Origin of the sequence: Streptomyces sp. NPDC048419 (assembly GCF_043200415.1) — a bacterium.
Lineage (GTDB): Bacteria > Actinomycetota > Actinomycetes > Streptomycetales > Streptomycetaceae > Streptomyces.
Map to the genome: position 1 here is coordinate 1 of NZ_JBICXT010000014.1, position 54,906 is coordinate 54,906.

A 54,906-nucleotide genomic window follows, 5' to 3' on the forward strand; every position below is an offset into this window, starting at 1 on the left:
GTCCGCCATGGCAGCCAGTAAGCCACGATGTCTAGGTCAGACGTCAAGCATCACCCGACGCCATCCTGTCAAGCATCAACTGAGACTCGACACGGTCTTGTGGGGCTTGAAGTCATCTACGCAGGCGGGGAGTTCGGTGCCCTGCCGGTGTGCGAGCGGTAGGAAGGCCACTGGCCGGATGGTCCACGTGATGGTGGTGCTGCCGTGGGTCACTGAGACTTCGCAGGGCTGCCCTCGTAAGAGTGCCTGTCGGGTTTCGATGCGGCCCTGGTACAGCCAGACCCACGCTTCGTCGGAGGCCGCGGGGTCCAGTGCCGGTGAGATCGTGCGGAGTGCGACTGCGACCCATCGGTCTGCCTGAGGAGCCGAGTAGGCGTCGAAGGAAGCCCGGAGCGCGGGCCTCCCCTGTTCTGGGAGCTCCTGGGTCCAGCACTCGCACCAGTAGCCACGGCGAGTCTCGGTGTTCAGCACGGGTGACCTCCGGTGCGCGTGTCGGTGAAGAGCTCCGCCGTGACCGTGTGGCCGCCGTCGCTTTTGTGGACCACCACCCGATGGGCGATGGCGCTGACCATGCCCAGACCCCGGCCGTGCTCGGCGTTCTGGTCCTGGTGCTCGGCCTTGGGCGCTGTGCAGGCGCCTCCGCCGTCCGTCACTGACAGGGCGATGACCTGTGCGGAGACTGCCAGGGCCAGGTGGAAGCTGCCCGAGTCCCGTCCGCTGGCGGTGTGAAGGATCGCGTTCGCGCTGAGCTCGCTCACGATCAGTTCGGCGTCCTCGGCCAGGGGCGAGCCGCGCAGGATGTCGCGGGTCCAGCGGCGGGCCCGGCTGACCTCTTCCGGAAATCCTGGGCAAGACAGGCCCCAGACCCGGGCTGTACTCGTATACTCGTGCATACAAGTTCCTTCGTGCTGGTAGGCCGCCATGTGCAGCGGGTTCGGGCTAGACGAGTTTCACGCCGTCGTGGGCGCGGATGGCCGGCGGGGTCGTCGCGTCGAGTGCGTCCAGGACGCGGATCGCGTATGCCTCGTCGGAGAGTTCGGAGACTTCTTCGCGGGTGGCCCAGCGCAGGGCGCGGGTCTCGTCGCCAGTGGTGGGCACGCCGTCTGCGGCTTCACAGCGGAAGACCAGCGAGACGATCAGGCCCGACATGTTCTTGTAGACGCCGGTCAGGGTCGCGGGAAGTGCGATCTTGATGCCGGTCTCTTCGAGGACTTCGCGCTGGAGGGCCTCGGGGATGGTCTCCTCACGTTCGAGGACTCCGCCCGGGGGTTCCCACTTGCCGTTGTCGCGGCGCTGGATCAGAAGGGCCCGGCCCTGGGCGTCAACGATCACTCCGGCAACGCTCACGGAGTGCGGACGGTCGGTGCTCACGTTCCTCGGCCCTCTCGGCTGGCTAGGCTCTCCACCGTAGCAACAAGACTCGCCCACACGTCTAGATACCTAAAGGAGTACACGTGAGCCCTCTTCCTTCCGGCCTCCTCGGCGACCTGGACCCCACGAGTGATCGTGCGGTCTTCCGGCAGATCGCCGACCAGCTGCGCGAGGCCATCGACCGTGGGCGATTTCGTGAGGGCGACAAGCTGCCCTCGGAAGCTGACCTTGTCGATCATTACGGGGTATCCCGTATGACGGTGCGAAACTCCTTCTCCATCCTTCAGGGGGAAGGACTCGTGCACGCCGAGCACGGCAAGGGCGTCTACGTCCGGCCCCGGCCACCCGTACGGCGGCTCGCCTCCGACCGGTTCGCGCGACGGCACCGGGAACAGGGCAAGTCCGCCTTCATCGTGGAGGCCGACGCCGCCGGTAGTCACCCGCAGGTCGATTCGCTGGAGGTCAAGGAGGAGAAGGCCAGTCCGGACGTCTCCGCCCGGCTCGGGTCCGTGCGGCGTGTGCTGGCTCGTCGGCGGCGGTATCTGCTGGATGGTCGGCCGGTCGAGTTCGCCACGTCCTTCCTGCCGCTCGACATCGCGCGCGGTACGCAGATCGCCGAACCCAACCCCGGGCCCGGCGGCATCTACGCCCGCCTCGAAGAACTCGGCCACCGCCTCGACCACTTCGAGGAGGAGATCCGCGCCCGGATGCCCTCGCCCGCCGAGGTGAAGACCCTGCGGCTGGCCGCCGGCGTGCCGGTCATCCACCTCATCCGCACCGCCTTCGACGGCGAGGGGCGAGCCGTCGAGGTCTGCGACACGGTGATGGCCGCTGACGCATACGTGCTGTCGTATCAGCTCCCGGCGACCTGACTCGTCATGGTTTGCGGTGGTGCGCGGGGGCGATTCCTGGACTCGTACACTCCAACACGCTTACTCGTATAGACGAGTGGGCAAGTTGAGTGGCACAGTGGTTCTCGCGTCCCCGGATCGGGTTCGCAGGGCGCTACATGTATAGACGAGTAGATAGGGGAACTCCCTTGCGTACCATCCGCGTTGAGACCTCGGCCGCGACGATCCTGCTGACCGAGGCTCCCGAGAAGAAGGTCCGCGACCGGCAGACGGGCGAGATCGCCAAGGACGCCGTCACCGGGGAAGCGCTGATGACGATCGGCGTCGTCCACATCGAGGACGGCGAGTCGTCGCTGTTCAAGGTCACCATCCCTGAGACCGGCGTCTCCGAGGGGCTGGCGCTGGGGTCGCCGGTCTCGCTGCCGGGGCTGGTCGCCCGACCGTGGGAGAGCGTCTTCAACGGGCAGAAGCGGCACGGGATCGCCTTCCGCGCCGCCGCCGTCACCCCGGCCGCCTTCCCGGTGGTCACCGAGGCGTCCGCCGAGGACGCTGCCTGATGTCCGACCTGGCAACGCTCCTGGAGGTGGGTGGTCCTGTCGCCGCACTCGGCGGTGGGGCCACCTACGCCCGGGCCAAGCACCCGGGGGTGTACTGGTCCACGGTCGGCCTGCCGATATCCACGGCCCGGCTGCTCGGCTCGTACGGCTCGGTCATGGAGGCGTGCGGGCTGACCGTGGCGCCTTCCCGGCTGCGGGTCCTCGCGGTCAAGGCCACAACTCAACGAGAGGTCCGGCCCGTACCGCCGCGTCGGGGGCTCATCCGGCCCACCTCGACCGGTCTGCGGATTCGTCTCCGGCTAGCCCCCGGGCAGGAACCCGCCGACGTCGCCGCGTCGGCTGAACGGCTCCGGCACGCCTGGGGCGTCCACGCCGTCTACGTCTCCACCGTCAAGCCCGGTGTCGTCGAACTGCGGCTCATCGGCTTCGACGTCCTGCGGCGCGTTCGGATGCCCCGCAAGGTCGGCGGCGGGTACCTGCGCATCCCGGTCGCGCTGCGCGAGGACGCCACGCCCTTCGTACGCGACTACCGCACCATCCCGCACCAACTCACCCTTGGCGCCACGCTGTCCGGCAAGTCCATGTACCTACGCCACCTGATCACGGGGCTGGCCAGGCAGCCGGTCGCCCTGGTCGGCATCGACTGCAAGCGAGGCGTGGAACTGGCGCCGTTCGCGGCCCGACTCTCCGCGCTCGCCACCGACCCGGAGCAGGCGGCCGAGCTGCTGCCCGCGCTCGTCCAGGAAATGGAGGACCGATACGACCTGATCAAGGCCCGGCAGGGCATCGCCCCGAGCACTCCCGACGAGGAGATCACCTCCGACATCTGGGGCCTGCCCGAGCGCGAACGCCCCACGCCGATCGTGCTGTTCGTGGACGAGGTCGCTGAACTCTTCCTCGTCGCCACGAAGAAGGACGAGGAACGGCGGGACGAGATGGTCACCCAGCTCATCCGTCTCGCCCAGCTCGGCCGCGCCGCCGGCATCTACCTGGAAGTCTGCGGACAGCGCTTCGGCGCCGAACTGGGAAAGGGCGCGACCATGCTCCGGGCCCAGCTCACCGGCCGTGTCTGCCACCGCGTCAACGACGAAGCCTCCGCAAAAATGGCGCTCGGCGACATCGCCCCGGAAGCCGTCATGGCTGCCTGCGGCATCGCTCCCGAACGTCCCGGCCTCGCCGTCGCCGGTGACACCTCCGGCGGCTGGTCCCGCATCCGCACCCCGTACCTCTCCCTCGGCGACGCCGCCGAGATCTGCCGCGACTCCGCGCACCTGGTCCCCGAACTGGCCGCGCTCAAGCCCTTCCGGCCCGAGGTGCCCGTACGGCCTGTCGAGGCCCCGGTCCCTCTCGTGAAGCCGCGCCCGGTGACCGACTGATCCACCGCTCCACCCGGTTGGCGTGACCGCGTCGCGCCAACTCCTTACCCCTCCCATGCCTGAAATCCGGAAAGGAGGTCCGTCCATGCGCGAGGAAGCACGCAAGGTCGTCGATCGCATCGCATCGGCGGTGCAGGCCGGTGACTACCTCACCGCTGTGGCCGACGCTCGGCGCCTCTATCAGGACGCCACCAGTGAGGCCGAACGCGCCGAGTTGCTGGCCATCCTCGGCCCCCGCACGATCCCACCCGCCCACCACAACCGATAGGGACGGTCGTGCGCGCCTACCTCGCCCGCGTCGATGCCGTGCTCGTCCAAGCTGTGATCGCCGCGGCACTGTCCTTCGCCCACCTGCACGACGTCGCCTCGGCGGCCGGACAGGACGGTTGGAAAGCATGGGCCTACCCCGTCTCGGTCGACCTGCTGCTCGTCGCCGCCTGGCGTCGACTGCGCTCCGGGGGCGGCAAAGCGTCTTCCTGGTGCTGGTTCGTCATCGCCCTCACGGCATCACTTGGCGCCAACGTCGCCACCGCCGGACTGCTCGACATGCACCAGGTGCCGGCCTGGCTGCGCATCCTCGTCGCGGGCTGGCCCGCGGTCGCCTTCCTCGGCGGCACGCTGCTCGCCCACTCCGCCCCAGCGGTGGAGCCAGACGACGAGGACATCGAATTCGCCGTAGACGAGGGCCAGGAGGACGAGCCCGAACTCGCCCCTGAGTCACCCACCCAACCGGCCATCGAGGCATCACCCGAGCGACCCACCGTCTCGGTCCCGGCCGCCCTGGTCGAACACGCCCGCAAGGTCGCCGCCGAACACCACACCCGCACCGGCACGCCGATCGATACCCCAACCCTCCGCGCCCGCCTCGGCGTTCCGGCCCCCATGGCCGACGCCATCGCCGCCCAGATCGCCTGATCAGGAGGAACCATGCCGCTGTTCTGCTTCAACACCGCCGCCGACTACATCGAAGCGGCTCGACAGATGGCCGCTACGGGCCGCCCGGCGCTGGCTCGGCTCCTTGCCGAAGAGGCCGCCGACCGAGTCTCGGACCCGGCCGAAGCTCGTCGCATCCTGCACGAGTTCCCCGGCCCGAGCCTGCGGCAGGAGGACTGACCATGAGCGCCAACCGCCGCTTCCGCAGCGTCACCCGTATCGGCCCCGTCCAGGTCGGCACCTCGTACGACGGCCGGGGCCAGGAGAAGCACACCGCCGCCTGCACCGCTCCACGTTGCGGCTTCTCCGCCGACTACGACAGCCGCGCCGCCGCCGAACTGGCCGCCCGCACCCACCGCTGCCCCGTCCGCTGAGAGGACCTGAACCCCGTGACCGTCAGCCTCCCGCTCGTGTTCGTCCTCGGCTTCTTCGCCTGGGGAGCGGTCAAGTTCCTCGGCGTCCGTACCTGGGTCGTCGTCCTGATCGCCCTCTTCGGCTTTTGGCTCTCCCACACCTTCATGGCGCCCGCCATCGAGTCCGGCACGCGCTCCGGCGTGGACGTCATAAACGGCTCACATAACTAGACGAGTAGATGAGGAAGGGTTCGCCGTGTTCCTGCCCAAGTACCCCGACAGCCCTACGCCGCCGCCCGCGCACACCCACACGCCGACCGACCCGGCGCCCGTACAGCGCCCGCTCCCGTCGGTCTCCATCGACCGCAACGCCGTAGTTGCCCTGGTCGTCGGCGGAGTCGTCCTCACCGCGCTCCTGGCCGCCGTCGCCGTCACGGCCATCTCGGTAGCAGTCGCCGCCGTCGTCCTGCGCTCCCTGCTTCGCGAACACCACCGGCGCTGACCGGACTTCTGGCCACCGGGGCGACGCCACATGACCAAGCATCGCCGCCCCGGGGCCTGTTCCTACCGACCGAGCCAGTCAGAAGGAGAACGCCATCTTCACCCGCACAACTCCGGCCCCTCTCCCGGAAGTCGCGAACCTGGCCGCACAGGGCACGCTCCCGGGTATCCTCCGCCAGCTCTCCTGCCTCGGCGGCTGCACGCATCCGATCCGCCTCGACGGCCACCGCACCGAGTACGGAGTCGATACCACGACCGGCGAGATCGGCGCCGTCCTCCACCACCTCGACTCGACCAGCCTCCCGGCCGGCCAACTCCTCGTCCGCTGCAACAACCGCCGCACCACCCGCTGCGCGGCCTGCGCCGAGGTGTACCGCCGCGACACCTTCCACCTGATCACCTCGGGTCTACGTGGCGGCAAAGGCACCCCGGAACACGTCGCAGCCCACCCGCGCGTCTTCGCCACCTTCACCGCCCCGAGCTTCGGCCCGGTCCACAACCGCCCCACCGGTCCGGCCGGGACCATCCGCCCGTGCCGCTGCGGCACCCTGCACGACCAGGACGACGAAGCACTCGGCGCCCCGCTCAACCCGGACACCTACGACTACGAAGCAGCCGTGCTCTGGAACGCGCACGCCGGTGCGCTGTGGCGACGCTTCTCCATCTCGCTGCGCCGCGAGGTCGCCAAGCGGGCGGGACTGTCGCAGCGCCGGTTACGCGAGTACGCCCGGGTGTCCTTCGCCAAGGTCGCCGAGTACCAGAAGCGCGGCGCCGTCCACTTCCACGCGGTCATCCGCATCGACGGCCCGACCGGCGGAGACACCCCGCCTCCGCCCTGGGCAACCGCCGAGCTGCTGACCGACGCCATCCGCACCGCCACCGCCAAGGTCCGCGTGGACGGTCCGGTCATCGACGACCGCACCCACACCTTCACCTTCGGCCGCCAACTCGACGTCCGCACCATCCGATCCGCCGACTTCAACGACGGCCAGGAGCTGACCGAGCGCGCGGTAGCCGCGTACATCGCGAAGTACGCCACCAAGGGCGCTGAAACGGCGACGGGAGCTCTCGACCGCCCCCTGAAGTTCGTCGCCGAACTCGCCCAGCTCGACATCAGCGACCACGCCCGCCGCCTTGTCCGAACCGCGTGGACCCTCGGCGCCCGCAAGTCCCTTGAACACCTCCGCCTACGCGCCTGGGCCCACATGCTCGGCTTCCGCGGCCACTTCTCCACCAAGTCCCGCCGCTACTCCACCACCCTCGGCGCCCTCCGCAACGCCCGCGCTGAATGGCGGCGCGCTCAAGCCGCTGCCGCAACCGAAACGACCCCTGAAACAACGCTCATCCTCGCGCACTGGGTCTTCGCCGGAACCGGCCTGTCCTCCGCCGAAGCCTGGCTTGCCGCGTCCCTCGAACCTGCCCTCGGAACGGAAGGAGAGCCAACCCATGCATGACGAAGAGCTGCTGACCGTGGCAGACGTCATGACTCGTCTGAAGCTCGGCCGATCGACGGTCTATGACCTGATCCGCTCCCGTCGGCTTCCTTCCATCACGATCGGCCGCTGCCGACGCATTCCTGCGCGGGCCCTGCGCGACTACATCACCAACGAACTGGAGGCGGCTGCCTGATGGCCAAGCAGCGCAAGAAGAATCCCAATGGCGCCGGCACCATTACCAAGCGCAAGGACGGCCGCTTTCAGTGCGCGGTCTACGTGCTCCAGCCGGACGGCACTCGCGCCCGCAAGTTCGCCTACGGCAAGACTTGGGCGGAGTGCGACGCCAAGCGTCGTGAGCTGCTCGACAAGGTCGACCAGGGCGTGCCCGTACCGACTCGATCCGCCAAGCTCGCCGAATGGCTGCCGTACTGGCTGGACAACGTCATCAAGCCCCGCCGGAAGCTGAGCACGTACGACAAGTACGAGGCGCACGTACGCCTCTACCTGGTGCCCCACCTCGGCGCTAAGCGGCTCGAATCCCTGGCCGTCGCCGACGTCCGCCGCTTTCTCGTTCGTATGGAGAAGGAGACCACCGCGGCAACCGCCAAGGAATCGCACCGAATCCTGCGCTCGGCGCTGTCCTCCGCCTGCCGTGAAGAGATGATCGCCCGCAACGTCGCCAAACTCGTCGAGCCGCCCCGCACCGACACCAAGGAGCTGAATCCCTGGACCCTCGACGAGACGCTCGACTTCCTGACCGCCTCTCGCAAGGACCCGCTCTACGCGGCCTTCGTCCTCGCCATCGCCATGGGCCTCCGCCGGGGAGAGATCATCGGCCTTCGCTGGGCTGACCTCGACCTCGACAACCGTGTCCTATACGTCCGACACCAGATTCAGCGCCGCCGTGGCGTCTTGTACGACGACGATCCGAAGAGCCGCCGTCGACGTGTCGTCCCGCTGCCTGCTCTCTGCATCGCGCCCCTGCGCTGGCACCGCTTGAAGCAGGCGGATGCCCGTGCCAAGGCGGGGGAGGGGTGGCGTGAGTCCGACTACGTCTTCACGACCCGTACCGGCCGCCCGGTCGAGCCGCGCAACGTCTACCGCTCCTTCACCCGCGTCGCCGAGTCCGCCGGCCTCCGCGTCATCCGGCTGCACGACGCTCGCCACGGAACGGCCACCCTCCTCACGGCGGCCGGAGTCGCGCCCCGCGTCGTGATGGAGATCCTCGGCCACTCTCAGATCAGCATCACCATGGACGTCTACACGCACGTCGTCCAGGACACTCAGCGCGAGGCCATGAGCCACATGGACCGGCTGCTCAGGAGGCGCCCCGGTCGTGAGTGACCGTGCCCGTTGATGTCAGCCGTAGATGTCAGAGGGGCCCCACCTACGAAAATTCGTAGGTGGGGCCCCTCTGACCTGGTGCCCCCGGCAGGATTCGAACCTGCGACACCCGCTTTAGGAGAGCGGTGCTCTATCCCCTGAGCTACGAAGGCGGAGAAGGCGGTGCTCTGTCGGAAGGTGTGTCTGAAAGTGGTGCCCCGGTGGGGCGGGCCTTCAGGCGCGTTTCCGGCAGTGTTGCGGTGGCAGGGCTGACCTGCGGCTGTGCCACCGACCACAGTGTAGCGGCTGGCGCTGTGGTGGCTGGGGGGTTGGTCGGGTTGGGGGCTTGGGGGCAGGTCAGTGGGCGGGTGGCCGTGCCGTTGTCGAATCCTCCCCGCGGCCCGATCCTTAGTGATACCTTCTCGAAGGAATGTTTTGATGGCCCGGTGTCGCGCCGGGCCCCAAGGGGGAGGTCATCGGAATGACGGTGGTGGCAGGTATAGGCACGGGCGCGCCGGCAGGCGGTGGGCATCGGCCCGCTTATCTGGTGTTCTGCGACGTCGACGAGACGTTGATCGACTGCAAGAGCATGTTCGAGTTTCTGCGGTTCCAGCTGGTGCGACGGTACGGGGAAGAGGGGGAGGAGCGGTACCGGCGTATCGCGGGCGAGTTGCGGCGGCAGTCCGCCGAGGGGACGCCCCGGGAGGACGTGAACCGGTCCTACTACCGCTCCTACGCCGGTGAGAGCGCGGCCGAGATGACCGCGCTCGGGCGGGAGTGGTTCTCGCTCGCGGCGGCCGACCCGGGGTTCTTCATCGCCTCCACCGTCGCCGAACTGGACCGGCACCGTGCCGCCGGCGCCGAGGTCGTGCTCGTCTCGGGATCCTTCGCGCCGTGCCTCGACCCGGTCGCCGAACGAGTCGGCGCCCGGCACGTCCTGTGCACCTCGCCCCTCGTGACCGGCGGCCGCTACACCGGCGATGTGCCCGAACCCGTGATCGGCGAGGGCAAGCGTGCGGCGGTGCTGCGCATGCTCGCCGAGCACCCGGGCGTCAACCCGCGCGACTGCTACGCCTACGGCGACCATCCCTCCGACTTCCCCATGCTCGACTGCGTCGGGCATCCCCGGGGCGTCGGTGACGCTGCCGCCGTACAGGCCTATCTCGCCCGGCGGGCCGAGCCGGTCGCGGCCGCCGTCTCCGGATGCGCGCTCGCCTGCTGGTCCATGGGCCGGGACGAGCATTCCGAGGCATGCTCGGGGGAGTGCGCCCTGCCGCTGGGCTGAGGGGCGGTCGGCGAAGGCCGAGGGATGAACGGTCGGTTCGGGGACGGTCGGGCTCGGGCCCCCGTCCCCGAACTCGTCTGCGCTCAGTCGATGCTCCGGCAGATGTGCGGCTCCAGCCCGGCGTCGTCGGCGTCTCCCGCCAGCCGCAGTACGGGCCTCTTCGGCTCCGGTCCGGTACTCAGCAGGTACCAGTTGCCGTCGTGGTGGACGGAGGCCAGGGTGCCGTTGGACAGGACATGGAGGCGGGGGAGGGACGGCCCCGGCGTCGTGATCGGCGCCGGCCGCGGTATCAGTCGCTGCGTCGGCTTCGACGTTGCCATCGGCGTCGCCATCGTCGTTGCTTTCGGAGTTGGCATCGTCTTTTCTCCTTGTGGCTCGAAGGTCTTCAAGGTCTTCGTTCTTGGCTCCGCTGCTTGCCATGAGTGCGTCGGGGGTGTGGCCGTACCGCCGCGCTACCTCGCACCGGCCAGTGCGGGCTCCGGCAGTGGTGCCGTCGGGGCGGTCGACCGCGCGGGGATCCTCATCGGGCGGGCGTGCCGGGTCGGGGCCCAGCGCAGCAGGGCCGAGCCCACCGACATGCCACCGCCGAAGGCGGACAGGACGGTCAAGTCGCCCTCCGTGAACAGGCCCCGGCGGTGCGCCAGATCGAGGGTGATCGGGACGGAGGCGGCGCCCGTGTTGCCGTGCAGGGCCAGGGCCAGATGCATACGGGCAGAGTCCAGGCCGAGCGCGGGCCAGACCTCGGCCAGCATCACGCCGTTGGCCTGGTGCGGCACGAAGTGGCGGACCGCGCGTGCCGGTACGTCCGCCTTGGCCAGCAGCGTGCGGACCGCGCCGGGCAGGTTCTCGTGCACGAAACCGCGCACCCCGCGCCCGTCCATCGTGAACCAGTGGGCGCCCTCCGCCAGCGTGTCCGCCGACGCCGGCCGCCTGCTGCCGCCCGCCGGCACGCTGATCAGCCGGTGCTGGTCGCCGCGCGTGGTCAGGCTGGTGGTGATGCCGCCGGTGGCCGCCGGCACCGGTCCGAGCACCACCGCCCCCGCCCCGTCCCCGAACAGGATGGCCGTCTTGCGATCCGCATGGTCCAGGATGCGGGAGTAGACGTCCGCGCCGATCACCAGGGCGTACGGCCCCTGCCCCGTGCTCGCCGGTTCGGCGCGCAGCATGCGTTCGGCCGCCGTCAGCGCGAACATGAAGCCGCTGCACACGGAGTTGACGTCGAAGGCCGCGGCCCGGCGGGCCCCGATGAGATCGGTCACGATCGCCGCCGTGGCCGGCTGGGGGTGGTCCGGGGTGGAGGTGGCGACCACGACGTAAGCGATCCGGTCTGCCTCCAGGCCCGCCTGGGCGAGCGCCTGCCGGGCCGCCTGCGCCGCAAGATCCGACGTCGCCTCGTGGGCCGCGGCGCGGTGTCGTCGTCGTATGCCCGTCTTGCGTTCGATCCACTCCGCGGTGACCCCCGCCGCCGCGCCGACCTCGTCGTTGTCGACGACGGTGGCGGGCAGGTAGGAGCCGGTCGCGATGATGCCGATCGGGTTGTCGTCCATGCTCGGTCTCTCCTTCGGATGTGAAAGGGGTTCGAACTGTGCAAGGGGTTCGAACTGTGCGAGGGGGCGGGTCAGTTGGCCGGTGTGGTGATGAACTCGCCGAAACTCGGTCCCTGCAGCTTCAGTTGGGCGTGGATGTCGCCGCCGAGGCCGAAGTGGCCGATGGCGCCTCCGTAGTTCTGCTGGTAGCTCATCCAGAGCACGACCACGTTGATGACCCGGTTCGCGCCGGGGGTGCCCGGCGCCGGGAAGGGGTTGGGCAGCGTCGCCCGGTAGTGGGCCATGCCGTTGCTGTCGCTGATGAAGGCGTTCGGTACACCGAGCGGACCGGGGCGGGTCGGGCCCGCCGGGTCGAGGTCGTGCTCGCGCAGCGACATGACCGTGTAGAGGCTGTCCGGGATCAGGCCGGTGAAGGCGAAGGAGAAGTCGCCGCTGCGCCGGTGCGCCGGCACATGGACCTCCAACTGGCCGCGGGCCTTGGCCCATTGGCCCAGCGTGATCGGCTCGCGCACCTTCGGTCCGTCCTCCTCGCGCAGGTCCGGGATCGGCGCTCCGTGCAGCGGGTAGCTGGGGCGCCGTACGTCGTGCGCGTCGGGGCGCTGCTCGGGGGCGAAGAGCATCGGGTAGTTGTTGCAGGGCAGGGGGAGGGGCAGGGTGTAGAGCTGGACCTGGGCGTCCGGACCGGTGGGGTCGGAGAGGTCGAGCTCGCGGACGATGTCGTACGGCAGGTTCCTGCCGAGCGGCGGCAGGGGGCTGTCGGGGGAGACCACGGCACCGCCCCACGCGGAGACGGTGGTGCCGTCGGAGCCGGGGCGGTTGACGCGGCCGATGACGACGAAGTCGCCGTTCTCGTCCACGATCTCGCTCGGCGGGTACAGCGGGCCCTGTGTGGTGACGCTCAGGTCGTAGGTCCGGGTCGTGGGGGCGGCCGCGACGGGTGCGGCGGCCACGGATGAGACGGTCATGGCGGGTGCTCCTTCGCCGGTTCGAAGCCGGTTGAGGCAGAGTCGGAGGCCGGTCGGACGGCGGCCGGTCGGATAGTTGGTCGCATGGGACGGTCGGTCGCATGGTCCGGTCGGTGGGGCGCATGGCCGACGGAGGCCAGCTGAGCCGGCTGACGCCGGTAGTCCGGTCGTCCGGTGGGGCCAGTGGGCCGGTGGGCCGGTGGGCCGGTGGTCAAGGCCGTATGCGAACGGCCGGCCGCGGGACGCCTTGCTGGAGGGGTCGCGCGGCCGGCCGCCGGGGGAGGGGCGAGGGTCAGGCGGCGGTGACGCGCTCGTAGATGCGGGTGTACAGACCGTTGTCGCCCCCGGTGATGTAGGTGTCGCCGGCCTCGCGGACGATCTGCTGGTAGCGCGGGGAGGTGAAGGCCTCCATGTACGTCGCCGGGTCCGCGTCGAAGCCGGACACGAACATCACGCCGGGCTCCGTGCTGGCCAGCGAGTGGAAGGCCTGGAAGCTCTTGACCTCGTCCGAGGTGCGCACGACGTCGAAGATGGTCTCCTCGCGCCAGGCGCGGTACTGCCGGTAGACGCGCGGCACGACCTCGACGTGCCGCATCTGCACGTACCGGGTGTCCGGCAGGGCGCCGGCGGCCGGCTTGGGCGCCTCGACGAACTGCAGGAACTGGCGCCGGAAGTCACCCTCGCCCAGCGGGCCGACGGCCTCCCACAGCTTCCACCAGTCGGCCCGCAGCCTTTCCATCTGCTCGAAGCCTTCCAGCGGGGCGAGTTCGAGGACCGAGTTGCTCTCCAGGCCGCGGTAGAGGATGCGGCCCTCGAAGCCGGACGCCTCGTTGTGGCGCTGCCAGGCATCGGCGACGGCGTCGATCTGCTCGGGCTTGGCGAACAGCTCGGTGGCGGTGATGAGGGCGGCGGAAGCGGACATGACGGTTCTCCTTGGATGTGGGTGTCGCTGCGTGAAGTGGTGGGCGGAGCTCTGCCGGTGGTGTGTGTCGCTCCGCAAGTGGTGTGTGTACGTGGGGAGTTGGGCGGGCGCCGACTCAGGCGCCGACCAGCACCGGCTGTCCGGTGGCCGCGGCCCCCGCCGCCGCGGCCGCCTGCTGCGTGGTGCGCACCGTGTGCTCGACGGCGTACCGCGCCCTGCGGTGCTCCTTGGCCTCGATGACCGGCGCGTCGAAGGCCGTGTAGGTCACGGTCGTGATCGAGGCGCGGCGGCCCGCCTGGTGCAGGGAGATCTCCGCGGCGAAGGAGAGCCGGCCCGGGTCGTCGAGTTTGGCGCGGAGGGTGTGGTAGACGATCGTGGCGTCGAGCGGGAAGAGGAAGTTCTCGAAGTCGGTGTTCATCGTCTCGATGACGTAGTAGTACGACCGGTCGAGATGGCGCGAGGCGTGGTAGCGCTCGCTGACCGCGAGGAACATCTGCCGGGCGGCCTCGACGGCGACCATGCCCTGGACGTGCTCGCCGGTCTGGTGGTCGATCAGCAGCTCGTTGTCGTTGTGGACGCGCAGGGTCGCGGAGAACAGGTCCTCGCCGTCCCGCCTGAGGTCGGCTATGAGGGTGTTGCAGCTTCGGTGTTTGTGGGCCTCGCCGCGGCCGGCCGGCACCGGCTCCCGGAAGGCGAAGTCCAGCCGCTCGGCGAGGCCCAGGAGCAGGGCCTGCTCACGGACGAGTTCCCAGTCGTGGCGGGTGACGCCCTGACCGGCGCGGACCTGGATCGGGTGGGTGTCCCAGGAGTACACCCCGAGGCGCATCTCGTCGGTGAACTGCGTGACCGTGAGCACGTCCTCCTGCGCAGTGAATCCGACAAAACGGTCACCGACGAGCAGCAGGGTCCGGGGGGTTGCCGTGGCTGACATGCGTTTCTCCTTGGTGGGGCGGCCGGGCCCGACGGGCGGCCGCAGACGGGAGGAGCGTCGAAACAGGTACAGCTGACGTACGGGGCCTGCCGCCTCTTCCGCGCCGGTTCGTCCGGGGTGGCGGGGCCGATGTGAAGAACGTAGAGCACCTCGGACACGAACGCAACCATCTAGTTGGTTTTTTAGAACTATCCAGTTGGTTTCCCGGTGGACTAGGCTCGTCCCATGGCTGAGACACCCAAGGGACAGCAGACCCGCGCCAAACTTCTGGAGGCCGCCGAGGTGGAGTTCTCCGAGCACGGTCTCGCGGGTGCGCGCGTGGACCGCATCGCGGAGCGCTCCGGCGTCAACAAGCAGCGGATCTATGCCTACTTCGGCAACAAGGAAGCCCTGTTCGCCGCCGTGATGACCAAGGTCTACGCGCACATGTCCGCGGCCGTTCCCATCCCCACCACGGAGGAGGGGCTGCGCTCCTACGTCGGCGAGGTCTTCGACTACCACCGCCAGTCCGACCTGGTGCGGCTGCTGGCCTGGGAGGGGCTGCACTACCGGGACAAGCCGATCCCGGACGAGAAGGAGCGCGAGGCGTACTACGTCCACAAGACGGCCGCGCTCAGCCTCGCCCTCGGCATCGACGACCCCACGGCGGCGGCCCGGGCACTCATCGCCCTGATCGGCGTGGCGTCCTGGCCGTTCATCGTGCCGCAGCAGCGCCGGCTGATGCTCGGGCCGGACGGCGACACCGAGTCGGGGTGGGCCCTGCTGCGGGCCAGCGTCGTCGCACACGGGCACTCGATCATCGACAACGTCCTGCAGGGGTCGGTCTGAGGCTGTCGGTCTGAGGCTGTCGGCCTGGCGTCGTCAGTTCGGGGTTGGGGTCTGCGGCCGTCGGCTCGAGGTTGCCGGCCTGGGACCGTCGGTTTGAGGCTGCGGGTTCGCGGCCGTCTGTCCGGGGAGGGCTTGGAGGGCGGGGTCTTCCGGCCTGCGGGACAAGGGAGTTCGGATTCGTCCGGGCTCCTTTTTTGCTGGCCAGAGGCCTGAAACCAACTGGATGGTTCTAGAAAACCAACTAGATGGTTGCGCCCGCTCCGGAACCCGGCTACCTTCTTCATCACCAGGCCGCACCCGCTTCACCCGGGTCGCCGACGTGAACTGACGCATCGTCAACTAGGGGCGCAGCCCCGGGATTTGAGGGAACCGTGGACACCACCGCCCCCGTCATCGTCGTGAGCGGCGCCACCGGCGGCATGGGCTCGGCCGTGGTCGAGGAGCTGGCCCGGTCCGATGCCACCGTCGTGCTGCTCGGCCGGGACGCGGACCGCCTGGAGCGGACCCGGACCGAGATCGACGCCCGCACCGGCGGCGTCGGCCGGCTCGTTCCGTACGAGGCCGACATCAACTCCACCGCCTCCGTGGACACCACGGTCGCCGCCCTGGTCGCCGAGCTCGGCCGGGTCGACGGGCTGGTGCACACGGCCGGCGACGGCCCACTGGCCCCGCTGGAGGAGGCCACCGACGCGATGTGGCAGGCCACCTTCAACGGCAAGCTCATGGGCGCGGTCCGGCTCACCCGGGCGCTGGCGGGCCCGCTGGCCGCGGCCGGCGGCGGTTCGGTTGTGTTGGTGAGCGGGGTCTTCCGCAAGGACCCCGACCCGCTCTTCCCGGTGAACAGCGCGGTCAACGCCGCCCTCGCGGCCTTCGCGAAGGCGGTCTCCAAGGACCTGGGCCGCAAGGGTGTACGGGTCAACGTGCTCGACCCCGGCGCCGTGCGCACCCCGCTGTGGGACGAGATCGCCAAGGCGATCGGCGACCGCACCGGTGCCACCGCCGAGGAGGTCAGCGCCCAGGTCGCCGCCGGGACCCCGCTCGGCACACTCGCGGAGCCGGCCGACGTCGCCCGGCTGACCGCCTTCCTTCTCTCGCCGGCCGCCCGTCACATCGCGGGAGCAGCGCTCACCCTGGACGGCGGGGCGTCGGCCGGCCTGTAGCCGCCGCCGGCGTTCCGGCTCATCCCTCCGCGCGCCGCACGTCACCGGGCGCGGACCCGAACTTCGTACGCCCGGAACACCCGCACACCTGCACATCCGCACATCGCAGAGTCCCGTACACCCGGCACCCCTGCACCGGCACCCCTACGCCCGGCACCCGTACACCCGACTCCCGTGCGCTCAACTCCCGTATGCCCGAAGGAGCTTCGCCATGCCCATCCTCTCCATGACCACCTGGCCGAACCAGACCGACGAGAAGTGCCAGGAGCTCATCGAGGAGCTCACCGCCACGGTGCACCGCGTCATCGGTGCACCCCTCGACAAGATCACCGTCTACCTCCAGGAGATCCCGCAGAACCGCTGGGGCGAGGGCGGAGTGCTCGGCACGAACCCCGAGTTCGCCGAACTCAGCCGCCGCCGCGCCGCGCCGGCCGACGCCTGACCGCGCTCCGCCTTCGCTCCTCCCCCCACCAACCCGGCCTTTTCCAAGGAGACTTCCCATGGCCATCCTGACCCGGTCCGCGCGGACCGACCGGACCGACCGGACCCCGGTCGTACCGGCCGGTGAACCGTCCACCCCGCGGCGGTCCTCCACCACCACCGTCCTCGCGGCGGCGCTGCTCGCCTTCTTCGTCATCTCCCTCGACGGCTCGGTCGTCAACGTGGCCCTGCCGGCCATCTCCCACAGCCTGCGCGGCTCCATGGCCGACCTGCAGTGGATCGTCGACGGCTACACGCTGATGTTCGCGGCGTTCATGCTGTCGGCCGGAACCTTCTCGGACCGGATCGGCGCCACCCGTGCCTATGCCTGGGGTCTGGCCGCCTTCACCGTGGCCTCCCTGGCCTGCGGCGTCGCGCCCAACCTGGGCACGCTGATCGGCGCCCGCATGGTGCAGGGCGGTGCCGCGGCGCTGATGGTGCCGGCCTCGCTCGCGCTGATCCGGCAGACCTACTCCGACCCGGGCAAGCGGGCGCGGGCCATCGCCATCTGGACGGCCGCCGGCTCCGTCGCGGTCGCCGTCGGCCCGGTCGTCGGCGGCATGCTCACCAGCGGGCTGAGCTGGCGTGCGGTGTTCTACCTGAACCTCCCGGCGGGCGCCCTCGGCCTCGCCCTGCTGACCCGTATCCAGGCCTCGCCGCGCCGCGAGGCCCCGGTCGACCTGATCGGCCAGCTCTCCGTCGTGGCCTCCCTGGCCGGCCTGACGTACGCCGTGATCGAGGGCGGACGCGCGGGCTGGGGCGGCCCGGACGTGCTGGGCACGCTGGCGCTGGCCGCCGTGGCGACCGTCGTGTTCGTGTGGACGCAGTCGCGGCGGGAGCGCCCGATGGTGCCGCTGAGCATCTTCAAGTCCCGCACGGTGGTGGTCTGCCTGGCGGCCGGCTTCAGCATCAACGCGGTGTTCTACGGCGCCATCTTCCTGCTCGGCATGTACTTCCAGCAGGTGCGCGGCGCCTCTCCGGTCAGCACCGGCGCGATGTTCATCCCGATGTGCGCGCTGATCTCCATCGTCAACATGGCGGGCGTCAAGCTGGCGGCGCGCAAGGGCGCGTGGGTGCCGATGACGATCGGGCAGCTGGTCATGACCGCGGGGTCGCTGCTGATGCTGACGGTCACCGACCACACGTCGTACCTGGTCCCCGTGCTGCTGCTGGTCCCGATCGGCCTGGGCGGCGGGCTCGCGGTGCCGTCTCTGACGGCGGCGATCCTGGAGAACATCGACGGCGAGCGGGCGGGCACGGCGGCCGCGGTGCTCAACACCTTCCGGCAGGTCGGCAGTTGCATCGCGGTGGCGGCCTTCGGTGCGCTCATCGCGGACACCTCGCACTTCCAGCAGGGGTTCGACACCAGCTTCGTGATCAGCGTGGTGATGCTGCTGACCACGGCCGCGGCCACGGGTCTGCTGCTGCGGCGGGTGACCAAGGGGGCAGGCGGCAAGGCGTAGACGCCGAGCGGCAGTTCACGACCGGTCGCGTGATTCCCCGCACCCCTTCCGGGGCGCGGGGCTTCCGCATGTCCGGAGGGGCCCCGGGCAAAGTCGAGTTAAAAAACCTTCACGAAGGAATTTAAATGCTCCATGATGGTTCGCATGACCGTCATGGAAGAACGCGCCCTCCCGCAGCCCCCGCCCGAGACCACCCGCTCCCGCCTCGCCGAACTGGAGCTCATACGTGAGCTCGCGCACGAGGGCCCCGGCCCCGGCGCGAGCGACCAGCAGCACGCGCGCGGCAAGCTGACCGCCCGTGAGCGCCTCGAACTCCTGCTGGACGAGGGCTCGTTCACGGAGATCGAGGCGCTGCGCCGGCATCGCGCCACCGGGTTCGGGCTGGAGGCGCGGCGGCCCTACACGGACGGTGTGGTCACCGGCTGGGGGACCGTCCACGGCCGTACCGTCTTCGTCTACGCCCACGACTTCCGCATCTTCGGCGGCGCTCTCGGCGAGGCGCACGCGGCCAAGATCCACAAGGTGATGGACCTGGCGCTCGCCGCCGGGGCCCCGCTGGTCAGCCTCAACGACGGGGCCGGGGCCCGGATCCAGGAGGGTGTGTCGGCACTCGCCGGCTACGGCGGGATCTTCACCCGCAACGTCGCAGCGTCCGGGGTGCTGCCCCAGATCAGCGTGATGCTCGGGCCGTGCGCCGGCGGTGCCGCCTACTCGCCTGCCCTGACCGACTTCGTCTTCATGGTGCGCGGCATCTCGCAGATGTTCATCACCGGCCCGGACGTGGTCAAGGCGGTGACCGGCGAGCAGGTCAGTCACGACGGGCTCGGCGGCGCCGACGTGCACGCCACGGTGTCCGGCGTGGCCGCGGCGGCCTACGACGACGAGGCGAGCTGCCTGGAGGACGTACGCCATCTGCTGTCGCTGCTGCCGTCCAACAACCGCGAACTGCCGCCCCGCGAGGAGCCGTCGGACGATCCGGAGCGGCGCTGCGAGTCGCTGCTCGACCTGGTGCCGGCCGAGCCGAACCAGGCGTACGACATGCGCCGGGTGGTCGAGGAGCTCGTCGACGACGGCGACTTCTTCGAGGTGCAGCCCGCGTGGGCGGCCAACCTGGTGTGCGCGCTGGCCCGGCTGGACGGGCACGTCGTCGGCGTCGTCGCCAACCAGCCCTCGACGACCGCCGGGGTGCTGGACACCGCCGCCTCCGAGAAGGGCGCGCGGTTCGTGCAGTTCTGCGACGCGTTCAGCATCCCGCTGGTGACGCTGGTCGACGTGCCCGGCTTCCTGCCCGGGGTCGGCCAGGAGCACGCGGGCATCATCCGGCACGGGGCCAAGCTGCTGTACGCGTACTGCAACGCGACCGTGCCGCGGATCTCGCTGGTGCTGCGCAAGGCGTACGGCGGTGCCTACATCGTCATGGACTCGCGCTCCATCGGCGCCGATCTGGCGCTGGCGTGGCCCACCAACGAGATCGCAGTGATGGGCGCCGAAGGCGCGGCGAACGTCGTCTTCCGCCGGGAGATCGCCGCCGCCGACGACCCCGAGGCGGTGCGGGCCCGGCGCATCGCGGAGTACAAGTCCGAGCTGATGCACCCCTATTACGCCGCCGAGCGCGGTCTCGTCGACGACGTGATCGACCCGCGCGACACCCGGGCGGTGCTGATCCGCTCGCTCGCCGCGCTCCGCGCCAAGCACGCCGAGCTGCCCTCCCGCAAACACGGGAACCAGCCGGTATGAGCGAAAGTGCCGAGCGCACCGAGGAGTTCGTCGTGCGCGTGCTGCGCGGCGAGCCGACCGCGGAGGAACTCGCCGCGGCCACCGCCGTCCTGATGGAACTGGCCCCGCGGACGCCTGCCGCGGAGGAGCCCGCGCCCGTCCGGTCCGTATCCACCTGGCACCGCCCCACCCTGACCACGCACCGCGCCGCCACGTCCTGGCGCCACTGAACGGGAGGACCACCATGTCCACGACCGAAGCCCAGACCCATGACAACCGCCCCACCGCGTACGCCGCCCCCTATGCGGAGACCTACTCCCTGGAGGAGGTCGTCCGCATCAGCGGCCTCGACGCCGGAACGCTGCGCTGGTACGAGGACCAGGGGCTGATCGAGGGCGCCGCGGAGGATCCGTACGGCGTGCGCGCCTACAGCCCGGTCCATCTGCGCTGGCTGGAGTTCCTCAACCACCTGCGCAGCACCGGGATGCCGCCGACCGCCATGAACCACTACGTCGAGCTGTACCGGGCGGGCGACTCGACGATCGCCGCCCGCCGTGAACTGCTGCAGGCGCACCGGGAGGTGCTGCGCGCCCGGTCCCGGGACTTCGCCGCGACGCTGCGCTACCTCGACTGGAAGATCGGCTTCTATCTGGAGCGGGAGGCGGCACTGGTGCGGGCCGGCGCGTCGGCGGCGAGCGTGGCCGAGGCGTAGGCGGCGGCCACCGGCTCCAGGCGCAGCACGCCGTGCGAGGCCACCGTGTGGACATCACGCCACAGCCGGTTGAGATCGCCGCCGCCGGCGCGGAGGTGGGCGCCGCCGGTACGGAAGAGACGGTCGACCGCGTCGGCGAGCAGCCCGGCGGCCACCGCGGCGTCCCGCTGGTTGGCGGCGACGAGGGCCGCGCCGACCGGTCCGGTGTCGGCGCGGCCGGCCGCCCGCTGCAGCAGCAGCCCGGCCGCGTCGATGTGCGCCGAGGCGACGGCGAGCGTCTCGCGCACCGCCGCGCTGTCGTGGTGCGGCGGCCGCCCGCTGCCGGGCGCCTTCGCCGCCGCCCACCCGGACCACAGCGCCAGCGCGTGGCGGGCGGCACCCAGCGCCGGCGCGCAGAACATCAGGCCGCCGGCCAGCTGGGCGGGGACGGAGTGGCAGCGGGCCAGGCCCGGAGCGTCGCCGCCGCGCATCAACTCGGCCAGCGGGAAGGAGCGGTGGTGCGGGACGAAGGCGTCCCGCACCGAGGCGGTGTGACTGCCGGTGCCGCGCAGCCCGGTGGCGTCCCAGGTGTCGAGCACCTCCACCTCCTCGGCCGGCACGGCGAAGACGCGTACCCCTTGTGTCTCCGGGGCCGCCACGAGCAGCCACTGCGCGCTGCCGATCCCGCTGACGCACCCCCACGTGCCCGTCACCCGCCGGCCGCCGCCGACCGGTTCGGCCCGTCCGGCCGGCGGCATCAGTGCCGCCGAGATCCGCACGTCGGGCGATGCGCCCCATATCTCGCGCTGCCCCTCCTCGGGCAGCAGCGCGGCGAAGCGTCCGTGCGCGGCCCAGAGCATGCCCACCCATGCGGCGGAGGTGCAGGCCTCGGCGAGGGCCGCCACCTCGTCGAGCAGGCCGGTGAACTCGCCCTCCGCACCGCCCCATCGGCGGGGCACGAAGTGGCGGGCCAGTCCGGCGGAGGTCAGTTCGGCCACGACCACCGTGGCCAGTGCGCGGTCCGCGTCGGCGCGGCGGGCGTGTTCGGCGACCGTGCTCGCAGTGGACGTCGAGGGCATGTCTTTGCTCCTTGTCGGGATTCCGTGACCAAAAAAGTGCGTTCAAGAAGGTATTATTTGAGGACCCTGGCCGCCCCCCACCTCCCGCAACGACCGAAGGGACGCACGATGGCGAAGCAGGCACGCTCGCTCCGCACTCATGAACTGGTCCTCGACGCCGCTGCGGCCGAGTTCGTCCGCCATGGCTACCCGCGTGCCAACCTCCAGGACGTGGCGGCGCGTACCGGACTGACCAAGGGCGCGCTGTACGGCCACTTCGCCTCGAAGGAGCACCTGGCCCGGGCGCTGGCCGAGCACCTCGACGAGGTGGCGGCCGAGATCCTCGCCCGGCACGCGGATGCGGACCTCCCGGTGCGCGAGCGGCTGGGCGCCCTGTGCTGCGAACTGGCCGGACGCGTCGAGTCGGACGTGCGCTTCAACGCGGCGCTGCGGCTGATGCTGGACGAGGCGCCCACGGCACCCGAACCCCCCGGGCTGCTGGCGGACCTGCGTGCCCTGGGGGAGGAGCCGGCCACGGGCTCGCCGGCCGACCTCGCCACCGTGATCCTGGTGGGCGCCTACTGCACGGCTCCCGATCTGGAGCGGCGGGGTCTGGCCGAACGGGTGCGTGAGCTGTGGGACGCGGCTTCGGCGGGAGAGGGCGCTCAGGCGGGCAACGGGACGGCGGCGCGGTGAGCCACGGCCGCCCACATGCTGCGGCAGGTGGCGAGCGGGGTCTTCCCCTGCACGGCGTCAAGGGTGAGGCGGGTCCTGCCGGTGTCGGGGTCCGGGACGCGCTCGCGGACCACCAGGTCGATGGGCTGGTCCAGTTCGCCGAAGGCCAGGCAGTCGGCCTCCATGCCGAGCAGGGTGTGCCCGGTGCCGGGCGCGGAGCCGCCGGGGTGCAGCAGCAGGTGGCCGAGCTGGCGGAAGCCCTCCAGGGTGACCATCAGCGGTACGTGGTCGCTGGGGTGGTCGAAGAAGATCGGGTGCTCCACGTCGATGAGCAACTGCCACGGTCCTTCTGTGCGTTCGCGCACCAGCACACTGTCCTTGGCACGCAGCCGGCCCACCGCCGAGGGGTGCACCCGCTGGAGCGAGCGGGGGGCCGGGCCGGTCACGGAGACGCCGCGCGGCTGGGCGCCCCGGCCGCGCAGCATCGCGTACCGCTTGTCGTCCACGGCGACGACGTGCAGCGCACCGCGGCCGCAGGCGCGGCCGCCGACGGTGAGGACGACCTCGAGACGCATGCCGAAGCGGTTCGGCGGGCGGTTGCCGACCCACATCCACTGCGCTTCCAGGACCAGGGGCGCGGGCTCGCCGCCGACGCGCAGGGCCGCCGGGTCGGTGATCTCGAACTCCGAGCCGAAGCCGATGAAGCGGTGGGTGAGCGGGACGTCGTAGTGGGCGTGCGCAAGGTAGACCAGCGCCTGGCGGATCGTCTCCATGAACAGCAGGGGGTCGCTGGTGCCGTCCCTGCCCGGGGAGTAGAGGGCGTGGTCGCGCGGCCACTGGGCGGCGACCAGGAAGCTGTGCTCGCCGGTGCGGACGGCGTCGGTGAGGAAGACCTCGGCGATCGCGGCGCGGTGCACCATGTGCCGCGGGACGGCCTGGAGATAGCTGAGGTGCAGCCGCTCGGACAGGGCCGAGCCGCCGGAAGCGCTCGTATCGACAGGTATGACGGCAGGCTGATGCATGGTCTGAACCCCCAGTGAATGCATTCACGCAGACAGCAACATCGGCACGAGGCTTCCGCTCATCGAGCCGCGACTTACAATACATTCCCGAAGGTATATTTCAAGGAACAAAGGATGGACGCCATGGCCGTGGAACGCAGCGCCCCCAGGTCCCGGCCTGCCCGGGACACCGCCCCCCGCCACCGGGACACGGGCCTGAAGCAGGAGCGTGCCGTACGCACCCGCGGGCAGGTGCTCGACGCGGCGGCAAAGGCGTTCGCCACCAAGGGCTTTCCCGCCGTGACCGTGCAGGACGTGGCCGAACTCGCGGGGGTGACCAAGGGGGCGGTCTACTTCCACTTCGCCAACAAGGAGGCGCTCGCCCAGGCGGTGGCCGAGGAGTTCTACCACGTGCTCGGCGTCATCGGGCAGGAGCTGGAGGAGGCCGAACTGCCGCCACTGCGGGCGGTGTCGGAGCTGCTGGAGCGCACCGCCGTCGCCTTCCGCGACGACACCATGGTCCAGGCGGGCGCACGCCTCCAGATCGAACGCTCGCTGATCGGCGCCGAGATGCCCATGCCCTATCTCGGCTACACCGAGTCCCTCACCACCTGGCTCCGCCAGGCCCGGACCGAGGGGCACCTCCCCGCAGGCACCTCGCCCGAGGCCACCGCCCGCGTCCTGGTCTCCGCCTTCTTCGGCGCCCAGCACATCTCCTGGGTCCTCGACGACCGCGCGGACATCGCGGACCGGGTGCAGGAGATCCTCGCGGCGGTGGTGCCGCTGGCGGCGGCGTAGCCCGGGCCGCCGGTCAGGACACCGGCACCCGGGTGAAGCGCCCCGCCACCCGCAGCTCCCCCTCGATCCGGTCCGCCGTCGCGCGCAGCTCCGGCAGGATGTCCCGCAGGCACTCCTCGACGGTGTGGCGGGCCGCGTGCATCGCCACGTTGAGGGCGGCGACGACGCGGCCGGAGCGGTCGTGGACCGGCACCGCGATCGAGCGCAGGCCCTCCTCCAGTTCCGCGTCGACCAGGGCGTGGCCCTGTGTGCGTACGTCGTCGAGGAGGCGGGTGAGCGTGTCCGGGTCGGTCAGGGTGTGCCGGGTGACCGGGCGGAGGGGGAGCGGGAGGGGACGCTCCGCCGGGGGCAGGTCCGCCAGCAGGACGCGGCCCATCGACGTCGCGTACGCCGGCAGGCGCGTGCCGAGGGTGATGTTCACGCTCATGATGCGGCTGGTGGCGACCCGCGCCGTGTACTGGATGTCGTCCCCCGACAGCACCGCCAGCGAGGTCGACTCGTGGACGCGTCCGGCGAGTTCGGCCATGTGCGGGGCCGCGATCTCGGGCAGGGAGATACGGGACAGGGGCGGGAAGCCGAGCGCGAGGACGCGTGGGGTCAGCTCGAAGACGCGGCCCCGAGCGCGCACCAGCCCCAGGTGCTCGTAGGTGATCAGCGCCCTGCGGGCCGTGGCCCGGGCCAGGCCCGTCGCCTTCGCCACCTCCGTCAGGGTCAGTTCGGCGCGCCCCTCGCCGAACGAGGTCAGGACGGTCAGGCCGCGTGCCAGGGATTCCACGAACTCCCGGCCCAGTTCCTGCTTCGACGCCCCGGTCCAGGCCGCGAGCCCCGACGGCGCGGCGGCCGGCTGTGCGGGGGGCACCTCGCGCAGGTCGTCCTCCATCGCCCGGACCGCCTCGCGCAGCCGCGGCAGCAGCGTGTCGCGCAGGCCCGCCGCGGTGTGCCGGCTGGTGTGGCTCACCACGTTCGCCGCGCACACGATCCGGCCGGTCCGCGGATCCCGTACCGGCACCGACACGGCGACCAGCCCCGGTTCGATCAACTGGTCGTCCAGCGCCCAGCCGTCCGCGGCCGCCGCGGCGGTTCGCCGCTCGAACTCCCCGTCGGCCAAGGCGTGTCGGAGAGGTGGTGCGGCGGGGAAGTCCCTGTTCTCCGGGTCCGACGCCCGGTGCTCCCGCCATGCCCGCCACTCCTCCTTCGTCCACTCCGTCGCGAACAGCGCGCCCGGCGCGGTGCGTTCGGCCGGGAGCAGGTCGCCGATGCGGAAGCTGAGGGACATCGCCCGGCGGCGGGTGGCCTGGTGGATGAAGCGGATGCCGTCGCGGTCGGCGACGGCCAGCGACACCGACTCGTCCAGTTCGTCGGCCAGGGCGTCGCCGCGCGCGTCGAGCAGTGCGGGCAGACGCAGGGCGGCGAGGTAGGCGTTGCCCAGTTCCATCAGGCGGGGGGCCAGCACCACGTCCCGGCCGTCGAGGCGGACGTAGCCCATGCGGGCCAGGGTGGCGGCGATCCGGTCGACCGTGGAGCGGGCGAGGCCCGTGGCGCGTTCGAGCCCGCTCGGGCTCAGCGTCCCGGCCGCCTCGGTCAGCCGCAGCAGCACGGCGATCCCGCGGAGGAGGGGCGTGACCGCCTCGGCCGGTACGGCGGCGGGCGAGGGCGCCGAGGGTGCGGCGGACGAATCAGCCGGTACGGCGCAAGACGCGGCGTCGGCGTCCGTCGTGGACTTCGCGGGCATCGGATCTCCGGTACGGCGGTCGGGGCACGCCCACGGTAATGCGCGGACCTGCCCTCTCACTCCTGCTCACCTCCGGACGACCTGCACCCGATAGCTCCCCGGCCGGTCCGTCCCCACGACCGTGATCCGGATGTGCCGTTTGGGGTCCTCGAAGGTCTCGCCCGGGGTGAAGGGGGCGTCCGAGAGCTCCGCCTGGACGTTGGGGCTGCGGGTGCAGCCGCCGCTGTCGCGCCGGGCGTCGAACACCTTGACCGGGCCCATGCCGGTGTCCACACGGGAGTCGACCTTGTAGATCAGCACGCCAGGCCGGCACACGGCCTCGTCGTTGCCCGCGCGGATGCGCACCTCGACGGCGTAGACCGTCCGGGCGTCGACGGGTACGAAGACCAGCTTCGGGCCGCCCGCGCGCTCCAGGGGCGTCAGCGTGTACTCGGTCGTGCCGGTGGCCGCGCAGCTGACCTGGGACGCGTCCAGCCAGCCGAGCTTCCACTTGTGCCAGCCGAGCAGGTCGTTGTCGGCCCCCCAGTCCTCGCTCATGATGTCCCAGTGCCCGACCGCGCCCCCGCCCTCCTGGGTGTAGAGGTCGGGCAGACCGAAGACATGGCCGTTCTCGTGCGGCAGTACCCGGTAGCCGGTCCTGGCGAAGTTGCCGGAGCCGTCGTCCTGGCGGGAGTAGACGAAGGAGGCGTTGGCGACGGGGACGCCGTCGGCGACCGGGGCGTCCGCGTTGCCCGCGAAGGTCACCGACAGGACCGTGTCCAGCGCGGACGGGCCGGCGTTGGGCGTCATCAGCACGTTCAGGAAGTCGTACTCGCGGAAGTCCACCTGCGGGTCGGCGGCGCTCACGATGTCCTGGACGAGCCGGCGGTAGCCCTCGTCGAAGGGGGCGCCGCGTTCTATGTCGTACGCCTTGAACGGCTTCGGCATGCGCAGCCAGTGCGGGATCGGGGTCTCGGGGCGGTAGTCGAGGCGGCCGTAGGAGGCGGTGCGGAACCACTGCCGGGTCTTGGGGAAGAACTCGTGGAAGCGGTCGAGGGCCTTTCCCGGGCCGGGTGCGTCGGAGAAGTCGACCATCAGGGTCAGGGCATGGACGGTGCCGGTGGAGCGGGAGTAGCCGGTGCCGGTCGGGACGCCCTCCGAGAGCTGGACGGTGCGGCCGCCGTCGATCATGCAGGGACCGAGCTTCGTTGTGCGGGCCGGCGCGACCGGTCCCGCCCCGGCCGCCGTGGAGCGTGCCGTCAGCCGCCCGCTGCCCGCCGAGGTGACGACCGCGAGGATCAGGGCGGCCACGGTCGCGAGGGCGGCCGCGCGGCGAGGCCGTATCCGACGGCTGAGCTGCATGCGCGGGCCCTTCGTCCTGGCAGCCGCCGGTCTCAGGCTGCGCCCTTTCGATCACCCTGGTTCGGGGGCTGCGCGGGCGCTCGCTGGATGGTCCGAACGTGGGGTTTCCGAACGAGCGAGGGGCGAGGAAGGGGCGAGGAAGGAACGCCGCACAGAGATGTGACCCACGTCACAGGAAATCCCTGCGGGGTCGGGAAATAACCGGGGAACCTTTCCCCGTTTAACCCTGCGTACGAGCGAAACGGGGACTGCCTCCCCGGATCGCCAAAACCACCGAAGCGAGGAGTACGCCGTGCAGACCGCGACCCCCGTGCAGCGGAAGGTGACCCGGCCGCGCGCCGACGCCCTGCGCAACCGGGAGCGGATCGTCGCCGCCGCCCGCGAGATGTTCACCGAGTTCGGCCCCGACGTGCCGCTCGACGAGATCGCCCGCCGGGCCGGTGTCGGCAACGCCACGGTGTACCGCAACTTCCCCGACCGCGACGCCCTCGTCCGCGAGGTCGTCTGCTCCGTCATGGACCGGACGTCCGAGGCGGCCGAGTTCGCGCTCGCCGAGACCGGGGATGCCTTCGAGGCACTGGAGCGCTTTGTGCACACCGCCGCCGACGAGCGGATCAGCGCCCTGTGCCCGATGATCCAGACCACCTTCGACCAGAACCACCCCGACCTGGAAGCGGCGCGTGAGCGCGTCGAGCAGCTCGTGGCGGAGCTCATGGACCGCGCCGTGCGGGCCGGCCAGCTGCGCTCCGACGTCGGCGTCGGCGACCTCATGATCGTCGTGGCGCAGCTCAGCCGGCCCCCGGCCGGCACCGACTGTGTCGTCAACGACCGCTTCGTACATCGTCATCTGCAGCTGTTCCTGGACGGGCTGCGGGCCCCGGCCCCATCCGTCCTGCCGGGCACAGCCGTCACCGTGGAGGATCTCCGCCGGCCCTGCACCGATTAGTTCAGGACTCCAAGCGAGTCGACACTGACGAAACTCACCGGCCGTCTCGGTAGGCGAGCCGTCCCCTAAGACACCTTTTTTCCGTCACGAAGTCCCGAAGTGGGTACCCCCATGTCTGAAACAGCCTCAAAGGCTCGCGGACCGGTCGAACAGACCGGTGACGCCAACCGCTGGAAAGCGCTCGTCTTCATAGCGCTCGCGCAGCTGATGGTCGTGCTCGACGCGACCATCGTGAACATCGCCCTGCCCTCCGCCCAGGCCGACCTGGGCATCTCGGACGGCAACCGGCAGTGGGTCGTCACGGCCTACGCCCTCGCGTTCGGCGGCCTGCTCCTGTTCGGCGGCCGGATCGCCGACCTGTGGGGCCGCAAGCGTGCCTTCGTCATCGGCCTGGCCGGCTTCGCCGCCGCCTCCGCGCTCGGCGGAGCGGCCCAGTCCGGCGCCATGATGTTCGGTGCCCGCGCCCTGCAGGGCGTCTTCGGCGCCATGCTCGCGCCCGCCGCGCTCTCCCTGCTCGCCGTGATGTTCACGGACGCCAAGGAGCGCGCCAAGGCGTTCGGCATCTACGGTGCGATCGCCGGTGGCGGCGGCGCCGTCGGCTTCATCCTCGGCGGCGTGCTCACCGAGTACATGGACTGGCGCTGGACGTTCTTCGTGAACATCCCCTTCGCCATCGTCGCCGCGCTCGGCGCGTACTTCGTCATCCGTGAGCCGGAGGGCGGCCGCAACCGCAACCCGCTCGACATCCCCGGCGTCCTGCTCTCGACCCTCGGCCTGGTCTCGCTCGTGTACGGCTTCACCCGCGCCGAGTCCGACGGCTGGGGCGACTCCCTGACGATCGGCCTGTTCATCGCCGCCGCGGCGCTGCTGCTGGCCTTCGTCGTCACCGAGGCCAAGGTCAAGGCCCCGCTGCTGCCCCTGCGCGTGGTCACCGACCGCAACCGCGGCGGCATCTACCTCTCGCTCGGCATCGCCATCATCGCGATGTTCGGCACGTTCCTCTTCCTGACCTACTACCTGCAGGTCATCAACGGATACTCGCCGATCAAGACCGGCTTCGCCTTCCTGCCGATGATCGCGGGCATGATGATCGGCTCGACCCAGATCGGCGCCCGGCTGATGACCCGGGTCCCGGCCCGGGTGCTGATGGGCCCCGGTTTCCTGGTCGCCGCCGTCGGCATGCTGCTGATGACGCAGCTGGAGATCGGCTCGTCGTACTCCTCGACGATCCTGCCGGCGATGCTGCTACTGGGTCTCGGCATGGGTACGGCGTTCATGCCGGCCATGTCCCTGGCCACCCTGGGCGTCGAGCCCCGTGACGCCGGTGTCGCCTCCGCGATGGTCAACACCTCGCAGCAGGTGGGCGGCGCGATCGGTACGGCCCTGCTGAACACGATCGCCGCGTCCGCGACGACGGCGTACATCAAGGACCACATCGCGGGTGCGACCTCCAAGTCGCAGGCGCAGCTGATCCAGATGCAGGGCGCGGTGCACGGCTACACCAACGCGATCTGGATCGCGGTCGGCATGCTGGTGCTCGCCGCCGCGATCGTCCTGACCCTCGTCAACGCCGGTACCCCGGGTGCCACCACGGTGACGGGTTCCGCGGACGAGATCGAGGACGAGCTGGCGGTGCCGGTGGTCGCCCACTGACCCAGGCCGGTCCGGCCGTACCCCCTTCGGAACCACCCGTACGCGAGAGGAAGGGGACGCCTCCCGCGTACGGCCCCCAGGATCTGCCCTGGTCTGCTGAATGAGCGGTTCAGCGGAGCCAGGGCAGATCTGCGCCCGCATCACCGGGCTGGAGGCCCTCGGCGACGATCTGCATGATCTCGCCGAGGGTTTTCAGCTGCTCGGGGGTGAGCCGCTCGAACACCGCCTGCCGTACCGCCGCCACATGGCCCGGCGCGGTGCGGGCCAGGATCTCGGCGCCCGCGTCGGTCAGCACCGCGAACTGGCCCCGCTTGTCGGAGGGGCAGTCCTCGCGCCGCACCCAGCCGTTCTTCTCCAGCCGCGCGATCGCGTGCGAGAGCCGGGAGCGGGTGATCTTCGACTTCATCGCCAGCTCGGTCATCCGCAGTCGCCGCCCAGGGGCCTCGGCGAGCCCGACCAGCAGCCCGTAGTAGATGTGCGGCATGCCCGCGTCCCGCTGGAGCTGGCGGTCGAGGTGGTCCTCGAGGAGCGTGGTGGCGTGCAGATACGAACGCCAGATGCGCTGCTCGTCGTCGCTCAGCCAGCGTGCGGGTGCGGTGTTCATGCGTCCACTGTAACCAGCTCTCCTTGAAACTTAAACGAACGGAGCGTAGGCTCTGCGGGAGAAAGTTTTAGAGTTCAAGCAATTGCTCCGGAGGGAGTCGCCGTCATGTCCGCCGCCACTCAGGAGCGCATGCCCGCCCTCTATCTCAGCCACGGCGCCCCGCCGCTCGCGGACGACCCGGTCTGGCCCGGCGAGCTCGCCGCCTGGTCCGCCGGCCTGCCCCGCCCCAAGGCGATCCTGATGGTCTCCGCCCATTGGGAGGAGGCCCCCCTCGCGCTGGGCGCGGTGGAGACGGTCCCGCTCGTCCACGACTTCTGGGGCTTCCCCGAGCACTACTACCGGGTGACGTACGGGGCGCCGGGCGCCCCCGAACTCGCCGCGTCCGTACGGAAGTTGCTGCGCGCCCCCGGCACGCCTGTGCAGGACATCCCGGACCGGGGCCTGGACCACGGCGCCTACGTCCCGCTCGTCGAGATGTTCCCGGCCGCCGACATCCCGGTGCTGCAGATCTCCATGCCGACCCTCGACCCGGTGCGGCTGATGGAGATCGGCCGCAGGCTCGCGCCGCTGCGCGACGAGGGCGTGCTGATCGTCGGTTCCGGCTTCTTCACCCACAACCTGGCCGCGCTGCGCCATGTGGGCGCCGGGGTGCCGGGCTGGTCGGCCGAGTTCGATGCCTGGGGCCACCGCATGCTGGACGACGGCGACGTGGACGCGCTGCTCGACTTCCTGCACAAGTCGCCGGCCGGCCGGCTCGCCCACCCGCGCACCGAGCACTTCGCCCCGCTCTTCGTGACGATGGGCGCCGCGGACGCGGCCGGTGAGCTGGGCGCGCAGAAGTCGGTGATCGACGGGTTCTGGATGGGGCTCGCGAAGCGGTCGGTGCAGTTCGGCTGAGGCCGCTTGCGGTCCCGCGCCTTCGGTCCTACAGCTCCTTCTCGTACCAGGCCACGTCCCAGTACCGCCCGAACTTGCGGCCCACCTCGCGGTGGGTGCCGAGATGGCGGAATCCGAAGCGTTCATGCAGCCGCGTGGACGCTTCGTTGGGCAGTGCGATGCCCGCGTAGGCGCGGTGCAGGTCCTCGTCCGCGAGGGCCTCGAAGAGCGCCTGGTACAGCAGTGTGCCGATGCCGCGGCGGCCCGCGTGCGCGGCGAGGTAGACGGTGACCTCCACCGAGGTCGCGTAGGCGTGCTTGGTGCGATAAGGGCTGGATGTGGCGTAGCCCAGAATTTCCTGTGTGTCACCGTCCGTGGCAACCATCAGGCGGTATGGGCCGTCTTCAGGGTGGGAGAGCAGCCACGGGCGGCGCTCCTCGGAAGTGAAAACGGCGGTGTCGAAAGTGATGGGCGTCTCACGCACGTAGTGGTTGTAGATGTCGGTGAGGGCCTCGAGGTCCGCTTCGGCTCCCGGTCTGACCTGCACCTCTGAACGCTTCGACGCCACCAGACCTCCTCATGTGGCCGGACAGGGTACTGCATGATCAGAAAAACAAGGGGCCTGGTTGGGAATTCTGTCCGGATTCCAGTCGTTGTTTCCTACGGAAGCAGGGCACCCGAGAAGGGTGCTCAGAGGTACTCGACGGCGAGTGCCCGGCGTCCGAAGGACCACCCGCCAGCCCACCATCGCAAGGGAGCACGCATGGCAACCCGTGCCGTCGCCCGTCGTCAGTCCGCCAACGGCGAGACTGGCGCGGCAAGCAGTGTTCGCGCCCGCGCCGGCGAGATCGCCGACCGTGACCTGGTCGGGATGTATCTCGACGAGATCGCGCGCACACCGCTGCTCGACGCCGCCAAGGAGGTCGAGCTGTCCCAGGTCATCGAGGCGGGTGTGTTCGCGCGACAGGTTCTCGAGGGGTTCGAGGAGTCCCAGGCCGAGGCCACCCGTGAGGAGCTCGAGGCCCTGGTCGCCGAAGGTGAGCGGGCCAAGGACATCTTCATCCGCTCCAACCTCCGCCTGGTCGTGGCCGTGGCCCGCCGTTACCCCCGTAGCGGTCTGCCCCTGCTCGACCTGATCCAGGAGGGCAACGCCGGTCTGGTGCGCGCGGTCGAGAAGTTCGACTACCGCAAGGGCTTCAAGTTCTCCACGTACGCGACGTGGTGGATCCGTCAGGCCATCACCCGCTCGATAGCGGACCAGTCGCGCACCATCCGCCTGCCCGTCCACCTGGTGGAGGAGCTGGGCCGGATCCGCCGTGTGCAGCGCGAGTTCAACCGCGAGCACGGCCGCGACCCGGAGCACGCGGAGATCGCCGCCGAGCTGGGTTCGAACCCGGACCGGGTGACCGACGTGCTGGACTGGGCCCGCGACCCGGTCTCGCTGAACATGCCGGTGGACGACGAGGGCGAGACCCAGTTCGGCGACCTGCTCGAGGACAGCTCGGCCGTCTCCCCCGAGCAGTCCGTGCTGACGCTGCTGCGCAGCGAGGAGCTCGACCACCTCATCGGCCGCCTCGACCCGCGCACGGCCTCCATCATCAAGATGCGCTACGGCATCGACGACGGCCGCGAGCGCACGCTGACGGAGGTCGGCAAGGAGCACGGCCTCACCCGTGAGCGGATCCGCCAGATCGAGAAGCACGCTCTGCTGGAGCTGAAGAAGCTGGCGCGCGACACCGGCTTCGAAGCGGTGGCCTGAGACCGGGCGGGACGCGTGCGGCTTTCGGAGCGCCGGGCGGCGTACAACGCCCGGCGCCGCGCACGCCCGGTGGCGGAAGACCGCGCAAACATGGCGCTGTAACGCCGCTTCAAGTGTAGTAACCAAGGGAAAAAGACTTGTGGGCACAGGAGTTCGGCCCGTACCCACCCCCTGAACCGCGTCCCGACGCACATCCCCCCCGGCGCCGGGACTCTCCCAGAGCCGGGCTTCGGCGCCTTCCCCCCGGGTGCCGAGGCCCGGCTCCTTTTGTGCGGGCATGCTGGTGGGCGGGGCACCCCGAACCTGAACCCCGGGGTGGCCCGCCGAATGGCAGATTGTGCCACAGCGGCATAGCCTGCCGGTGTGAGCAGCCCCACCCCCGCACCGAACTCCCGCTCCGCCTCGGCGGCGCAGACCTCCCTCACCGAGCGGCGCAAGGCCGCGACCCGGATGGAGATCGCCCGGGCGGCCGCGGGACTGTTCGTCAGGCAGGGGCTGCGTGCCACCCGCGCCGAGGACATCGCCCAGGCCGCCGGGATCGCCCCGCGCACGTTCTACCGTTACTTCGCGTCCAAGGAGGAGGCCATCGCGCCCCTCTACGCGGCGGGCGCACGGCGCTGGACGGAGGCGGTCGCCGCCGCCCCGGACGGACTGTCCCTCCCGCAGGTCCTGGAGCACGCGGCACGCCACACCCTTACGCCGGGCGCGGGAGTCTCCGCGGCCTCCTGGGAGCTGGTCCGCACCCTGATCCGCCTCACCGACACCAGCCCCGCGTTGGGCAAGGTGTGGGCGGAGGTCTGCCACGCGGCGGAGGCGGAGCTGGCCGGGGCGCTGGCGGAGCGGGTCGCGCAGGGCGGGCGCGACAACGTTGGCAGCGAGGCCGTCGGTGAGGCGGTCGGTGGGCTCGGCGGCGAGGGGGGTGGCGCCGGGGGCTCCTCTCCACTGCGCTTCGCCGCAGCCGTCGCCGGCGCGGCCGTACGCGTGGCCGTCGAAACCTGGGCGGCCGGCACGGCCCCGGCGAGCGGCCCGGAGGGACCGGCGACCCTGGCGCTGCGCAATCTGGCCGCACTGCGGGAGTTCCCGTGGACGGAGCTGGTGGGGGAGTAGCGGGGGCGGGCTCGGTCGGTGTTGTGCGGGGCCGGTGGGGTGGCGCGCGGATGGATCCGGTCGGTGTCGCGGGCGGGCCCGGTGTGGGGTTGCGCGGGCGGTTCGGTGGGGCCCGGCCCCTGTCGTGCGAGCGGGCCCAGTGTCGTCCGGGCGAGCCCGGTGGGGTGTGCGGTCCGTGTCGTGCGGGCGGGCCCAGTGTCGTCCGGGCGAGCCCGGTGGGGTGCGGTCCGTGTCGTGCGGGCAGGCCCGGTCGGGTGCGGTGAGAGGGGGGTTCACTCACCCGCCGCCCGTGTCAGGCGGGCTCCCAACTCCCGTACGCACTCCACCAGTTCCACCGGCTGACGGGCCGTGAAGTCGAAGCCCAGCAGGGCGAGCCGGGCCGCCAGCCACTCCACCGCGTCGCCGGTCCGCCCGCGCAGCCGGCAGGTGTCGTCGTCCAGGGGCTCCGGTACGCCCAGCCACGACGGGACCCGGGCCGCGACCGCCTCCGCGCTCGCGGCGAACGTCACCTCGAAGTCGTACGACTCCTGGTGCCGCTGCATCGAACGCCGCAGATACTCCGCCGCGTCGCCGGTCGGCAGCTCGCGCGGGGCGAACCGCGCGCCGGTCGCGAAGGGCTCGCTCACCCGGTCGACGCGGAACGTTCGCCAGTCGGCGCGGTCGACGTCGTAGGCGACGAGGTACCAGCGGCGCCCGGTCGAGACGAGCCGGTGGGGCTCGGTCAGACGGCGCGACTCGTTGCCGTCGCCGGCGCGGTAGGCGAACCGCAGCCGCTCCCGGCCGGCGACCGTGGACGCCATCACGGTCAGCGTCTCGGGCGCGATGCTCGCACCGTCCCCGCTGGTCAGCGGAGTGGTCGCGGCCTGAAGGGTGGAGACGCGGTGGCGCAGGCGCGAGGGCAGTACCTGCTCCAGCTTGGCCAGGGCCCGTACGGACGCCTCGTCCACGCCCTCCAGGGCGTGCCCGGCGCCCGCCCGCAACCCGACCGCGATCGCCACCGCCTCCTCGTCGTCGAGTACGAGCGGCGGCATCGCCTTGCCCGCGACCAGCCGGTAGCCGCCGTCGGAGCCCATGGTCGCCTGCACCGGATAGCCCAGCTCACGCAGCCGGTCGACGTCGCGCCGCACGGTGCGCCGGGACACCCCGAGCCGGTCGGCGAGCTCGCCGCCCGGCCATTCGCGCGGGGTCTGGAGAAGGGAGAGGAGCTGGAGGAGCCGGGCCGGGGTGTCGGTCGTCATGGGTTCTCCTCCGTCATCTGTTCTGCCGTGTCGAATTCGAGGATGCCTGCCCAGTAGGACACAACCTGTCCTACTGGGGTCGTAACTTCGATGTATGACCTCCACCGAAACCCTCGGGGAAAGCCCCGCCGGCACGACGGACCGCCGCCGCTGGTTCGCTCTCGCCATCGTGATGACCGCGGCCTTCATGGACCTGGTCGACGTCACGATCGTCAACATCGCGATCCCGTCCATCCAGCGCGACGCCGGGGCGTCCGTCAGCCAGATCCAGTGGATCACCGCCGGCTACGCGCTCGCGTTCGCCGCCGGTCTGATCACCGGTGGGCGGCTCGGCGACATCCACGGCCGCAAGCGGCTGTTCCTCATAGGGATCGGCGGCTTCACGCTCGCGTCGGCGCTGTGCGGCTTCGCGGCGAACCCGGAGATGCTGGTCGCCTCCCGCATCCTGCAGGGCGCGATGGCGGCGCTGATGGTGCCGCAGGTCCTGTCGATCGTGCACGCCACCTTCCCGGCGCACGAACGGGGCAAGGTGTTCGGCCTGTTCGGCGCCATCGTGGGGCTGGGGGCCGTCTCGGGTCCGCTGCTCGGCGCGCTGCTGACGGAGTGGAACCTGTTCGGTCTGGAGTGGCGGCCGATCTTCCTCATCAACCTCCCGGTCGGGATCGCGGCCCTCATCCTGGGCAGCCGCTACATCACCGAGTCGAAGGCCCCGCGGGCGCTGAAGCTGGACCTGGTCGGCGTCGCGCTGCTCACCCTCGGCCTGACGATGCTGCTCTACCCCCTGACCCGCGGCCGTGAGCTGGGCTGGCCGCTGTGGGGCTACGCATCGATGGCCGGCGCGCTCGTCGTCTTCGCGGCGCTGGTGATGTACGAGCGGCGCAAGGCGGCCCGGGACGGCTCGCCGCTGGTCGAGCTCTCCCTGTTCCGCGTGAAGAGCTTCGCGGCCGGTATCGCCGTGCAGACCGTCTTCGGGGTCGCGCTCGGTGTGTTCTTCCTGGTGTGGACGCTGTACATGCAGATCGGCCTGGGCTGGAGCCCGCTGCGGGCGGGGCTGACCGGTGTGCCGTTCTCGATCGCGGTCTCCACGGCGGCGGGCCTGTCCGTGCAGCAGCTGGTGCCGCGCTTCGGCCGCCGGGTGCTTCAGGCGGGCGCACTGCTGATGGCGGCGGGCGTCCTGCTCTACATCTGGGAGTCCGGCCGCTACGGCACCGCAATCGCCTCCTGGCAGATGGCGCTGCCGCTGGTCGTGATGGGCGTCGGCATGGGCCTGATCGTCGCGCCGCTGACGGACGCCGTGCTGTCGGGGGTCCCGCGTGAGCACGCCGGGTCGGCGTCGGGGCTGATCAACACCGTGCAGCAGATGGGCAACGCGCTCGGACTCGGGCTCGTGTCGGTCGTGTTCTTCGGTGAGATCGGCGACCGCCTGACGCCGGACCAGGTGGGGCCGGCCTTCGTGAACGCCTTCCAGCACGCGCTGGGCTGGGTCGCGGGCGTCATGGCCGCCATCTTCCTGCTGATGTTCGCCCTGCCGAAGCGGTCGGCGCAGCCTCTGGAGGGCGGCGAGGACGGGCAGGCGGCCGAGACCTCGACCGCCGGGCCCGAAGCCGGTTCCGACGCCGGAACCACCGCCGGTTCCGGCGGGCGCGCCGGGGAGCCCGAGCTGGTGGGGTGATCGGACGCCGGTGACCAGGAGTTCTCGGCCCGCCTCCCGTGCGACGTACGGGAGGCGGGCCTTTTCCGCGCCCAGCCTTACAGATGCCCGATTGTGTCTGCATCGTGCCCGAACCCGTTTACTTCTCGGAAATGCGCGCGTACTCTCCGAGTGAAACCACAAGTTCGGGCACAGGTCGGAGGCGAACGGACATGTACGCACCGGAGCGGCAGCAGGAGATCCTCCGGCTCGCCCGGGACGGCGGCAGGGTGGACGTGGTGTCGCTGGCCGAGGAGTTCCAGGTGACCGCGGAGACGATCCGCCGGGACCTGAAGGCCCTCGACCGCGCGGGACTCGTGCGCAGGGTGCACGGCGGTGCCATACCCGTCGGGCGACTCGACTTCGAGCCGGACCTCGCCGAGCGCGAGGGCACGGCGGCGGACGAGAAGGACCGGATCGCCAAGGCCGCCGTCGCGGAGCTGCCGGTCGAGGGCACGATGATCCTCGACGCGGGCTCCACCGTGGCGCGTCTGGCGGCCGCCATCCCGCTGGAGTCCTCGCTCACCGTCGTCACCCACAGCCTGCCGATCGCGGCCCGCCTCGCCGACCACCCCGGCATCCAGCTCCACCTCGTCGGCGGCCGGGTGCGGCACCGTACGCGCGCCGCCGTGGACGCCTGGGCGCTGCGGGCGTACGGCGAGATCCGGGCGGACGTGCTGTTCGTGGCGGCCAACGGCTACTCCGCCGACCACGGCCTGACCACCCCCGACCTCGCCGAGGCCGCGGTGAAGCGCGCGGCGGTCGCCGCGGCCCGCCGCGTCGTGCTGCTCGCCGACTCCTCCAAGCACGGCCAGGAGCACTTCGCCCGCTTCGGCGACCTGAGCGACGTGGACCTGCTGATCACCGACAGCGGGCTGAGCCCGGAAGACGCCACCGCCATCGAGCGCGGCGGCACGGAAGTAGTGCGCGCATGATCCTCACCGTCACCCCCAACCCGTCCCTGGACCGTACGTACGAGGTCCCCTCCCTGGAGCGCGGCGAGGTCGTCCGCGCCACCGGCGAGCGGGTGGACCCGGGCGGCAAGGGCGTCAACGTCTCGCGTGCCGTCGCGGCCGCCGGGCAGCGCACGGTCGCGGTCCTGCCGCTGGGCGGCGCGCCGGGCGCCCTCGTCGCCGACCTGCTCGACGCGCAGGGCATCGAGGTCGCGCCGGTGCCGATCTCCGGAGCCACCCGCTCCAACATCGCGCTCGCGGAGGCCGACGGCGTCCTGACGAAGATCAACGCTCCGGGACCCGAACTCTCCGCCGAGGAGCAGGAGCTGCTGCTGGAGACGGTGCGCGCCCAGTCCCGCGGCGCGGACTGGATCGCCTGCTGCGGCAGCCTGCCGCGCGGGCTCGCCCCGGCCTGGTACGCCGACCTGGTCGCGCGGGCGCACGCCGCGGGCGTCCGGATCGCGCTGGACACCTCCGGCCCCGCTCTGCTGGAGGCACTGCGCGAGCGGCCCGACGTGGTCAAGCCCAACGCCGAGGAGCTCGCGGAGGCCGTCGGGCGGCCGCTGGCCACCGTCGGCGACGCGGTGAAGGCGGCCGAGGAGCTGCGGGAGATGGGCGCGCGCGCCGTCCTCGCGAGCCTTGGCGCCGACGGGCAGCTGCTCGTCGGCGACGCGGGCGCCTGGTTCGGCAGCGCGCGTGTCGACGCCGTCCGCAGCAACGTCGGCGCCGGCGACTCCTCGCTGGCCGGCTTCCTGATCGCGGGCGGCAGCGGCCCGGAGGCCCTCGCCTCCGCGGTGGCGCACGGCGCGGCGGCCGTCCAGCTGCCGGGCAGCGTGATGCCGACCCCGGCCGACCTGGACCCCGCGGCGGTGACGGTCACGTCCGACGTGCCCGTCGACCGCGTACTGGAGGAGCCGGCGTCATGAGCCTTCGCAGGGCCCCCACGCCCACCCCTCGTGCGGCGCCCGCCCCCTCCGTCCCCGATGCGACCACCCCCCGAATCCCCCGCAGCACCCCCGTCCCCGTCCCCGCCCCCGCCCACCCTTCTGACCGGGCGATACGCGTGCTAAGGAGCCCGCGATGAGTGACATGATCACCGCGGACCTGGTCGATCTCGACCTGTCCGCCGACACCAAGGAAGCGGCGGCACGCGCCCTCGCCGAGCGCATGGTGGCCCTGGGCCGGGTGACCGACCTGGACGGCTTCCTCGCCGACGTGGCCGCCCGCGAGGCGCAGATGCCCACCGGCCTGGACGGCGGCATCGGCATCCCGCACTGCCGCAGCGAGCACGTCACCGAGCCCACGCTCGCCTTCGGGCGCAGCGCCTCCGGCATCGACTTCGGTGCCGCGGACGGCCCAGCAGACCTGATCTTCCTGATCGCCGCGCCCGCCGGTGCCGACGACGCCCATCTGACGATCCTGTCGTCGCTGGCCCGGCAGCTGATGAACGCCGAGTTCACCGACGCGCTGCGCGCCGTGGGCGACCCGGCCGCCGCCGCAGCGCTGATCCGCGGCGACGAAGCCCCGGCGGCGGCCGGCGGCGAAGACTCCGCTGCGGTTTCGAAGGCGGCCTCCTCCGAAACCGCAGCGGGCAGCACGGCCCCGGCGCCGGGTGCGAGCGTCGAGGACGCTGCGGCCCCGGTGCCGGGCGCCCCGGCCGCGGACGGGCAGCCCTTCCGCATCGTCGCCGTCACCTCCTGCCCGACCGGCATCGCCCACACATACATGGCGGCCGAGTCGCTGGAGAACGCGGGCCGCGAGGCGGGCGTCGAGGTCACCGTCGAGACCCAGGGCTCGGCCGGCTTCGCCCGGCTCGACCCGGCCGTCATCGCGGCGGCGGACGGCGTGATCTTCGCGCACGACGTCCCCGTGCGCGACAAGGACCGCTTCGCCGGCAAGCCGACCGTCGACGTCGGCGTCAAGGCCGGCATCAACCGCCCCGGCGCGCTCATCTCCGAGGTCCGCGAGAAGGCGGAGCGCGGCGAGGTCACCTCAGGCTCCGCGCCCTCCACCCCGGTCGAGCGCGCCGGCGAGGCCGGAGAGGGTTACGGCACCAAGCTGCGCAAGTGGCTGATGTCCGGCGTGAGTTACATGGTCCCGTTCGTCGCGGCCGGCGGTCTGCTGATCGCCCTCGGCTTCGCGATCGGCGGCTACAAGATCAACAAGGCGCCGTCGGTCATGGACCACTTCATCTGGACCCAGGGCGACAGCTGGGCGGCGCTTCTCTTCCAGATCGGCGGCGTCGCGTTCGCCTTCCTGGTCCCGGTCCTGGCCGGCTACATCGCCTACGGCATGGCCGACCGGCCCGGTCTCGTCCCCGGCTTCGTCGGCGGCTCGATCGCCCTCACCATCAACGCCGGCTTCCTCGGCGGACTCGCCGCCGGTCTGATCGCCGGTGGCGTGGTGATGGCGATCCAGAAGGTGAGGATCCCGGCGGCAGTGCGCGGCATCATGCCGGTGGTGGTGATCCCGCTGATCTCCTCGGCGATCGTCGGATTCCTGATGTTCGTCCTGATCGGCAAACCCATCGCCTCCGCCCAGAAGAGCATGACGGACTGGCTCAACGGCCTTTCCGGCGCCAACGCCGTCCTGCTCGGCGCCCTGCTCGGCCTGATGATGTGCTTCGACCTCGGCGGTCCCGTCAACAAGGTCGCGTACACCTTCGCCACCGCCGGCATCGCGGTCTCCAACCCGAGCGACTCCGCGATGAAGATCATGGCCGCCGTCATGGCCGCCGGCATGGTCCCGCCGCTCGCGATGGCGCTGGCCACCACGGTCCGCGGCAAGCTCTTCACCCAGACCGAGCGCGAGAACGGCAAGGCGGCCTGGGTCCTCGGCGCCTCCTTCATCTCCGAGGGCGCCATCCCCTTCGCCGCGGCCGACCCGCTGCGCGTCATCCCCTCCTCGATGGTGGGCGGCGCGATCACCGGTGCCCTGTCGATGGCCTTCGGCGCCACGCTGCGCGCCCCGCACGGCGGCATCTTCGTGGTCCCGCTGATCGGCAACCCCTTCCTCTACCTGATCGCCATCGCGGTCGGCACCTGTGTCACCACGGCACTGGTGGTCGTCCTGAAGGGGATGCGCAAGCCGGCACCGGGGACCGCGACCGGCGGTGCGGCGGACGGCACGGCCGCGGCGACGGCCGAGGCGAAGCAGCCGGTGGCCGCCTGACCGGCAAGATCCCCACATGTCCTTTTGGTGCCCTGTGAGTTGATCACTACGGCGAAGAGGCAAGTGCGGCGCATGTACGGCCTGCGAGATACGTCACGGTCCGGGACCAAAGTCCCGGACCGTGGTGTCTACTGGGGCGTATGCCTGATGAGCACGTCTCGGTCCTCCAGTCGATGGGCGTGGTGATCCTCGCCCTCGCCGCCGCCGTCTGGATCTTCGGCCTGATCAGCCTCGCGCGCCGCGGCCACTTCGGTCCGGTTCCGTGGCCGGCCGGCCGCAGCCCGCGCGCCCTGCTGTATCAGCGCCGCTCGGCCCCGTATGTCGAGCACACCGAGCTGAGTCCGGCGGAGCAGGCCGCGTTCGCCGGTCTCGTACGGCAGCTCAAAGGCCGCTGAGGCGGCCGGGCTCCCGGCTCTCAGGAGACCTGCGCCGCCCGTCGCTCCATCGCGTCCCGGGCCGCCTCCTCGCTGACGTAGACCTCGCACATGTGCCGCCCGTCGGGCGTCACCGTGTGCTCGACCTCCCAGAGCGAGACCTCTTCGCCGTCCCGCAGCAGGAAGGCGTGCTCGTAGAGCGAGAAGCAGAGCCCGGCGCGGCCTGCTCGGCACGGGCGCCCGAAGGCCTGCGTGATCTGGTGCGCGAACGCGGTGGCGAGCAGCGCGGAGGTCTCCGCGCCCGGCCGGTCCGGGTTCTCCGCGCGGCGCAGCAGCCGGCGCGCGTGATCCGCCGAGTCGTCCGGCACGTACGCGTGCCGGGGCGCGGGGATCGGCGACAGCTGCACCGTCACCGGCAGTTCGAAGTCCACGGTGTCCGGCGGCAGCGGCAGCCGCGCGGTCGCGGTGCGCAGCTCCTCCTCGTCGACGTACACCTCGTGCTGGGCGGGGCCGCCCGGCGTGGTGTTGTGCACCAGCTCCCACAGTGTGAGCGCCGAGCCGTCGGCGAGCAGCCACGTGTGGCGGTAGGTCTCGCGGTGCAGTCCCGCGCTGTGGTGCGCGGAGTGCAGTGAACCGTCGTGCGCCAGCGCGCAGTCGAGGCGCCGTATGGTCTCGTCCGGCAGCTCGAAGCTGTTCAGCGCACGACCGAGAAGTCGCGCGAGATGCTCCTCCGGAGACTCGGGCGACTCGGGTGGTTCGTACGCTGCCGTCTCGTACGGAACGCTCAAGGCTTCTCCCGGCGTTGCTGCATGTCACCTTGTGGGTGCATACCGTAGCCCCTAGGTCGGACATCATGTCCGGGAACCGAGAAAACGTACGCACGGAAAACGCCCGGGCCGTGCGGGAGGTTCCCGCACGGCCCCACGATCCCGGCGAATCCGCAGCTCAGGCGGTGCTGCCCGCGACCCACTCGCTCCACGGCAGGTTCCATCCGTTGAGCCCGTTGTCGGGCGCGACGGTCTTGTCGGGGGAGTTCTTGACGACCACTACGTCCCCGATGAGTGAATTGTCGTAGAACCACTTGGCGGGAGTGGCGCCCTGTGCGCCCTGTACGTCCGCCAGTCCGACGCAGCCGTGGCTAGTGCCCTCCCGGCCGAAGGGCGGATTGCCCTTGTTGTACCAGTAGTTGCCGTGGATGAACGTCCCCGACGTCGTCAGCCGCATCGCGTCCGGCACGTCCGCGATGTCGTACTCGCCGCCGAGGCCCACGCTCTGGCTGTTCATCCGCGTCTGCCGGAACTTCTCGGAGATCACCATCTGCCCGTTGTACGTGGTGTGCTCCGGGCTGCCCGACGAGATCGGCACCGTCTTGAGGACCTTGCCGTCCCGCACCACCGTCATCGTCTGCGTGTTCACGTCGACCGTGGAGACCTGCGAACGCCCGATGGTGAAGGTGACCGTCTTCTTCTGTACGCCGTAGAGGCCGTTGGCGCCCGCCACGCCGTCCAGGTCGATCTTCATCGTGACCTTGGAGCCGGCCTTCCAGTACTGCTCGGGCCGGAAGTCGAGGCGCTGCGCCCCGAACCAGTGCCCGACCACCTTCTGCCCGCTGCTGGAGCTGACCGTGATGTGCGACTGCACGGCCTTCTTGTCGGTGATCACCTTGTCGAAGTCGAACGACACCGGCATCCCGACGCCGACCGTCGTGCCGTCGTCCGGGGTGTACGTCCCGATGAAGCTGTTCGCCGAAGCGACCGTCGTGAAGATGGAGTTGGCGGCGGCCGTCCGCCCGTTCGCGTCCTTGGCGGTCGCCGAGATCTGGTACTTGGTCCCGCGCTCCAGCTGCGCGTTCGGCTTCCAGGTCACGCCGTTCTGGGAGATCGAGCCCGGCACGGCACGGCCCGACCCGGCCACCGTCATCTTCACGGTGGTCAGCCTGCCGTCGCTGACCTTCACCCCGGTCGTGTTGATCGAGGCGGCGTCCGAGCCGTCCTTCGCCGAGATGACGATCTTCGCCGTCGAGGTCTTCGCCGAACTCCCGCCGCCGCTAGAGGTGTTGGTGTCGGCGTTGGCGTTGCCGCCGCAGCCTGTGAGGGTGAGGGCGCCGACCATCAGGGCGGCACAGGCCCCCAGTGCGCGCCGCGCTGCTATGTCCGGCGTTGTCACGGGCTGCTCCAGGTTCGTGTGATGTGCGTGATCCGTTCCAGTGCGTGGAGAAAGAGGGAACGGCGGGCCTGTGAGGTTCCCGCCGTTTCCCGTGAACGCCATCACGTGACAAAACCCGGACAATCGCGGGGCACCTCGCACCCCGCCCGGACTCACCCGCTCCCGTACAACTCCCCGTACGACGGCCACACTCCGCCCGCCCCCTCCACCGACTCGGCGGCGCGCACGGCGCGGACGATCGCGCGGGTCACCATGTCCGCGCCCGCCGCGAGGACTTCGTTCAGTGCCAGGGGGTTCTCGGCGTCGAGCGGGTGGGCCCCCGTCGCCAGAGTGAACACCGTGTCCCCGTCGTTGAGCAGGTGCACCGGGCGGACGGCGCGCGCGATGCCGTCGTGTGCCGTGCCGGCCAGCTTCTGCGCCTGCGCCTTCGTCAGGTCGGCGTCGGTGGCGACGACGGCCAGCGTGGTGTTCATCGGAGGGCGCCCGTTCCTCGCCGCGCTCTCGGCGAGGCGCCTGCGCGCGGCCTCGTGCACATGCGCCTCCGGGTGGTCCACGCGTCCCTGGAACAACTCCCCGTACAGCACCCCCGTTTCCGGATCCGTCGCCGACCCCGCCGCATTGGCCACCACCAGCGCGGCCACCGTGATCCCCGAGCCGAGCAGCACGCTCGCGCTGCCGACCCCGCCCTTCAGCGCCCCCACGGCGGCACCCGTGCCGGCGCCCACGCACCCCTGCTCCACGACCGCCCCGGCCGCGCCCGCCGCAGCCGCCTCGACCGCGGCCCGTCCGGTGGCCGCGTCGGGCCGGGCGGAGAACGTCCCGCCCCGGCCGAGGTCGAAGACACAGGCGGCCGGCACCACCGGCACCACGTGCTGCGGGTCCGGCCCGACCCGCACCCCTCGCCCCCGCTCCTCCAGCCAGGCCATCACGCCGGACGCCGCGTCGAGCCCGTAGGCGCTGCCGCCGGTCAGCACGACCGCCTCGACCTTGCTCACGAGGTTCCGCGGATCCAGCGCGTCGGTCTCCTTGGTGCCGGGACCGCCGCCCCGTACGTCCACTGCGGCGACGGCGCCCCCTTCCGGGGCGAGCACGACCGTGGTGCCGGTGAGCCAGCCGTCGCCGGTGCGCGTCGCGTGGCCCACCCGCACCCCGGCGACGTCCGTCAGAGCGTCAGTTGTCATGCCGTCAGTCTCGCGCGGCTCCGGGCGCTGGGGCTCTCGTCGGAGGCCCGCGTCACGCGACGGGCGTCGTGGCCCGCTCTCCGCCGGCCCCGCCGCTCCCGCTCGCGCCGCGCTCCCGGGTGACCATGCGCGCCGTCAGCGTCACTCCCGTCGCCACAGCCAGGCCGCACAGCAGGCCCGCCGCGAGCACCGCCCCGTCGCCGAGGAAGGTGCAGACGATGACCAGCAGCGAGGCGGTCGGCAGCACCAGCTGCTGGGCGATGCCCACCTTGTAGAAGCGGGAGTGCAGCGCCCAGACGGTGAGCAGGAACAACGCCGTCGGGAGGGTCACAGCCGCCGACGCGGACAGCCTGGAGATGTGCGCCTCGCCGACCGCCTGCTCGACCGCCACCTCCAGACCGGCCCCGATCGCGGCCCCCGACGCGAAGATCACGTAGTGGCCGTAGCCCCAGACGAACGACTGCCGGTTGGAGCGCAGGTGACCGTGGATGGGCACCACGAAGTAGATCCACCAGGCGGCGAAGATGATCAGCAGCCCGCCCGCGGCGATCGGCAGCAGCTCGCCCAGCGCGTCGTGTTCGTCCAGGCCCGACTTCACGGCGACGGTGGCCGCCGCGATGGTCTCGCCGAGCACGATGATCGTGAACAGGCCGTACCGCTCGGCGATGTGGTGCGGGTGCCAGGACGTGGGGTGGACCTTCTCCGCGTACAGCGGTACGAGCATCTCCAGAGGCGCCATCACCACGAAGACCCATGGCCGGGCGCCCTCGGGCAGGACCAGCAGCCCCAGCCAGCCGACCTGGCACAGCAGCACGCCGACGGCGTACCGCAGGGCCATCGTCCGCTCGGAGCCCCGGCTCGACCGCGCCACGCGCAGCCACTGCGCCGACATGGCCAGCCGCATGACCACGTAGCCCAGCCAGACGCCCAGGAACTCGTGCTGGTCGAAGGCGCGTGAGATCCCCGCCGCCAGGATGAGCACGCCGGCGATCTGGACCAGCGTGACGACCCGGTAGAGCGCGTCGTCGTTGTCGTACGCCGAGGCGAACCAGGTGAAGTTCATCCACGCCCACCAGATGGCGAAGAAGATCATCACGTAGTTGAGGATTCCCTCGGCCGCGTGTCCGTCGGCCAGGGCGTGCACCAGCTGGGCGCCGGCCTGGGCGATGGCAACGACGAAGCACAGGTCGAAGAAGAGCTCGAGGGAGGAGGCGACGCGGTGCGCCTCGTCCCGCCCGCGTGCGGTGAGCCTGCGCAGTGGTCTGTGGCGCGCCGGCGGGCCGGAGGGTGCCGGCGGCGGAGTGGAACTGCTCGTCATGCGTTCCAGCACACCAGATGGGCGGCGGAAATTCCTGCGAAGGGATCACGGAAGTGATCACCAGCGGGCCGCGGCCGGAATTCTCACGGGAAAGCCCAGGTGGGAGGGGACGCCTCGGCGGACCCGGCGGCGGGCCCTTCCGGTCCCCGTACCCTGGAGGCATGACCTCCGCCCCTGCCCCCGAGCCGCGTGCCCCGAAGCCGGCGCTGATCTTCGACGACCCGCTGGACCAGCAGTCCTCGGACGACACGGACCGTGGCTGGGGCGAGCGACCCGGTTCGGACGGCGATGCCGCCGCCGACCTGAAGCGCTTCCTCGACGAGAAGCCGCCCCACCACATCTGACCCTTGTGGGGGGCCTGCGCTAGCGCTCGTCGTGCCCGGACCCACGCTGGGCAACCAGCGCGTCCCGGATCTCCTTGAGCACCTCCAGCTCGCTCACCTCGATCACCTCGTGCGTGCCCTCCCGCGCCCTCTTGCGGGCCTCCTGGCGGGCCAGGTACTTCGACATCGGCAGCACCATCAGGAAGTAGACGACCGCCGCCGTGATGACGAAGGTCAGGGTGGCGCCGAGGACCGAGCCCCACAGCAGCCGGATGCCCTCCTCGCCCTTGCAGGTCCCGCTCAGGCACGAGCTGTAGTTGTCCAGGTTCTTGGTGCCGATCGCCCCGACCAGCGGGTTGATGATCCCCTTCACCAGCGAGTTCACGATGTTGGTGAAGGCGGCGCCGATGACCACCGCAACTGCCAGGTCGACGACGTTGCCGCGCATCAGGAAGGCTTTGAAGCCCTGCCAGACGCTCGGATCCTTCTTCTCGCTCACTTCGGGGCCTCTCGTTGCACGCGCATGTCGGGGAACAAACAGTTCCGCAACCTACGTCAACTCGCTGCCGCGCTGTCCAATTGCGTAGCTGGAACGAGGGATTTGACAGGATCAACACACGATCACCGCCAAACGTGCCGTCGCGCCCGCTCCGGCCAGGCGCGCGGCGGTCGGACGGGGCACCGAGAGCACGACCAGGGCCCCGCTGCCGGCCGCCTCGTCCAGTGGCTCCGGCACCTTGGTCACCCGCGCCCCGCGCGCGACCACCCGGGCGTCGCCGCCCGCCGCCGTCTGCGGGGCGGCGACCACGTCCACCCGGTCGCCGGGCCGCAGCAGCGCGACCGTCGCGCCGTCGGCGATCCGCACCGGTGCGGACACCGTCTGAACGGCCCGGTGCCGTCGGACGGGATCGGCGACCGGATGTCCGCGCGCCCCGTCGGCATCCCGTGGCCCCGCCGCGACCAGCGCGGCCGCGGTCACCGCGAGCCCGGCGGCCACCGCCCGCCTCCGGTGCCGTACCAGCCGTTGCAGCGCGTACCGCCCGCCGCGCACCCGCACGGGCGCGAAGTGCGGGACCTCGCACGTGGCGGGGGTGTCGGAGCCGGGCGATCGCGGCGAGAAGGGGGAGAGCGACGAGGCGAGGGAGAAGGACGGAGGGAGCGGAGAGATCGGCATGCGGATCACCACTTGCATCGGGAACGGGTCGGCAGACCCACGATGAGGCGTCGCGCCGATCTCTGCCGAGGCCGGTGGATCACCGACGGGTTGTGGACAACTCCCTCACCCGAACGGGAAGTTCCGCCCTCTCGGCCCCGGTCGCAGCCCACTGTCCGCCGCAGGTCACGGCAGTACGAACCCCGGATCCATCCCGCCCAGCGCCGACGTGCACAGACAGTCCCGGTCCTCGTTCGCCGGCAGCGCGGCCACCGCGTCGAAGAGCACGCCCCGCAGCCGGTCCACGTTGGCGGCGAACACCCGCAGCACCTCGTCGTGCGAGACGCCCTCGCCGGTCTCGGCGCCCGCGTCGAGGTCGGTGACCAGGGTCATCGACGTGTAGCAGAGCTCCAGTTCACGGGCGAGCGCCGCCTCGGGGTGGCCGGTCATGCCCACCACCGACCAGCCCTGCGCCTGGTGCCACAGCGACTCCGCGCGGGTCGAGAAGCGCGGGCCCTCGACGACGACCAGTGTGCCGCCGTCCACCGGCTCCCAGTCCTGTCCTCGCGCGGCCTTCAGAGCGGCCGTGCGCCCGACGGGGCAGTAGGGATCGGCCAGGGACACGTGCGCCACGTTCGGCACGGTGCCGTCGGGCAGCGGCAGCCCGTCGAAGTACGACCCGGCGCGGGACTTCGTACGGTCGACCAGCTGGTCCGGCACGAGCAGCGTGCCCGGTCCGTACTCGGCGCGCAGTCCACCCACCGCGCACGGGCCGAGCACCTGGCGCACGCCGACCGACCGCAACGCCCACAGGTTGGCGCGGTAGTTGATCCGGTGCGGGGGCAGATGGTGGCCGCGGCCGTGGCGGGGCAGGAACGCGACCCGCCGGCCGGCGATCTCACCGAGGAAGAGGGAGTCGCTGGGCGGTCCGTACGGGGTGTCCACCGGGACCTCGGTCACGTCGTCGAGGAACGAGTAGAAGCCCGAGCCGCCGATTACACCGATCTCTGCGTTCGCCATGGCTCGAACATTATCCGGCCCCCTCGGAGCCCGGAGAGGGGCACCGCAAACAGCGAGGACCCCACCGTCGTAAGACGGCAGGGTCCCGTGAGACGAGTCCGGTGAGTGCTAGGCGGCGCTGCTGCCGGACGAGGCACCGGTGCTCGACGGCTTCGACTTCGAGTCCGAGGACGAGGTCGAAGAGGGCGAGTTCGCAGACGACGAGGACGCCGAGGAGGGCGACGACTCCGTGGACTTCGACGACTTCGCCGTCGGCGCGCTGCTCGACGACGAGCCGCGGCTGTCGTTGCGGTAGAAGCCGGAGCCCTTGAAGACGATGCCTACGGCGGAGAACACCTTCTTCAGGCGGCCACTGCAGTTGGGGCACTCGGTGAGGGCGTCGTCGGTGAACTTCTGCACCGCCTCGAGGCCCTCGCCGCATTCGGTGCACTGGTACTGGTAGGTCGGCACTGTCTTCCTCCTGGCACTCTCACTCAGTGAGTGCTAACGACGGTCCATAGTGACGTATTCCTGGGAATCAGTCCACCGTCACCGGCGCGCGGTGACCGACGCCACGTGCGACGGTCAGGTTCCGCGGCCGCGGCGCCAGCCTGGACCGAAGGGCTGCGAGGGTCGCGAACGCGAGCACGGTGCCGCCCGCCGGCACCAGGAATCCGGCGCCGGCCCAGAACCGGTCCTCCAGCTGTCCGGCGACGGTGACGGCCACCGCCTGGCCGAGCGCGACCGCGCCGGTCAGCCAGGTGAAGGCCTCGGTGCGGGCGCCGGCCGGGACCAGGTCCTCGACCAGCGTGTAGCCGGTGATCAGCGCGGGCGCGATGCACATGCCGACGAGCAGACCGAGTCCGGCCAGCAGCGGCACCGAGTGCGCGGTCCACAGGCCGGAGGCGGTCAGCGCGAGGGCGCCGTAGCCGACGACGAGCCGCCGCTGCGGGGCCGCCTTCCAGGCGAGGGCGCCGCAGACGACGCCGGAGAGCATGTTGCCCGCGGCGAAGACGCCGTACAGGACGCCGTTCAGGCCGGGCTCGCCGATCGACTCGGTGAACGCCGCCAGCGAGACCTGCATGCCGCCGAAGACGGAGCCGATGCCGAGGAAGGCCACGACCAGCACGCGCACACCGGGGACGCGCAGCGCGGAAACGTGCTCCACGCGTGCGTGCCGGGCGGCGGCGACGGCGGGCTGCGTGCCCTTCTGCGCGGCGAACAGCAGCCCGCCGAGCAGCGTCAGCGATGCCTCCGTCACCAGGCCCGAGGCCGGGGCGACGGTGGTGCACAGGGCTGTGGCCAGCAACGGGCCGAAGACGAAGGTCAGCTCGTCCGTGACGGACTCGAAGGCGGCCGCGGTGTGCATCAGCGGCGAGCCCTGGAGCTTCACGCCCCAGCGGGCGCGCACCATGGGCCCGATCTGCGGCACCGAGGCGCCGGTCGGCACGGCGGCCGCGAACAGCGCCCACAGGGGTGCGTGGGTCAGCGCGAGCGCCGTGAGGGTCAGGCCGGACAGCGCGTGCAGCAGCACGCCGGGGAGCAGCACGGTGCGCTGCCCGTAGCGGTCGGCGAGACGGCCGCCGTAGGGCGCGCACAGCGCCATGGAGACACCGGTGACGGCCGCGGCGGCGCCCGCGACGCCGTAGGAGCCGGTGGTGTGCTGCACGAGCAGCACGATGGAGATGGTGAGCATCGCGAACGGCTGGCGCGCCGCGAAGCCGGGGACCAGGAACGTCCAGGCGCCGCGGGTGCGCAGCAGCTGTCCGTAGCCAGGCCGTCGGGTGACCGTGGATGCCACGGCCCGTGCCTTTCTGCCACCTGGTGACGCGCCCGTGCGGGGGCGCCGAGAGCTGTCCTCTAGCGCGGACTGCGGTAGATACCGGAGGCCGCCCCAGGGGGTGGGCGCCACGGCCGCCATACGGTCGCTTCAGCTCTGCATCAGGCAGAGTCGTTTCGATCAGGGATGTGTATTCATCGTACAGGGATCAACGACTGAGATGTCAGCGCTGCGCCCCGTTCGTCCCCAGCCATCCCGCCAGCTTGCCCCCGTGCCCGACCGAGCGCAGCCGCCGCTCCGCGGCGTCCCGTACGGGATCGGTGGCGACCACGAGCAGTTCGTCGCCGCGCCGCAGCACCGTCGTGGGCATGGGGACGAACGATGTGCCCTCGCGGACGACGAGGGTGACGGCGGCCCCGGCCGGCAGCCGCAGCTCGCCCACCTCGACGCCGTGCATCCTCGAGCCCTCGGGGATCGCGACGGACAGCAGGTGCCCGCGCAGCCGCTCCAGCGGGGCGGACTCGATGCCGAGGTCGGCCGCCTCGCCGCTCTCGCCCAGGCGCAGCACGCGCGCGAGCCACGGCAGGGTCGGCCCCTGGACCAGGGTGTAGGCGACGACCAGCACGAAGACGATGTTGAAGATGCGGTGGCTGGCGTCGACGCCCTGCACCATCGGGATCGTCGCCAGGATGATGGGGACCGCGCCGCGCAGCCCGGCCCAGGACATCAGGGTCTGCTCCTGCCACGGCACCCGGAAGGGCGCCAGGCACAGCACCACGCTCAGCGGACGCGCCACCATGGTCAGCACCAGGCCGATGACGAGCGCGGGCACGATGTCGTCGCCGAGCTCGTGCGGGGAGACCAGCAGGCCGAGCAGGACGAACATGCCGATCTGGGCGATCCAGCCGAGCCCTTCGGCGAACCCGCGGGTGGCGGGCCAGTGCGGCAGCTTCGCGTTGCCCAGCACCATCGAGGCGAGGTAGACGCCCAGGAAGCCGCTGCCGTGCGCCAGCGCACCGCCCGCGTACGCCATGACGGCGATCGCCATGACCGCGATGGGGTAGAGGCCGGAGGCGGGCAGCGCCACGTGTCTGAGGCCCCAGGCGCCCAGCCAGCCCACCGCGAGCCCGATCGCGGCGCCGATGGCCAGCTCCAGCGCTATCTCGCCCAGCAGCACCCACCAGTGGGAGACCGGACCCGCGGTGGAGAAGGCGACGACCAGGATGACGACCGGGGCGTCGTTGAAGCCGGACTCGGCCTCCAGGGTGCCCGTCACGCGCGCGGGCAGGGGGATTCTGCGCAGCACCGAGAAGACCGCCGCCGCGTCCGTCGAGGAGACGACCGCCCCGATGATGAGCGCCTGCCGCCACTCCAGCCCGACCAGATAGTGCGCGCCCGCCGCGGTGACGCCGACGCTCACCGCGACGCCGGCGAGTGCCAGCGTGGAGGCGGCGGGCAAGGCCGGTTTGATCTCTCTCCACTTCGTGCCGAGGCCACCCTCGGCGAGGATCACCACGAGGGCCGCGTAGCCGATGACCTGCGTGAGTTCGGCGTTGTCGAAGCGGATGTCACCGATGCCGTCCTGGCCCATGGCGACGCCTATCCCCAGGTACACGAGCAGGCTGGGGAGCCCGCTGCGCGAGGAGATCCGGACCGCTGCCACGGCGACGAGCAGGACGAGCGAGCAGACGAGCAGTAGCTGGTTGAGATGGTGGACTGTCAGCGGCCGTTCCCTTCGCTGGCCCGCGCGCATCCCGCGCGTGGGCTCACGTTCATAGGACACGAAGCGAGCGAACTCCGCATCCAAGTACTTCGTTACCTTACCTAACTCTTGACGATTTCTTGACGCTCCGGCCGGCGGGATCGAGCGCCCGCGCTCGGGCGTTCCCGACTCCGCGTCAAGGGCCCCAAGGCCCTGCGCCTATGGTTGCTCCAGCGCTCACTCGACGTCACAGCCCGCCTGCCGCTCGCGTTAGGACAGCAAGGACAGCGATGCCCCCGAACACCACCGCCACAACGGGTGACAAGCCCGGCAAGTCCGGCAGGAAGAAGGGGCGCAAAGCCCGATTGGTCGTGCTGGTCCTGGTTCTGGCACTGATCGCCGGCGTCGCCTACGGGGCGTACTGGTCCATCAGCACCGTTCGCGCGTCGTTCCCGCAGACGAAGGGCTCACTGACACTTCACGGCCTGTCAGGCCCCGTCGACGTCAAGCGCGACGGCTACGGCATCCCGCAGATCTACGCCTCCTCCGACGCGGACCTGTTCATGGCGCAGGGCTACGTCCAGGCGCAGGACCGCTTCTACGAGATGGACGTGCGCCGGCACATGACCTCCGGGCGCCTGTCGGAGATGTTCGGCAAGGGCCAGGTGAAGAACGACGAGTTTTTGCGCACCCTGGGCTGGGACCGCGTGGCGAAGAAGGAGTACGACAGCGAGCTGTCGGCCTCCACCAAGAAGTACCTCCAGGCCTACGCGGCCGGCGTCAACGCCTATCTGCAGGGCAAGGACGGCAAGGACATCTCCCTGGAGTACGCGGCGCTGGGCTTCACCAACGACTACAAGCCCGCGAAGTGGACCCCCGTCGACTCGGTCTCCTGGCTGAAGGCGATGGCCTGGGACCTGCGCGGCAACATGCAGGACGAGATCGACCGCGCCCTGATGACCAGCCGGCTCGACGCCAAGAAGATCGCGCAGCTGTATCCGGCCTACCCCTACAGCCGTCACAAGGCGATCGTCCAGGAGGGCCAGTACAGCGAGGTCGCCGGGGCGTTCCAGCAGAACGGCTCCTCGTCCGGCAGCGGCACGTCCACCAGCGGCACGACGGGCACGTCCTCCTCGTCCTCCACGGCTTCGTCGGGCTCGGCCCTCAACAGCCAACTGGCGGGCCTCTACAAGGTCCTGGACAACGTGCCCACGGCCGTCGGCGTGAACGGCCAGGGCATCGGCTCCAACTCCTGGGTGGTGGCCGGGAGTCACACCATCACCGGCCATCCGCTGCTCGCCAACGACCCGCACCTGTCGGCCTCGCTGCCGTCCGTCTGGTACCAGATGGGCCTGCACTGCCGCACCGTCTCCAGCAAGTGCCAGTACGACGCCACCGGTTACACCTTCGCGGGCATGCCCGGTGTGGTCATCGGCCACAACCAGGACATCGCCTGGGGCATGACCAACTCCGGTGTCGACGTCACCGATCTGTACCTGGAGAAGCTCAGCGGCGACGGCTACCTCTACGACGGCGCCACGAAGGCCTTCAAGACCCGCGAGGAGACCATCAAGGTCGCGGGCGGCAAGTCCAAGACGATCGTCGTGCGCCAGACCGCGGACGGGATGCCCCTGCTCTCCGACCGCGACGACGAGCTCGTGAAGGTCGGCAAGAAGGCCACCGTCGACACCGCGGCGCCCGACCGCGGCGACGGCTACGGCGTCGCGCTGCGCTGGACCGCTCTCGATGCGGGCACCACCATGGACGCCGTCTTCGCCATGGACAAGGCGTCGAACTGGAGCGAATTCCGCTCGGCGGCCGCCAAGTTCGACGTCCCCTCGCAGAACCTGGTCTACGCCGACAAGGACAACATCGGCTACACGCTGCCCGGAAAGATCCCCACGCGCGCGAAGAAGGACGACGGCTCGATCCCGGCGCCGGGCTGGGACTCCGGTTACAAGTGGACGGGGTACATCCCCAAGGCGGCGCTGCCGTACGAGTACAACCCGGAGCGCGGCTACATCGTCACCGCCAACCAGGCCGTGATCGACCAGGACAAGTACCCCTACACGCTGACCACGGACTGGGGTTACGGCACCCGCAGCCAGCGCATCACCGACCTGATCGAGTCGAAGATCAAGGGCGGCGGCAAGATGTCCACCGACGACATGCGCCAGATGCAGCTGGACAACAGCAGCGAGATCGCCAAGCTGCTGGTGCCCGACCTGCTGAAGATCGACGTCGGCGACAAGGACGTCCAGGACGCGCAGGAGCTGCTCGAGGGCTGGGACTACACCCAGGACGCCGACTCCGCGGCCGCCGCGTACTTCAACGCGGTCTGGCGCAACGTCCTCAAGCTCGCCTTCGGCAACAAGCTGCCCAAGGAACTGCGGGTCAAGGGCCAGTGCCTGTGGGTCGATCCCGCCAGCACCACCGGGCCCGCGGACGACACGCAGAAGGTCCGCGAGTGCGGCCAGCGCGACGCCGACCAGGCCCAGCCGGACGGCGGCGACCGCTGGTTCGAGGTCGTCCGCAAGCTGATGAACGACCCGAAGAGCGAGTGGTGGACCACGCCGAAGTCGGGCACCCGGCCGGGCGCGACGAACAACCGCGACGACC

The 54,906-nt window shown here is 71.0% G+C and carries 59 protein-coding genes and 1 tRNA gene (1 of these 60 only partly in view); 34 read left to right on the forward strand and 26 right to left on the reverse strand.

The window, feature by feature from the left end; translation table 11 throughout:
- Positions 1-75 precede the first annotated feature (75 nt).
- From ACGFYN_RS26920 to ACGFYN_RS26930, 3 genes are read right to left on the reverse strand one after another with little or no spacing between them, the layout of a single operon-like run.
- Positions 76-468 (reverse strand): hypothetical protein, encoded by a 393-nt coding sequence (locus tag ACGFYN_RS26920; protein WP_393868653.1) that lies wholly within the window; start codon positions 466-468, stop codon positions 76-78.
- Complete coding sequence (locus ACGFYN_RS26925) at positions 465-893, reverse strand: ATP-binding protein (protein ID WP_393868444.1); 429 nt, start codon at positions 891-893, stop codon at positions 465-467. Before ACGFYN_RS26925 ends, ACGFYN_RS26920 begins: the two co-directional genes overlap by 4 nt.
- A 46-nt stretch (positions 894-939) precedes the next feature.
- Positions 940-1,347: an NUDIX hydrolase gene (locus ACGFYN_RS26930; RefSeq protein ID WP_393868654.1), complete on the reverse strand. Its 408-nt coding sequence runs from the start codon at positions 1,345-1,347 to the stop codon at positions 940-942.
- Between the two features lie 107 nt (positions 1,348-1,454).
- On the opposite strand from ACGFYN_RS26930, the gene ACGFYN_RS26935 reads away from it, so the two are divergent.
- The 12 genes from ACGFYN_RS26935 (at position 1,455) to ACGFYN_RS26990 (ending at position 8,722) form a co-directional block, all read left to right on the forward strand.
- The gene (locus ACGFYN_RS26935) at positions 1,455-2,243 is read left to right on the forward strand and encodes a GntR family transcriptional regulator (protein WP_363184609.1); all 789 of its coding nucleotides are present in this window, start codon (positions 1,455-1,457) and stop codon (positions 2,241-2,243) included.
- A 167-nt stretch (positions 2,244-2,410) separates the two neighbouring features.
- Positions 2,411-2,779, forward strand: a complete 369-nt coding sequence (locus ACGFYN_RS26940; RefSeq protein ID WP_393868445.1) for a hypothetical protein — start codon at positions 2,411-2,413, stop codon at positions 2,777-2,779.
- A complete protein-coding gene (locus ACGFYN_RS26945) occupies positions 2,779-4,155 on the forward strand; it encodes an FtsK/SpoIIIE domain-containing protein (RefSeq protein ID WP_393868446.1) in 1,377 nt (458 codons plus the stop codon). The genes ACGFYN_RS26940 and ACGFYN_RS26945 overlap by 1 nt, the downstream gene beginning before the upstream one ends.
- A gap of 85 nt (positions 4,156-4,240) precedes the next feature.
- Entirely contained in the window at positions 4,241-4,423 is a 183-nt protein-coding gene (locus ACGFYN_RS26950; protein WP_393868447.1) for a hypothetical protein, read from the forward strand.
- An 8-nt stretch (positions 4,424-4,431) separates the two neighbouring features.
- The gene (locus ACGFYN_RS26955; protein ID WP_393868448.1) at positions 4,432-5,070 is read left to right on the forward strand and encodes a DUF2637 domain-containing protein; all 639 of its coding nucleotides are present in this window, start codon (positions 4,432-4,434) and stop codon (positions 5,068-5,070) included.
- 12 nt (positions 5,071-5,082) lie between these two features.
- Positions 5,083-5,268, forward strand: a complete 186-nt coding sequence (locus tag ACGFYN_RS26960; RefSeq protein ID WP_393868449.1) for a hypothetical protein — start codon at positions 5,083-5,085, stop codon at positions 5,266-5,268.
- Positions 5,269-5,270: 2 nt separating this feature from the next.
- On the forward strand, positions 5,271-5,462 hold the full coding sequence (locus ACGFYN_RS26965; protein ID WP_270890853.1) for a mobile element transfer protein: 192 nt from the start codon (positions 5,271-5,273) through the stop codon (positions 5,460-5,462).
- 15 nt (positions 5,463-5,477) lie between these two features.
- A complete protein-coding gene (locus ACGFYN_RS26970; protein WP_389294896.1) occupies positions 5,478-5,672 on the forward strand; it encodes a hypothetical protein in 195 nt (64 codons plus the stop codon).
- A 25-nt stretch (positions 5,673-5,697) separates the two neighbouring features.
- Positions 5,698-5,943 carry a SpdD protein gene (locus ACGFYN_RS26975; protein WP_393868450.1) on the forward strand — a complete coding sequence of 82 codons (246 nt, stop codon included), beginning with the start codon at positions 5,698-5,700 and terminating at the stop codon, positions 5,941-5,943.
- 139 nt (positions 5,944-6,082) lie between these two features.
- Positions 6,083-7,396, forward strand: coding sequence for a replication initiator (locus tag ACGFYN_RS26980; RefSeq protein ID WP_393868655.1), 1,314 nt, complete (start codon positions 6,083-6,085; stop codon positions 7,394-7,396).
- The gene (locus ACGFYN_RS26985) at positions 7,389-7,571 is read left to right on the forward strand and encodes a helix-turn-helix domain-containing protein (protein WP_242709940.1); all 183 of its coding nucleotides are present in this window, start codon (positions 7,389-7,391) and stop codon (positions 7,569-7,571) included. The genes ACGFYN_RS26980 and ACGFYN_RS26985 overlap by 8 nt, the downstream gene beginning before the upstream one ends.
- Positions 7,571-8,722 (forward strand): tyrosine-type recombinase/integrase, encoded by a 1,152-nt coding sequence (locus ACGFYN_RS26990; RefSeq protein ID WP_393868451.1) that lies wholly within the window; start codon positions 7,571-7,573, stop codon positions 8,720-8,722. Before ACGFYN_RS26985 ends, ACGFYN_RS26990 begins: the two co-directional genes overlap by 1 nt.
- Positions 8,723-8,798: 76 nt before the next feature.
- On the opposite strand, the gene ACGFYN_RS26995 is transcribed toward ACGFYN_RS26990, so the two are convergent.
- Positions 8,799-8,874 (reverse strand) — tRNA-Arg (locus tag ACGFYN_RS26995).
- A 308-nt stretch (positions 8,875-9,182) separates the two neighbouring features.
- On the opposite strand from ACGFYN_RS26995, the gene ACGFYN_RS27000 reads away from it, so the two are divergent.
- Positions 9,183-9,986, forward strand: a complete 804-nt coding sequence (locus ACGFYN_RS27000; RefSeq protein ID WP_393868452.1) for an HAD family hydrolase — start codon at positions 9,183-9,185, stop codon at positions 9,984-9,986.
- Positions 9,987-10,069: 83 nt separating this feature from the next.
- Here the strand turns inward: ACGFYN_RS27000 and ACGFYN_RS27005 are convergent, their stop codons facing one another.
- The 5 genes from ACGFYN_RS27005 to ACGFYN_RS27025 all read right to left on the reverse strand — a co-directional run bounded on the left by ACGFYN_RS27005 (position 10,070) and on the right by ACGFYN_RS27025 (position 14,351).
- A complete protein-coding gene (locus tag ACGFYN_RS27005; RefSeq protein WP_393868453.1) occupies positions 10,070-10,342 on the reverse strand; it encodes a hypothetical protein in 273 nt (90 codons plus the stop codon).
- Positions 10,343-10,438: 96 nt separating this feature from the next.
- The gene (locus tag ACGFYN_RS27010) at positions 10,439-11,533 is read right to left on the reverse strand and encodes a 3-oxoacyl-ACP synthase III family protein (RefSeq protein WP_393868454.1); all 1,095 of its coding nucleotides are present in this window, start codon (positions 11,531-11,533) and stop codon (positions 10,439-10,441) included.
- Positions 11,534-11,604: 71 nt separating this feature from the next.
- A complete protein-coding gene (locus ACGFYN_RS27015) occupies positions 11,605-12,498 on the reverse strand; it encodes a hypothetical protein (protein ID WP_393868455.1) in 894 nt (297 codons plus the stop codon).
- Between the two features lie 292 nt (positions 12,499-12,790).
- Positions 12,791-13,420, reverse strand: a complete 630-nt coding sequence (locus ACGFYN_RS27020) for a hypothetical protein (RefSeq protein WP_393868456.1) — start codon at positions 13,418-13,420, stop codon at positions 12,791-12,793.
- Between the two features lie 115 nt (positions 13,421-13,535).
- Positions 13,536-14,351, reverse strand: a complete 816-nt coding sequence (locus ACGFYN_RS27025; RefSeq protein ID WP_393868457.1) for an AfsA-related hotdog domain-containing protein — start codon at positions 14,349-14,351, stop codon at positions 13,536-13,538.
- A 225-nt stretch (positions 14,352-14,576) separates the two neighbouring features.
- On the opposite strand from ACGFYN_RS27025, the gene ACGFYN_RS27030 reads away from it, so the two are divergent.
- The 7 genes from ACGFYN_RS27030 to ACGFYN_RS27060 all read left to right on the forward strand — a co-directional run bounded on the left by ACGFYN_RS27030 (position 14,577) and on the right by ACGFYN_RS27060 (position 20,710).
- On the forward strand, positions 14,577-15,179 hold the full coding sequence (locus tag ACGFYN_RS27030) for a TetR family transcriptional regulator (RefSeq protein WP_393868458.1): 603 nt from the start codon (positions 14,577-14,579) through the stop codon (positions 15,177-15,179).
- A gap of 371 nt (positions 15,180-15,550) precedes the next feature.
- On the forward strand, positions 15,551-16,339 hold the full coding sequence (locus ACGFYN_RS27035) for an SDR family NAD(P)-dependent oxidoreductase (RefSeq protein WP_393868459.1): 789 nt from the start codon (positions 15,551-15,553) through the stop codon (positions 16,337-16,339).
- A 211-nt stretch (positions 16,340-16,550) separates the two neighbouring features.
- On the forward strand, positions 16,551-16,781 hold the full coding sequence (locus ACGFYN_RS27040) for a 4-oxalocrotonate tautomerase family protein (protein WP_393868460.1): 231 nt from the start codon (positions 16,551-16,553) through the stop codon (positions 16,779-16,781).
- A gap of 58 nt (positions 16,782-16,839) precedes the next feature.
- Positions 16,840-18,282, forward strand: coding sequence for an MFS transporter (locus ACGFYN_RS27045; RefSeq protein WP_393868461.1), 1,443 nt, complete (start codon positions 16,840-16,842; stop codon positions 18,280-18,282).
- A 144-nt stretch (positions 18,283-18,426) separates the two neighbouring features.
- Positions 18,427-20,019: an acyl-CoA carboxylase subunit beta gene (locus ACGFYN_RS27050; protein ID WP_393868462.1), complete on the forward strand. Its 1,593-nt coding sequence runs from the start codon at positions 18,427-18,429 to the stop codon at positions 20,017-20,019.
- Positions 20,016-20,228 (forward strand): acyl-CoA carboxylase epsilon subunit, encoded by a 213-nt coding sequence (locus tag ACGFYN_RS27055; protein WP_393868463.1) that lies wholly within the window; start codon positions 20,016-20,018, stop codon positions 20,226-20,228. Before ACGFYN_RS27050 ends, ACGFYN_RS27055 begins: the two co-directional genes overlap by 4 nt.
- A 14-nt stretch (positions 20,229-20,242) precedes the next feature.
- Positions 20,243-20,710: a MerR family transcriptional regulator gene (locus ACGFYN_RS27060; RefSeq protein WP_393868464.1), complete on the forward strand. Its 468-nt coding sequence runs from the start codon at positions 20,243-20,245 to the stop codon at positions 20,708-20,710.
- Here the strand turns inward: ACGFYN_RS27060 and ACGFYN_RS27065 are convergent.
- Positions 20,644-21,768, reverse strand: a complete 1,125-nt coding sequence (locus ACGFYN_RS27065) for an oxidoreductase (protein WP_393868465.1) — start codon at positions 21,766-21,768, stop codon at positions 20,644-20,646. The two genes, ACGFYN_RS27060 and ACGFYN_RS27065, sit on opposite strands and share 67 nt — an antisense overlap.
- Before the next feature lie 108 nt (positions 21,769-21,876).
- On the opposite strand from ACGFYN_RS27065, the gene ACGFYN_RS27070 reads away from it, so the two are divergent.
- Positions 21,877-22,443 (forward strand): TetR family transcriptional regulator, encoded by a 567-nt coding sequence (locus tag ACGFYN_RS27070; protein ID WP_393868466.1) that lies wholly within the window; start codon positions 21,877-21,879, stop codon positions 22,441-22,443.
- Here ACGFYN_RS27070 and ACGFYN_RS27075 read toward each other — a convergent pair.
- On the reverse strand, positions 22,413-23,444 hold the full coding sequence (locus ACGFYN_RS27075; protein ID WP_393868467.1) for a ScbA/BarX family gamma-butyrolactone biosynthesis protein: 1,032 nt from the start codon (positions 23,442-23,444) through the stop codon (positions 22,413-22,415). The two genes, ACGFYN_RS27070 and ACGFYN_RS27075, sit on opposite strands and share 31 nt — an antisense overlap.
- A 114-nt stretch (positions 23,445-23,558) precedes the next feature.
- Between ACGFYN_RS27075 and ACGFYN_RS27080 the strand changes: the two genes are divergently transcribed.
- The gene (locus tag ACGFYN_RS27080) at positions 23,559-24,221 is read left to right on the forward strand and encodes a ScbR family autoregulator-binding transcription factor (protein ID WP_393868468.1); all 663 of its coding nucleotides are present in this window, start codon (positions 23,559-23,561) and stop codon (positions 24,219-24,221) included.
- Between the two features lie 13 nt (positions 24,222-24,234).
- Here the strand turns inward: ACGFYN_RS27080 and ACGFYN_RS27085 are convergent, their stop codons facing one another.
- Positions 24,235-25,953, reverse strand: coding sequence for an IclR family transcriptional regulator C-terminal domain-containing protein (locus ACGFYN_RS27085; protein WP_393868469.1), 1,719 nt, complete (start codon positions 25,951-25,953; stop codon positions 24,235-24,237).
- A 66-nt stretch (positions 25,954-26,019) separates the two neighbouring features.
- Entirely contained in the window at positions 26,020-27,294 is a 1,275-nt protein-coding gene (locus tag ACGFYN_RS27090) for a M6 family metalloprotease domain-containing protein (RefSeq protein ID WP_393868470.1), read from the reverse strand.
- A gap of 292 nt (positions 27,295-27,586) precedes the next feature.
- Here ACGFYN_RS27090 and ACGFYN_RS27095 point away from each other — a divergent pair, with 292 nt between their 5' ends.
- Complete coding sequence (locus tag ACGFYN_RS27095) at positions 27,587-28,240, forward strand: TetR/AcrR family transcriptional regulator (RefSeq protein WP_393868471.1); 654 nt, start codon at positions 27,587-27,589, stop codon at positions 28,238-28,240.
- Between the two features lie 111 nt (positions 28,241-28,351).
- The gene (locus ACGFYN_RS27100; protein ID WP_393868472.1) at positions 28,352-29,893 is read left to right on the forward strand and encodes an MFS transporter; all 1,542 of its coding nucleotides are present in this window, start codon (positions 28,352-28,354) and stop codon (positions 29,891-29,893) included.
- Positions 29,894-30,002: 109 nt separating this feature from the next.
- Here the strand turns inward: ACGFYN_RS27100 and ACGFYN_RS27105 are convergent, their stop codons facing one another.
- Positions 30,003-30,497, reverse strand: a complete 495-nt coding sequence (locus ACGFYN_RS27105; protein ID WP_393868473.1) for a MarR family winged helix-turn-helix transcriptional regulator — start codon at positions 30,495-30,497, stop codon at positions 30,003-30,005.
- 105 nt (positions 30,498-30,602) lie between these two features.
- On the opposite strand from ACGFYN_RS27105, the gene ACGFYN_RS27110 reads away from it, so the two are divergent.
- A complete protein-coding gene (locus ACGFYN_RS27110) occupies positions 30,603-31,394 on the forward strand; it encodes a dioxygenase (RefSeq protein WP_393868474.1) in 792 nt (263 codons plus the stop codon).
- A 28-nt stretch (positions 31,395-31,422) separates the two neighbouring features.
- On the opposite strand, the gene ACGFYN_RS27115 is transcribed toward ACGFYN_RS27110, so the two are convergent.
- Positions 31,423-31,941: a GNAT family N-acetyltransferase gene (locus ACGFYN_RS27115; RefSeq protein ID WP_393868475.1), complete on the reverse strand. Its 519-nt coding sequence runs from the start codon at positions 31,939-31,941 to the stop codon at positions 31,423-31,425.
- A 195-nt stretch (positions 31,942-32,136) separates the two neighbouring features.
- Here ACGFYN_RS27115 and ACGFYN_RS27120 point away from each other — a divergent pair, with 195 nt between their 5' ends.
- Entirely contained in the window at positions 32,137-33,132 is a 996-nt protein-coding gene (locus tag ACGFYN_RS27120; protein ID WP_393868476.1) for an RNA polymerase sigma factor RpoD/SigA, read from the forward strand.
- 363 nt (positions 33,133-33,495) lie between these two features.
- Positions 33,496-34,239: a TetR/AcrR family transcriptional regulator gene (locus ACGFYN_RS27125; protein WP_393868477.1), complete on the forward strand. Its 744-nt coding sequence runs from the start codon at positions 33,496-33,498 to the stop codon at positions 34,237-34,239.
- A 272-nt stretch (positions 34,240-34,511) separates the two neighbouring features.
- Here the strand turns inward: ACGFYN_RS27125 and ACGFYN_RS27130 are convergent, their stop codons facing one another.
- Positions 34,512-35,477, reverse strand: a complete 966-nt coding sequence (locus tag ACGFYN_RS27130) for a helix-turn-helix transcriptional regulator (protein ID WP_393868478.1) — start codon at positions 35,475-35,477, stop codon at positions 34,512-34,514.
- 94 nt (positions 35,478-35,571) lie between these two features.
- Between ACGFYN_RS27130 and ACGFYN_RS27135 the strand changes: the two genes are divergently transcribed.
- From ACGFYN_RS27135 to ACGFYN_RS27155, 5 genes are all read left to right on the forward strand, one after another.
- A complete protein-coding gene (locus tag ACGFYN_RS27135) occupies positions 35,572-37,149 on the forward strand; it encodes an MFS transporter (RefSeq protein WP_393868479.1) in 1,578 nt (525 codons plus the stop codon).
- 191 nt (positions 37,150-37,340) lie between these two features.
- Positions 37,341-38,102 (forward strand): DeoR/GlpR family DNA-binding transcription regulator, encoded by a 762-nt coding sequence (locus tag ACGFYN_RS27140; protein WP_393868480.1) that lies wholly within the window; start codon positions 37,341-37,343, stop codon positions 38,100-38,102.
- Complete coding sequence (gene pfkB / locus ACGFYN_RS27145) at positions 38,099-39,046, forward strand: 1-phosphofructokinase (RefSeq protein WP_393868481.1); 948 nt, start codon at positions 38,099-38,101, stop codon at positions 39,044-39,046. Before ACGFYN_RS27140 ends, pfkB begins: the two co-directional genes overlap by 4 nt.
- 154 nt (positions 39,047-39,200) lie before the next feature.
- Complete coding sequence (locus ACGFYN_RS27150; RefSeq protein ID WP_393868482.1) at positions 39,201-41,291, forward strand: fructose-specific PTS transporter subunit EIIC; 2,091 nt, start codon at positions 39,201-39,203, stop codon at positions 41,289-41,291.
- Positions 41,292-41,431: 140 nt separating this feature from the next.
- A complete protein-coding gene (locus ACGFYN_RS27155; protein WP_393868483.1) occupies positions 41,432-41,686 on the forward strand; it encodes a hypothetical protein in 255 nt (84 codons plus the stop codon).
- Between the two features lie 20 nt (positions 41,687-41,706).
- On the opposite strand, the gene ACGFYN_RS27160 is transcribed toward ACGFYN_RS27155, so the two are convergent.
- The 4 genes from ACGFYN_RS27160 to ACGFYN_RS27175 form a co-directional block, all read right to left on the reverse strand.
- A complete protein-coding gene (locus tag ACGFYN_RS27160) occupies positions 41,707-42,453 on the reverse strand; it encodes a DUF6227 family protein (RefSeq protein ID WP_393868484.1) in 747 nt (248 codons plus the stop codon).
- Positions 42,454-42,610: 157 nt separating this feature from the next.
- Complete coding sequence (locus tag ACGFYN_RS27165) at positions 42,611-43,831, reverse strand: Ig-like domain-containing protein (protein WP_393868485.1); 1,221 nt, start codon at positions 43,829-43,831, stop codon at positions 42,611-42,613.
- Between the two features lie 152 nt (positions 43,832-43,983).
- Positions 43,984-45,012, reverse strand: coding sequence for a P1 family peptidase (locus tag ACGFYN_RS27170; RefSeq protein WP_393868486.1), 1,029 nt, complete (start codon positions 45,010-45,012; stop codon positions 43,984-43,986).
- 52 nt (positions 45,013-45,064) lie between these two features.
- Entirely contained in the window at positions 45,065-46,330 is a 1,266-nt protein-coding gene (locus tag ACGFYN_RS27175) for a low temperature requirement protein A (RefSeq protein WP_393868487.1), read from the reverse strand.
- 161 nt (positions 46,331-46,491) lie between these two features.
- On the opposite strand from ACGFYN_RS27175, the gene ACGFYN_RS27180 reads away from it, so the two are divergent.
- Entirely contained in the window at positions 46,492-46,674 is a 183-nt protein-coding gene (locus ACGFYN_RS27180; RefSeq protein ID WP_393868488.1) for a hypothetical protein, read from the forward strand.
- Positions 46,675-46,693: 19 nt separating this feature from the next.
- Here ACGFYN_RS27180 and mscL read toward each other — a convergent pair whose 3' ends face one another.
- The 6 genes from mscL to ACGFYN_RS27210 form a co-directional block, all read right to left on the reverse strand.
- Positions 46,694-47,152 carry a large conductance mechanosensitive channel protein MscL gene (mscL, locus tag ACGFYN_RS27185; RefSeq protein WP_393868489.1) on the reverse strand — a complete coding sequence of 153 codons (459 nt, stop codon included), beginning with the start codon at positions 47,150-47,152 and terminating at the stop codon, positions 46,694-46,696.
- 111 nt (positions 47,153-47,263) lie between these two features.
- Positions 47,264-47,827, reverse strand: a complete 564-nt coding sequence (locus ACGFYN_RS27190) for a hypothetical protein (protein WP_393868490.1) — start codon at positions 47,825-47,827, stop codon at positions 47,264-47,266.
- 165 nt (positions 47,828-47,992) lie between these two features.
- Positions 47,993-48,826 carry an S-methyl-5'-thioadenosine phosphorylase gene (locus ACGFYN_RS27195; RefSeq protein ID WP_393868491.1) on the reverse strand — a complete coding sequence of 278 codons (834 nt, stop codon included), beginning with the start codon at positions 48,824-48,826 and terminating at the stop codon, positions 47,993-47,995.
- Between the two features lie 108 nt (positions 48,827-48,934).
- Entirely contained in the window at positions 48,935-49,276 is a 342-nt protein-coding gene (locus ACGFYN_RS27200) for an FmdB family zinc ribbon protein (RefSeq protein WP_393868492.1), read from the reverse strand.
- Positions 49,277-49,343: 67 nt separating this feature from the next.
- Positions 49,344-50,606 (reverse strand): MFS transporter, encoded by a 1,263-nt coding sequence (locus tag ACGFYN_RS27205; RefSeq protein WP_393868493.1) that lies wholly within the window; start codon positions 50,604-50,606, stop codon positions 49,344-49,346.
- Positions 50,607-50,808: 202 nt separating this feature from the next.
- Positions 50,809-52,338 (reverse strand): potassium/proton antiporter, encoded by a 1,530-nt coding sequence (locus ACGFYN_RS27210; protein WP_393868656.1) that lies wholly within the window; start codon positions 52,336-52,338, stop codon positions 50,809-50,811.
- A 239-nt stretch (positions 52,339-52,577) separates the two neighbouring features.
- Here ACGFYN_RS27210 and ACGFYN_RS27215 point away from each other — a divergent pair, with 239 nt between their 5' ends.
- On the forward strand, positions 52,578-54,906 hold the 5' portion of the coding sequence (locus tag ACGFYN_RS27215) for a penicillin acylase family protein (protein ID WP_393868494.1). Its footprint extends 443 nt past the window's final position; only the first 2,329 of its 2,772 coding nucleotides appear in the window; the start codon lies at positions 52,578-52,580; its stop codon lies beyond the right edge, outside the window.

Coding starts and splice junctions, on each gene's coding strand:
- ACGFYN_RS26925 (WP_393868444.1), bottom strand. CDS start 893: ATGCACGAGTATACGAGTACAGCCCGGGTCTGGGGCCTGTCTTGCCCA.
- ACGFYN_RS26945 (WP_393868446.1), top strand. CDS start 2,779: ATGTCCGACCTGGCAACGCTCCTGGAGGTGGGTGGTCCTGTCGCCGCA.
- ACGFYN_RS26950 (WP_393868447.1), top strand. CDS start 4,241: ATGCGCGAGGAAGCACGCAAGGTCGTCGATCGCATCGCATCGGCGGTG.
- ACGFYN_RS26960 (WP_393868449.1), top strand. CDS start 5,083: ATGCCGCTGTTCTGCTTCAACACCGCCGCCGACTACATCGAAGCGGCT.
- ACGFYN_RS26965 (WP_270890853.1), top strand. CDS start 5,271: ATGAGCGCCAACCGCCGCTTCCGCAGCGTCACCCGTATCGGCCCCGTC.
- ACGFYN_RS26985 (WP_242709940.1), top strand. CDS start 7,389: ATGCATGACGAAGAGCTGCTGACCGTGGCAGACGTCATGACTCGTCTG.
- ACGFYN_RS26990 (WP_393868451.1), top strand. CDS start 7,571: ATGGCCAAGCAGCGCAAGAAGAATCCCAATGGCGCCGGCACCATTACC.
- ACGFYN_RS27000 (WP_393868452.1), top strand. CDS start 9,183: ATGACGGTGGTGGCAGGTATAGGCACGGGCGCGCCGGCAGGCGGTGGG.
- ACGFYN_RS27005 (WP_393868453.1), bottom strand. CDS start 10,342: ATGCCAACTCCGAAAGCAACGACGATGGCGACGCCGATGGCAACGTCG.
- ACGFYN_RS27010 (WP_393868454.1), bottom strand. CDS start 11,533: ATGGACGACAACCCGATCGGCATCATCGCGACCGGCTCCTACCTGCCC.
- ACGFYN_RS27015 (WP_393868455.1), bottom strand. CDS start 12,498: ATGACCGTCTCATCCGTGGCCGCCGCACCCGTCGCGGCCGCCCCCACG.
- ACGFYN_RS27020 (WP_393868456.1), bottom strand. CDS start 13,420: ATGTCCGCTTCCGCCGCCCTCATCACCGCCACCGAGCTGTTCGCCAAG.
- ACGFYN_RS27025 (WP_393868457.1), bottom strand. CDS start 14,351: ATGTCAGCCACGGCAACCCCCCGGACCCTGCTGCTCGTCGGTGACCGT.
- ACGFYN_RS27030 (WP_393868458.1), top strand. CDS start 14,577: ATGGCTGAGACACCCAAGGGACAGCAGACCCGCGCCAAACTTCTGGAG.
- ACGFYN_RS27040 (WP_393868460.1), top strand. CDS start 16,551: ATGCCCATCCTCTCCATGACCACCTGGCCGAACCAGACCGACGAGAAG.
- ACGFYN_RS27045 (WP_393868461.1), top strand. CDS start 16,840: ATGGCCATCCTGACCCGGTCCGCGCGGACCGACCGGACCGACCGGACC.
- ACGFYN_RS27050 (WP_393868462.1), top strand. CDS start 18,427: ATGACCGTCATGGAAGAACGCGCCCTCCCGCAGCCCCCGCCCGAGACC.
- ACGFYN_RS27055 (WP_393868463.1), top strand. CDS start 20,016: ATGAGCGAAAGTGCCGAGCGCACCGAGGAGTTCGTCGTGCGCGTGCTG.
- ACGFYN_RS27060 (WP_393868464.1), top strand. CDS start 20,243: ATGTCCACGACCGAAGCCCAGACCCATGACAACCGCCCCACCGCGTAC.
- ACGFYN_RS27065 (WP_393868465.1), bottom strand. CDS start 21,768: ATGCCCTCGACGTCCACTGCGAGCACGGTCGCCGAACACGCCCGCCGC.
- ACGFYN_RS27070 (WP_393868466.1), top strand. CDS start 21,877: ATGGCGAAGCAGGCACGCTCGCTCCGCACTCATGAACTGGTCCTCGAC.
- ACGFYN_RS27075 (WP_393868467.1), bottom strand. CDS start 23,444: ATGCATCAGCCTGCCGTCATACCTGTCGATACGAGCGCTTCCGGCGGC.
- ACGFYN_RS27080 (WP_393868468.1), top strand. CDS start 23,559: ATGGACGCCATGGCCGTGGAACGCAGCGCCCCCAGGTCCCGGCCTGCC.
- ACGFYN_RS27085 (WP_393868469.1), bottom strand. CDS start 25,953: ATGCCCGCGAAGTCCACGACGGACGCCGACGCCGCGTCTTGCGCCGTA.
- ACGFYN_RS27090 (WP_393868470.1), bottom strand. CDS start 27,294: ATGCAGCTCAGCCGTCGGATACGGCCTCGCCGCGCGGCCGCCCTCGCG.
- ACGFYN_RS27100 (WP_393868472.1), top strand. CDS start 28,352: ATGTCTGAAACAGCCTCAAAGGCTCGCGGACCGGTCGAACAGACCGGT.
- ACGFYN_RS27105 (WP_393868473.1), bottom strand. CDS start 30,497: ATGAACACCGCACCCGCACGCTGGCTGAGCGACGACGAGCAGCGCATC.
- ACGFYN_RS27110 (WP_393868474.1), top strand. CDS start 30,603: ATGTCCGCCGCCACTCAGGAGCGCATGCCCGCCCTCTATCTCAGCCAC.
- ACGFYN_RS27120 (WP_393868476.1), top strand. CDS start 32,137: ATGGCAACCCGTGCCGTCGCCCGTCGTCAGTCCGCCAACGGCGAGACT.
- ACGFYN_RS27130 (WP_393868478.1), bottom strand. CDS start 35,477: ATGACGACCGACACCCCGGCCCGGCTCCTCCAGCTCCTCTCCCTTCTC.
- ACGFYN_RS27135 (WP_393868479.1), top strand. CDS start 35,572: ATGACCTCCACCGAAACCCTCGGGGAAAGCCCCGCCGGCACGACGGAC.
- ACGFYN_RS27140 (WP_393868480.1), top strand. CDS start 37,341: ATGTACGCACCGGAGCGGCAGCAGGAGATCCTCCGGCTCGCCCGGGAC.
- pfkB (WP_393868481.1), top strand. CDS start 38,099: ATGATCCTCACCGTCACCCCCAACCCGTCCCTGGACCGTACGTACGAG.
- ACGFYN_RS27150 (WP_393868482.1), top strand. CDS start 39,201: ATGAGTGACATGATCACCGCGGACCTGGTCGATCTCGACCTGTCCGCC.
- ACGFYN_RS27155 (WP_393868483.1), top strand. CDS start 41,432: ATGCCTGATGAGCACGTCTCGGTCCTCCAGTCGATGGGCGTGGTGATC.
- ACGFYN_RS27170 (WP_393868486.1), bottom strand. CDS start 45,012: ATGACAACTGACGCTCTGACGGACGTCGCCGGGGTGCGGGTGGGCCAC.
- ACGFYN_RS27175 (WP_393868487.1), bottom strand. CDS start 46,330: ATGACGAGCAGTTCCACTCCGCCGCCGGCACCCTCCGGCCCGCCGGCG.
- ACGFYN_RS27180 (WP_393868488.1), top strand. CDS start 46,492: ATGACCTCCGCCCCTGCCCCCGAGCCGCGTGCCCCGAAGCCGGCGCTG.
- ACGFYN_RS27190 (WP_393868490.1), bottom strand. CDS start 47,827: ATGCCGATCTCTCCGCTCCCTCCGTCCTTCTCCCTCGCCTCGTCGCTC.
- ACGFYN_RS27195 (WP_393868491.1), bottom strand. CDS start 48,826: ATGGCGAACGCAGAGATCGGTGTAATCGGCGGCTCGGGCTTCTACTCG.
- ACGFYN_RS27210 (WP_393868656.1), bottom strand. CDS start 52,338: ATGCGCGCGGGCCAGCGAAGGGAACGGCCGCTGACAGTCCACCATCTC.